Annotated in this window: 53 protein-coding genes (1 of these 53 running past the window's edge); 24 read left to right on the forward strand and 29 right to left on the reverse strand. The window is 60.7% G+C overall.

The genetic code is table 11. The features are described from left to right. The first annotated feature begins 327 nt into the window (after nt 1–327). Nucleotides 328–1,587, forward strand: a complete 1,260-nt coding sequence (locus AAEZ05_RS25410; RefSeq protein WP_045061036.1) for an OprD family porin — start codon at nt 328–330, stop codon at nt 1,585–1,587. A 133-nt stretch (nt 1,588–1,720) separates the two neighbouring features. Here AAEZ05_RS25410 and pcaC read toward each other — a convergent pair whose 3' ends face one another. The 11 genes from pcaC to pcaR form a co-directional block, all read right to left on the reverse strand. Further along, entirely contained in the window at nt 1,721–2,113 is a 393-nt protein-coding gene (gene pcaC / locus AAEZ05_RS25415; RefSeq protein WP_045061037.1) for a 4-carboxymuconolactone decarboxylase, read from the reverse strand. 11 nt (nt 2,114–2,124) lie between these two features. Next, entirely contained in the window at nt 2,125–2,916 is a 792-nt protein-coding gene (gene pcaD / locus AAEZ05_RS25420) for a 3-oxoadipate enol-lactonase (protein ID WP_045061038.1), read from the reverse strand. Nucleotides 2,917–2,927: 11 nt separating this feature from the next. After that, nucleotides 2,928–4,292, reverse strand: coding sequence for a 3-carboxy-cis,cis-muconate cycloisomerase (locus tag AAEZ05_RS25425; RefSeq protein ID WP_045061039.1), 1,365 nt, complete (start codon nt 4,290–4,292; stop codon nt 2,928–2,930). A 45-nt stretch (nt 4,293–4,337) separates the two neighbouring features. After that, entirely contained in the window at nt 4,338–5,642 is a 1,305-nt protein-coding gene (locus tag AAEZ05_RS25430) for an MFS family transporter (protein WP_045061040.1), read from the reverse strand. A 124-nt stretch (nt 5,643–5,766) separates the two neighbouring features. Then, nucleotides 5,767–6,333 (reverse strand): protocatechuate 3,4-dioxygenase subunit alpha, encoded by a 567-nt coding sequence (gene pcaG, locus AAEZ05_RS25435; protein ID WP_045061041.1) that lies wholly within the window; start codon nt 6,331–6,333, stop codon nt 5,767–5,769. A gap of 1 nt (nt 6,334) precedes the next feature. Next, a complete protein-coding gene (gene pcaH / locus AAEZ05_RS25440; RefSeq protein ID WP_045061042.1) occupies nt 6,335–7,039 on the reverse strand; it encodes a protocatechuate 3,4-dioxygenase subunit beta in 705 nt (234 codons plus the stop codon). Nucleotides 7,040–7,059: 20 nt separating this feature from the next. Further along, nucleotides 7,060–8,268 (reverse strand): 3-oxoadipyl-CoA thiolase, encoded by a 1,209-nt coding sequence (gene pcaF, locus AAEZ05_RS25445; RefSeq protein WP_177328580.1) that lies wholly within the window; start codon nt 8,266–8,268, stop codon nt 7,060–7,062. Next, nucleotides 8,265–9,044: a CoA-transferase subunit beta gene (locus tag AAEZ05_RS25450; RefSeq protein WP_350649407.1), complete on the reverse strand. Its 780-nt coding sequence runs from the start codon at nt 9,042–9,044 to the stop codon at nt 8,265–8,267. The genes pcaF and AAEZ05_RS25450 overlap by 4 nt, the downstream gene beginning before the upstream one ends. Beyond that, nucleotides 9,044–9,901 carry a CoA transferase subunit A gene (locus AAEZ05_RS25455; RefSeq protein WP_350598464.1) on the reverse strand — a complete coding sequence of 286 codons (858 nt, stop codon included), beginning with the start codon at nt 9,899–9,901 and terminating at the stop codon, nt 9,044–9,046. Before AAEZ05_RS25455 ends, AAEZ05_RS25450 begins: the two co-directional genes overlap by 1 nt. Nucleotides 9,902–10,162: 261 nt before the next feature. Next, nucleotides 10,163–11,509: a 4-hydroxybenzoate transporter PcaK gene (pcaK, locus tag AAEZ05_RS25460; RefSeq protein WP_045061046.1), complete on the reverse strand. Its 1,347-nt coding sequence runs from the start codon at nt 11,507–11,509 to the stop codon at nt 10,163–10,165. Nucleotides 11,510–11,650: 141 nt separating this feature from the next. Next, nucleotides 11,651–12,493 carry a pca regulon transcriptional regulator PcaR gene (gene pcaR, locus AAEZ05_RS25465; protein ID WP_045061047.1) on the reverse strand — a complete coding sequence of 281 codons (843 nt, stop codon included), beginning with the start codon at nt 12,491–12,493 and terminating at the stop codon, nt 11,651–11,653. Nucleotides 12,494–13,147: 654 nt separating this feature from the next. On the opposite strand from pcaR, the gene AAEZ05_RS25470 reads away from it, so the two are divergent. Both AAEZ05_RS25470 and AAEZ05_RS25475 read left to right on the forward strand, forming a co-directional pair. Continuing rightward, the gene (locus AAEZ05_RS25470) at nt 13,148–13,348 is read left to right on the forward strand and encodes a hypothetical protein (RefSeq protein WP_007903846.1); all 201 of its coding nucleotides are present in this window, start codon (nt 13,148–13,150) and stop codon (nt 13,346–13,348) included. Between the two features lie 365 nt (nt 13,349–13,713). Next, entirely contained in the window at nt 13,714–15,189 is a 1,476-nt protein-coding gene (locus tag AAEZ05_RS25475) for an inorganic phosphate transporter (RefSeq protein ID WP_045061048.1), read from the forward strand. Nucleotides 15,190–15,350: 161 nt separating this feature from the next. Here AAEZ05_RS25475 and ccoM read toward each other — a convergent pair whose 3' ends face one another. From ccoM to AAEZ05_RS25490, 3 genes are all read right to left on the reverse strand, one after another. Then, nucleotides 15,351–15,467, reverse strand: coding sequence for a cytochrome c oxidase subunit CcoM (gene ccoM / locus AAEZ05_RS25480; RefSeq protein ID WP_045061049.1), 117 nt, complete (start codon nt 15,465–15,467; stop codon nt 15,351–15,353). 145 nt (nt 15,468–15,612) lie between these two features. After that, nucleotides 15,613–15,870 (reverse strand): hypothetical protein, encoded by a 258-nt coding sequence (locus AAEZ05_RS25485; protein ID WP_045061050.1) that lies wholly within the window; start codon nt 15,868–15,870, stop codon nt 15,613–15,615. Next, entirely contained in the window at nt 15,870–16,211 is a 342-nt protein-coding gene (locus tag AAEZ05_RS25490; RefSeq protein WP_045061051.1) for a hypothetical protein, read from the reverse strand. Before AAEZ05_RS25490 ends, AAEZ05_RS25485 begins: the two co-directional genes overlap by 1 nt. Nucleotides 16,212–16,476: 265 nt before the next feature. Between AAEZ05_RS25490 and rapA the strand changes: the two genes are divergently transcribed. Then, complete coding sequence (rapA, locus tag AAEZ05_RS25495; RefSeq protein ID WP_045061052.1) at nt 16,477–19,323, forward strand: RNA polymerase-associated protein RapA; 2,847 nt, start codon at nt 16,477–16,479, stop codon at nt 19,321–19,323. Nucleotides 19,324–19,502: 179 nt separating this feature from the next. Here rapA and AAEZ05_RS25500 read toward each other — a convergent pair whose 3' ends face one another. Next, the gene (locus AAEZ05_RS25500; protein ID WP_045061053.1) at nt 19,503–20,852 is read right to left on the reverse strand and encodes a spinster family MFS transporter; all 1,350 of its coding nucleotides are present in this window, start codon (nt 20,850–20,852) and stop codon (nt 19,503–19,505) included. A gap of 281 nt (nt 20,853–21,133) precedes the next feature. On the opposite strand from AAEZ05_RS25500, the gene AAEZ05_RS25505 reads away from it, so the two are divergent. Next, nucleotides 21,134–23,416, forward strand: coding sequence for a putative bifunctional diguanylate cyclase/phosphodiesterase (locus tag AAEZ05_RS25505; protein ID WP_350649414.1), 2,283 nt, complete (start codon nt 21,134–21,136; stop codon nt 23,414–23,416). On the opposite strand, the gene AAEZ05_RS25510 is transcribed toward AAEZ05_RS25505, so the two are convergent. Then, a complete protein-coding gene (locus AAEZ05_RS25510; RefSeq protein WP_269082911.1) occupies nt 23,307–24,200 on the reverse strand; it encodes an NAD(P)-dependent oxidoreductase in 894 nt (297 codons plus the stop codon). The two genes, AAEZ05_RS25505 and AAEZ05_RS25510, sit on opposite strands and share 110 nt — an antisense overlap. Nucleotides 24,201–24,428: 228 nt before the next feature. Next, the gene (locus tag AAEZ05_RS25515; protein ID WP_045061057.1) at nt 24,429–24,734 is read right to left on the reverse strand and encodes a DUF2288 domain-containing protein; all 306 of its coding nucleotides are present in this window, start codon (nt 24,732–24,734) and stop codon (nt 24,429–24,431) included. 351 nt (nt 24,735–25,085) lie between these two features. Between AAEZ05_RS25515 and AAEZ05_RS25520 the strand changes: the two genes are divergently transcribed. From AAEZ05_RS25520 to AAEZ05_RS25540, 5 genes are all read left to right on the forward strand, one after another. Next, complete coding sequence (locus AAEZ05_RS25520; protein ID WP_045061058.1) at nt 25,086–26,213, forward strand: branched-chain amino acid ABC transporter substrate-binding protein; 1,128 nt, start codon at nt 25,086–25,088, stop codon at nt 26,211–26,213. Between the two features lie 231 nt (nt 26,214–26,444). After that, the gene (livH, locus tag AAEZ05_RS25525) at nt 26,445–27,368 is read left to right on the forward strand and encodes a high-affinity branched-chain amino acid ABC transporter permease LivH (protein ID WP_045061059.1); all 924 of its coding nucleotides are present in this window, start codon (nt 26,445–26,447) and stop codon (nt 27,366–27,368) included. Further along, complete coding sequence (locus tag AAEZ05_RS25530; RefSeq protein WP_045061060.1) at nt 27,365–28,621, forward strand: high-affinity branched-chain amino acid ABC transporter permease LivM; 1,257 nt, start codon at nt 27,365–27,367, stop codon at nt 28,619–28,621. The genes livH and AAEZ05_RS25530 overlap by 4 nt, the downstream gene beginning before the upstream one ends. Next, nucleotides 28,618–29,385 carry a high-affinity branched-chain amino acid ABC transporter ATP-binding protein LivG gene (gene livG / locus AAEZ05_RS25535; protein ID WP_045061061.1) on the forward strand — a complete coding sequence of 256 codons (768 nt, stop codon included), beginning with the start codon at nt 28,618–28,620 and terminating at the stop codon, nt 29,383–29,385. The genes AAEZ05_RS25530 and livG overlap by 4 nt, the downstream gene beginning before the upstream one ends. After that, nucleotides 29,385–30,086 (forward strand): ABC transporter ATP-binding protein, encoded by a 702-nt coding sequence (locus AAEZ05_RS25540; protein ID WP_045061062.1) that lies wholly within the window; start codon nt 29,385–29,387, stop codon nt 30,084–30,086. The genes livG and AAEZ05_RS25540 overlap by 1 nt, the downstream gene beginning before the upstream one ends. 58 nt (nt 30,087–30,144) lie before the next feature. Here the strand turns inward: AAEZ05_RS25540 and AAEZ05_RS25545 are convergent, their stop codons facing one another. Further along, complete coding sequence (locus AAEZ05_RS25545; protein ID WP_045061063.1) at nt 30,145–31,053, reverse strand: LysR family transcriptional regulator; 909 nt, start codon at nt 31,051–31,053, stop codon at nt 30,145–30,147. Between the two features lie 105 nt (nt 31,054–31,158). Here AAEZ05_RS25545 and AAEZ05_RS25550 point away from each other — a divergent pair, with 105 nt between their 5' ends. The 3 genes from AAEZ05_RS25550 to AAEZ05_RS25560 all read left to right on the forward strand — a co-directional run bounded on the left by AAEZ05_RS25550 (nt 31,159) and on the right by AAEZ05_RS25560 (nt 34,379). Next, nucleotides 31,159–31,758: a short chain dehydrogenase gene (locus tag AAEZ05_RS25550; RefSeq protein ID WP_045061064.1), complete on the forward strand. Its 600-nt coding sequence runs from the start codon at nt 31,159–31,161 to the stop codon at nt 31,756–31,758. A gap of 253 nt (nt 31,759–32,011) precedes the next feature. Beyond that, nucleotides 32,012–32,665 (forward strand): COG3650 family protein, encoded by a 654-nt coding sequence (locus AAEZ05_RS25555; RefSeq protein WP_045061065.1) that lies wholly within the window; start codon nt 32,012–32,014, stop codon nt 32,663–32,665. Between the two features lie 100 nt (nt 32,666–32,765). Further along, nucleotides 32,766–34,379, forward strand: coding sequence for an NAD(P)/FAD-dependent oxidoreductase (locus AAEZ05_RS25560; protein ID WP_045061066.1), 1,614 nt, complete (start codon nt 32,766–32,768; stop codon nt 34,377–34,379). 163 nt (nt 34,380–34,542) lie between these two features. Here the strand turns inward: AAEZ05_RS25560 and AAEZ05_RS25565 are convergent, their stop codons facing one another. Next, nucleotides 34,543–35,637 (reverse strand): PLP-dependent cysteine synthase family protein, encoded by a 1,095-nt coding sequence (locus AAEZ05_RS25565; RefSeq protein WP_045061067.1) that lies wholly within the window; start codon nt 35,635–35,637, stop codon nt 34,543–34,545. A gap of 249 nt (nt 35,638–35,886) precedes the next feature. On the opposite strand from AAEZ05_RS25565, the gene nhaA reads away from it, so the two are divergent. Beyond that, a complete protein-coding gene (gene nhaA, locus AAEZ05_RS25570) occupies nt 35,887–37,077 on the forward strand; it encodes a Na+/H+ antiporter NhaA (protein ID WP_045061068.1) in 1,191 nt (396 codons plus the stop codon). A 70-nt stretch (nt 37,078–37,147) separates the two neighbouring features. Here the strand turns inward: nhaA and AAEZ05_RS25575 are convergent, their stop codons facing one another. Further along, complete coding sequence (locus tag AAEZ05_RS25575) at nt 37,148–37,612, reverse strand: outer membrane lipoprotein (protein WP_020798113.1); 465 nt, start codon at nt 37,610–37,612, stop codon at nt 37,148–37,150. A gap of 167 nt (nt 37,613–37,779) precedes the next feature. Here AAEZ05_RS25575 and AAEZ05_RS25580 point away from each other — a divergent pair, with 167 nt between their 5' ends. Next, nucleotides 37,780–38,016, forward strand: a complete 237-nt coding sequence (locus AAEZ05_RS25580) for a hypothetical protein (RefSeq protein ID WP_045061069.1) — start codon at nt 37,780–37,782, stop codon at nt 38,014–38,016. 5 nt (nt 38,017–38,021) lie between these two features. Here the strand turns inward: AAEZ05_RS25580 and pdxH are convergent, their stop codons facing one another. The 5 genes from pdxH to dinG all read right to left on the reverse strand — a co-directional run bounded on the left by pdxH (nt 38,022) and on the right by dinG (nt 45,766). Further along, on the reverse strand, nt 38,022–38,669 hold the full coding sequence (gene pdxH, locus AAEZ05_RS25585; protein ID WP_350649417.1) for a pyridoxamine 5'-phosphate oxidase: 648 nt from the start codon (nt 38,667–38,669) through the stop codon (nt 38,022–38,024). 24 nt (nt 38,670–38,693) lie between these two features. Then, nucleotides 38,694–39,800, reverse strand: coding sequence for an OmpA family protein (locus tag AAEZ05_RS25590; RefSeq protein ID WP_350649419.1), 1,107 nt, complete (start codon nt 39,798–39,800; stop codon nt 38,694–38,696). A 112-nt stretch (nt 39,801–39,912) separates the two neighbouring features. Further along, the gene (locus AAEZ05_RS25595; RefSeq protein ID WP_350649421.1) at nt 39,913–41,058 is read right to left on the reverse strand and encodes a serine hydrolase domain-containing protein; all 1,146 of its coding nucleotides are present in this window, start codon (nt 41,056–41,058) and stop codon (nt 39,913–39,915) included. 89 nt (nt 41,059–41,147) lie between these two features. After that, entirely contained in the window at nt 41,148–43,526 is a 2,379-nt protein-coding gene (locus AAEZ05_RS25600) for a beta-agarase (RefSeq protein ID WP_350649423.1), read from the reverse strand. Between the two features lie 95 nt (nt 43,527–43,621). Beyond that, nucleotides 43,622–45,766, reverse strand: coding sequence for an ATP-dependent DNA helicase DinG (gene dinG / locus AAEZ05_RS25605; protein ID WP_045061074.1), 2,145 nt, complete (start codon nt 45,764–45,766; stop codon nt 43,622–43,624). A gap of 99 nt (nt 45,767–45,865) precedes the next feature. Between dinG and AAEZ05_RS25610 the strand changes: the two genes are divergently transcribed. Beyond that, nucleotides 45,866–46,330, forward strand: a complete 465-nt coding sequence (locus tag AAEZ05_RS25610; RefSeq protein WP_045061075.1) for a CopD family protein — start codon at nt 45,866–45,868, stop codon at nt 46,328–46,330. 107 nt (nt 46,331–46,437) lie between these two features. On the opposite strand, the gene AAEZ05_RS25615 is transcribed toward AAEZ05_RS25610, so the two are convergent. The 4 genes from AAEZ05_RS25615 to AAEZ05_RS25630 form a co-directional block, all read right to left on the reverse strand. Beyond that, complete coding sequence (locus AAEZ05_RS25615; RefSeq protein ID WP_045061076.1) at nt 46,438–47,196, reverse strand: collagen-like triple helix repeat-containing protein; 759 nt, start codon at nt 47,194–47,196, stop codon at nt 46,438–46,440. Continuing rightward, a complete protein-coding gene (locus AAEZ05_RS25620; protein ID WP_045061077.1) occupies nt 47,189–47,467 on the reverse strand; it encodes a DUF1145 domain-containing protein in 279 nt (92 codons plus the stop codon). The genes AAEZ05_RS25615 and AAEZ05_RS25620 overlap by 8 nt, the downstream gene beginning before the upstream one ends. Before the next feature lie 149 nt (nt 47,468–47,616). After that, nucleotides 47,617–48,342 carry a PA1041 family peptidoglycan-binding anchor lipoprotein gene (locus AAEZ05_RS25625; protein ID WP_045061078.1) on the reverse strand — a complete coding sequence of 242 codons (726 nt, stop codon included), beginning with the start codon at nt 48,340–48,342 and terminating at the stop codon, nt 47,617–47,619. A 91-nt stretch (nt 48,343–48,433) separates the two neighbouring features. Then, on the reverse strand, nt 48,434–49,129 hold the full coding sequence (locus AAEZ05_RS25630; RefSeq protein ID WP_045061079.1) for a PA1041 family peptidoglycan-binding anchor lipoprotein: 696 nt from the start codon (nt 49,127–49,129) through the stop codon (nt 48,434–48,436). A 191-nt stretch (nt 49,130–49,320) separates the two neighbouring features. Between AAEZ05_RS25630 and AAEZ05_RS25635 the strand changes: the two genes are divergently transcribed. The 8 genes from AAEZ05_RS25635 to AAEZ05_RS25670 form a co-directional block, all read left to right on the forward strand. Beyond that, nucleotides 49,321–49,818, forward strand: a complete 498-nt coding sequence (locus AAEZ05_RS25635) for a DUF6231 family protein (protein WP_045061080.1) — start codon at nt 49,321–49,323, stop codon at nt 49,816–49,818. Between the two features lie 4 nt (nt 49,819–49,822). Further along, on the forward strand, nt 49,823–50,299 hold the full coding sequence (locus tag AAEZ05_RS25640; RefSeq protein ID WP_045061081.1) for a YchJ family protein: 477 nt from the start codon (nt 49,823–49,825) through the stop codon (nt 50,297–50,299). Nucleotides 50,300–50,340: 41 nt separating this feature from the next. Next, complete coding sequence (locus AAEZ05_RS25645; RefSeq protein WP_045061082.1) at nt 50,341–50,826, forward strand: LEA/WHy family protein; 486 nt, start codon at nt 50,341–50,343, stop codon at nt 50,824–50,826. 5 nt (nt 50,827–50,831) lie between these two features. Next, complete coding sequence (locus AAEZ05_RS25650; RefSeq protein ID WP_045061083.1) at nt 50,832–51,047, forward strand: SEC-C metal-binding domain-containing protein; 216 nt, start codon at nt 50,832–50,834, stop codon at nt 51,045–51,047. 259 nt (nt 51,048–51,306) lie between these two features. Further along, the gene (locus tag AAEZ05_RS25655) at nt 51,307–53,757 is read left to right on the forward strand and encodes a penicillin acylase family protein (protein WP_350649426.1); all 2,451 of its coding nucleotides are present in this window, start codon (nt 51,307–51,309) and stop codon (nt 53,755–53,757) included. 136 nt (nt 53,758–53,893) lie between these two features. Further along, complete coding sequence (locus AAEZ05_RS25660) at nt 53,894–54,928, forward strand: ligase-associated DNA damage response exonuclease (protein WP_045061085.1); 1,035 nt, start codon at nt 53,894–53,896, stop codon at nt 54,926–54,928. Beyond that, nucleotides 54,925–56,613, forward strand: coding sequence for an ATP-dependent DNA ligase (locus AAEZ05_RS25665; RefSeq protein WP_350649428.1), 1,689 nt, complete (start codon nt 54,925–54,927; stop codon nt 56,611–56,613). The genes AAEZ05_RS25660 and AAEZ05_RS25665 overlap by 4 nt, the downstream gene beginning before the upstream one ends. A 197-nt stretch (nt 56,614–56,810) precedes the next feature. Then, nucleotides 56,811–57,011, forward strand: partial view of a transporter substrate-binding domain-containing protein gene (locus AAEZ05_RS25670; RefSeq protein WP_045061087.1) — the 5' end (the start) only. Its footprint extends 582 nt past the window's final position; the window shows 201 of its 783 coding nt (coding positions 1–201); its start codon is at nt 56,811–56,813; its stop codon lies beyond the right edge, outside the window.

A 57,011-nucleotide genomic window follows, 5' to 3' on the forward strand; every position in this document is an offset into this window, starting at 1 on the left:
CACATCTTTGTATGTCAGCACCAACGAGCTTAGACCTCTCTCGCTGGGTGCTGGGTCAACATACAAGGAGCTGCCGAAGGCTGCGATCTGTTGATCTTTTATAGTTCGATAATCGCCCAAAACCCTCAGCTACAGATTGAACTATCTAGTACATTCCGCGCACCATTCGCTCCACAAAACCAATAACCTCCAGGTTCGACCATGTCTCAGCGCCCTGCCCTGTCCGGCTGAATCCGTTTCTCTACTTCCACGATACGCATCTTCAACTGCAGCCTCAGGTTGCGGCATCACCCGTTGCATCCCCAATAAATAGAGAGACCCCTACCCATGACGCCTCCCACTGCGCACTACTTATATCCCAGCCTGATCGCCTTTGCCCTGGCCGCCGCAGCTGGCACCGCGGCCGCCGAGGAGTCGGGTTTCGTCGAGGGCGCCAAGGTCAATCTGAACCTGCGCAATTTCTACATCAACCGTAACTTTACCAACCCGACCAAGACCCAGGGCAAGGCTGAAGAGTGGACGCAGAGTTTTATCCTGGATGCGAAATCCGGGTTCACCCAAGGCACCGTCGGGCTAGGCATGGATGTGCTGGGGCTGTACTCGGTGAAGCTCGATGGCGGCAAGGGCACCGGCGGGACTCAGCTTTTACCTCTGGATCAGGACGGCCGTCCGGCCGATAACTTCGGTCGCACCAACGTGGCGTTCAAGGCGAAGCTGTCGCAAACCGAAGTCAAAGTCGGCGAATGGATGCCCGTGCTGCCGGTCCTGCGTTCGGACGACGGCCGATCCCTGCCGCAAACCTTCAGGGGCGGCCAGATCACTTCCAGGGAGTGGGCTGGGCTGACGCTGTACGGTGGGCAGTTCCGCGCCAATAGTCCGCGCGACGACAGCAGCATGAGCGACATGTCGATGACCGGGAAGCCGTCTTTCACCTCGGACAGATTCAACTTCCAGGGCGGCGAATATGTGTTCAACGATAAACGCACCCAGCTTGCGCTGTGGAACGCCGAGTTGAAGGACATCTACAGCCAGCAGTTCGTCAATGTGATCCACAGCCAGCCCCTGGGCGACTGGACACTGGGCGCCAACCTCGGCTTTTTCTACGGCAAGGACGACGGTAGCGCTCGCGCTGGCGAGCTGGACAACAAGACCTGGTCCGGTCTGTTCTCGGCGAAGTATGGCGGCCATACTTTCTACCTGGGCCTGCAGCAACTCACCGGCGATAGCGCGTGGATGCGGGTCAACGGTACCAGCGGCGGTACGCTGGCCAACGACAGTTACAACTCGAGCTACGACAATGCCCGGGAGAAATCCTGGCAACTGCGCCACGACTACAACTTCGTCGCCGTCGGTATGCCCGGGTTGACCTTGATGAACCGCTACATCAGCGGCAGCAACGTCCACACCGGCACGATCACTGATGGCAAGGAATGGGGTCGCGAAAGCGAACTGGGCTACACCGTACAGAGCGGTGCGCTGAAGGACTTGAACGTCAGATGGCGCAATTCGACCATGCGCCGGGACTACAGCAATAACGAGTTCGATGAGAACCGGCTGATCGTCAGCTACCCGATCAGCCTGTTGTAAGCCTCACCAGCGTCATCGCGGGCAAGCCCGCTCCCACAGGTTTATGTCTTGCGAATGTTTGGGGAATGACACAAAACCTTGTGGGAGCGGGCTTGCCCGCGATGGCGTCAGTTCAGGCAACAAAAATCATAAATCACTCCCGGGACTCAACGCCCAGTTCGTCCCACACTGACTCGGCCAGGTGGAAAGTCGCATTGGCAGCCGGGATGCCGCAGTAGATCGCGCTCTGCATGATCACTTCCTTGATCTCGCCACGGCTCACCCCGTTATTGGCGGCTGCGCGAAGGTGCAATTTGAGTTCTTCATTGCGATTCATGCCGATCAGCATCGCGATGGTGATCAGGCTGCGGGTATGACGTGGCAGGCCTGGGCGGGTCCAGATGTCGCCCCAGGCATGGCGTGTGATCATTTCCTGGAACTCCGAGTTGAACTCGGTCAGGGCGTTCAGGCTGCGATCGACATGGGCGTCGCCGAGAACCGCACGGCGAACTTTCAGCCCCTCATCGTAACGTTGTTGTTCGTCCACGAAACTCCCCCTTATCGAGCTGACAGGAACGCCACGACGCGCTCGCTGAATGCTGCGCCGGCCTGGACGTTGGACAGGTGGGCGGCATGGAACTCGGCGTATTCGGCGCCGGCCACGTGCTCCTGAATGAAGTGACTACCCGCTGGCGGCGTGACCGCATCTCCAGAGCCTGCAATGACCAGCAGCGGCACCTTGATCGAGCCCAGTTGATCACGGAAATCGGCATCGCGCACCGCAGCGCAATTGGCGGCATAACCTTCAGGCGAAGTGGCTGCGAGCATGTCGGTAATGCGGCTGGCGACAGCAGGATTGGCCGAGGCGAAGTCCGGGGTGAACCAGCGCGCAATCGACGCATCCCGCAGGGCGACCATGGCCGCTGCACCATCACGCAGGACGGTTTCAATGCGCGGGTTCCACACCGACGGATCACCGATTTTCGCTGCGGTGTTACACACCACCAGCTTGAGCAGGCGATCACCGGCATTGATCCCCAACCACTGGCCGATCAAACCGCCCATCGACAGGCCACAAAAATGCGCGCGCTCGATGTTCAGGGCATCGAGCAGCGCCAGGACGTCGTGCCCCAGTTGCTCAATGCTGTACGGGCCCGGCGTGACCAGGGATTTCCCGTGACCTCGAGTATCGAACCGCAGTACCCGGAAGTGCTCGGTGAACGCGGCCATCTGCGCGTCCCACATATGCAGGTCGGTGCCCAGCGAGTTGGAGAGCACCAGCACCGGCGCATCCTGCGGTCCGTCGATTTGGTAATGCAGTTCGCCCTCGGCGAGTTGTACAAAAGCCACAGCAATCTCCTTCAGGCAGTTAATCCAGAATGTTCAGCCACCGCTCGCTCGACCCAGGTTCGGGCCTGACCGAGGTAGTGGGCAGGGTTCAACAGATGATCCAGTTCAGCCCCAGACAGCTGGGCAGTGACTTGCGGCTCTTCGCCAAGGACTGCGCGCAGGTGCCGTTGCTGGGCGACAGCACGTTTGCAGCATTGCTCCAGCACATGGTGCGCGGTATCACGCCCCACCCGCTGGGCAAGGACAATGCTCACGGCTTCGGCGAGCACCAGCCCCTGGGTCAGGTCGAGGTTGCGGGTCATGCGTTCGGCGTCTACTTCCAGGCCGGCCGCCATCAGCAGCGCCTGCTTCAGGCTGCCGGACACCAGGCAACAAATCTCTGGCAGGGTTTCCCATTCGGCATGCCACAAGCCCAGGCTGCGCTCGTGCTCTTGCGGCATTGCACTGAACAGGGTCGAGATCAGGCCGGGCACCCGCGTGGCCGCACCGATGAGCACTGCGGCGCCCACCGGATTGCGCTTGTGCGGCATGGTCGAGGAGCCGCCTTTACCTGGTGCCGAGGGCTCGAAAACCTCCCCTGCTTCAGTCTGCATCAGCAGACTGACATCGCGCCCCAACTTGCCCAGGCTGCCGGCGATCAACCCCAGTACGGAACCGAACTCCACCAGGCGATCTCGCTGGGTGTGCCAGGGTTGATCCGGCAAGCCCAGTTGCAGTTCCTTGGCCAGCGCCTGGGCAATCGGCAGCGCTTGGTCGCCGAGAGCAGCCAGGGTTCCGGAGGCGCCACCAAATTGCAGCACCAGCAGGCGCGGCTTGAGTTCTTGCAGGCGTTGACGGCTGCGGGTCACCGCCCCCAGCCAACCGGAGATCTTCATGCCCAGAGTGACGGGCGTGGCGTGTTGCAGCCAGGTCCGGCCAGCCAACGGCGTGGCAGCATAGCGTTCGGCCTGAGTCGAGAGGATTGCACCCAGCTGTGCCAGGTCACTTTCGATCAGCTCCAGCGCCCGGCGCAGTTGCAGCACCAGGCCGGTGTCCATCACGTCCTGGCTGGTTGCGCCAAGATGCACATAACGTTCGGCGTCGGCATCGGTCGCCGCGATCTGTTTGCCCAGGGCTTTAACCAGCGGGATGGCCGAATTGCCCGCTGTGGCAATGGCCTCGCCGAGCGCTGCAAAGTCGTAGAGTCCGGCCCGGCAAGCCGCCTGGATCGGCGCCACAGCAGTCTGCGGGATCAGGCCGACTGTTGCCTCGGCCCGAGCCAGCGCCGACTCGAAGTCGAGCATCGCCTGGACGCGCCCCCGATCGCAGAACACTTCGCGCATGTCGCGGGCAGTGAAATAGGCATCGAACAACTGATTGCCCGGTCGCTCGTTCATAAACTATCCCTGCAAGCGTGGGCCGTTCAGGCCCACGGGTAAATATCAAAGGTCGTGGTGCAAGTATTTCGCCTGTTTCGGCAGGCGCAGGCTGAACAGGAACGCCACCGCCATCATCACCGTCACGTACCAGTAGAAAGAGTTTTCCATGCCCACGGCCTTGAGGCTCAGCGCCACATACTCGGCCGACCCGCCGAAAATTGCATTTGCCACCGCATACGCCAGGCCCACGCCCAATGCGCGTACTTCCGGCGGGAACATCTCGGCTTTAACCAAGCCACTGATGGAGGTGTAGAAACTCACAATCGCCAGTGCCACGGTAATCAGCACAAACGCCAGGAAAGGACTGCTGACACTTTTCAGGCTGAGCAGGATCGGCACGGTGCACAGGGTCCCGAGGGCGCCGAACCAGAGCATCGAGTTGCGCCGGCCGATCTTGTCCGCGAGCATGCCGAACAGCGGCTGCATGCACATGTACAGGAACAGCGCGCCGGTCATGATGTAGCTGGCCGTCTTGGCGTGCATGCCGGCGGTATTCACCAGGTATTTCTGCATGTACGTGGTAAACGTGTAGAAAATCAGCGAACCACCGGCGGTGTAGCCCAGCACGGTGATAAACGCAGCTTTATGATCACGGAACAGCGCACGGATACTGCCGGCGTCCTTGTTCTCGCGCATTTCCTTGCTGCTGGTTTCCTTCAACGAACGGCGCAGGAACAGCGAAATCAGCGCCGCCACCGCACCGACCACGAACGGGATCCGCCAGCCGTAGGCACGCAGGTCATCCTCGGTGAGAAATTGCTGCAGCACCACAACCAGGGACACCGCGAGCAACTGGCCGCCAATCAGCGTCACGTACTGGAACGAGGCGAAGAATCCGCGCTGGCCCTTGAGAGCGACTTCACTCATGTAGGTAGCGGTGGTGCCGTATTCGCCGCCAACCGACAGGCCCTGCAGCAAACGGGCGAATAGCAGCATGATCGGCGCCCAGACGCCAATGTCCTTGTAGGTCGGCAGGCAGGCAATGAGCAAGGAGCCGAAGCACATCATCAGAATCGATATCAGCATCGAATTCTTGCGCCCGTGCTTGTCCGCGACGCGACCGAAGATCCAGCCGCCGATGGGCCGCATCAGGAACCCGGCAGCGAACACGCCCGCCGTGTTGACCAGTTGCACGGTCGGGTTGTCGGACGGGAAAAACGCCGGGGCGAAGTAGATGGCGCAGAAGGCGTAAACGTAGAAGTCGAACCATTCAACGAGGTTGCCCGAGGAGGCGCCAACAATTGCGAAGATTCGTTTTTTACGCTCTTCGCCGGTGTAGTGCGCTGGAGTAGCGGTGGGGGTTGTCATTGTTTTTCACTCTTTGGGGACAGTGACAGTCTAGACATACTTTGCAACAGTCCCGTTCCGCAGATGCATCAGGCAAAGCAATCCCGTGTGGGGAACCCGCACGGGATTAACATTTGCGGGGTTCTCAATAATCGAAGAACACCGTCTCCGCCTCAGTGCCCTGCAAAATCACATTCCACTGGTACACGCCGGCCGCGTCCTGCTTCGCCAGCAAGGTGCTGCGGCGCTCCGCAGGTACGCACTCCAGCAGCGAATCATCGACGTTCGCCGGCTCGCCATCGAAGTAAATCCGTGTCAGCAGATGCTTCACCAGCCCGCGGGCGAACACCAGCACCACCAGATGCGGCGCCTGAGTCGTGCCTTTCAGGCCTTGCACGATACCTGGCTTGATCGTGGTAAAGCGGAAGCGCCCCTGCGCATCCACCGGTACCCGGCCAAACCCTTCGAAGTTCGGGTCCAGCGCCTTGGCCTGGTCATCTTCCGGGTGATCGTATTTGCCAGCGGCATTGGCCTGCCAGATTTCCAGCATGGCGTCGTTGACGAAGTCTCCGTTGCCGTCCACCACCTGCCCGCTGATGGCGACGCGCTGGCCCAGGGTCTGTTCGACGGTCAGGTCTTCGCGGTTCAGCCAGGTCAGGCCGATGTGGTAATAGGGTCCGACGGTGTGGGATGTGGTCGCGTTGAGCGTCATCTTATTTCTCCATCGGCGTGGCTTCGCGGCCGCGCAAAACGATGTCCCAGCGGTAACCGAGGGCATAGGAAGGGATGGTTTTCTCCAGATCGAAACTGGCGATCAAGCGCTCTTTGGCGCTGGTATCCGGTACGCAGTTGTAGATCGGGTCATACGCCAGCAGCGGGTCACCCGGGAAGTACATCTGGGTGACCAGACGCGTCAGGATGCTTGGCCCGAACAGCGAGAAATGGATATGCGCAGGGCGCCAGGCATTGTGGTGGTTGCCCCACGGATAAGCACCCGGCTTGATGGTCTGGAACTGGTACCAGCCTTCAGCATCGGTCACGGTGCGACCGGTGCCGGTGAAGTTCGGGTCCAGCGGCGCGTCGTGCAGGTCACGCGCATGGTTGTAGCGCCCGGCGGCGTTGGCCTGCCAGATTTCCACCAGGATACCCGGCACCGGCAGGCCGTCTTCGTCCAGCACGCGACCATGGACAATGATGCGCTCACCCTGGGGTTCGCCCGAATGTTGCGCGGTCAGGTCGTTGTCCTGGGCTTGGATACGCTCGGCACCGATGGTCGGGCCGGTGATCTCCGACAACGAGTGCGGCAAAAACACCAACGGCTGCGACGGCGCGCGCAGGTTGGTGGATTGATAGGCCGGGTGCAGGTAGGCCGGTTGAGTGCCCTCCTGCGGGCGGCGGTAACCAGGCTTGTCAGTCATTACGCTTTCCTCTGTTCTTGTTAGCTGACGCGTTCAATCGCCAGGGCCAGGCCTTGGCCGACGCCGACACACATGGTCGCCAGGCCCTTGCTGCCGCCGGTTTTTTCCAGTTGATGCAAGGCCGTGAGTACCAGGCGCGCACCGCTCATGCCTAACGGATGGCCCAGGGCAATGGCGCCGCCGTTCGGGTTGACCTGAGGTGCGTCGTCCGCCAACCCCAGCTCGCGCAGGACGGCGAGGCCCTGGCTGGCAAATGCTTCGTTGAGTTCGATCACGTCGAAGTCGCTGACGGCCAGCCCCAGGCGTTCGGTCAACTTGCGCACCGCCGGCACCGGGCCGATGCCCATGACCCGAGGTGCAACACCGGCACTCGACATCCCCAGCACTTTCGCACGAGCCGTCAGGCCGTGTTTCCTTACAGCGTCGGCCGATGCCAGGATCAATGCCGCTGCGCCGTCGTTTACGCCTGAAGCGTTGCCGGCAGTAACCGTTTTGTCCGCACCGTTAACCGGTTTGAGCCTGGCCAGGGTTTCCAGGGTAGTGTCGCCGCGAGGATGCTCGTCCTGGCTGACCACTGTTTCACCCTTTTTGTGGGCAATGCGCACTTCGATGATTTCTTCTGCGAAATAGCCGGCTGCCTGGGCAGCGGCGGTCCGTTGCTGGCTGCGCAGTGCGAACGCGTCCTGATCTTCGCGCGAGACTTCATAATCGTCGGCGACGTTGTCAGCAGTCTGCGGCATTGCATCCACACCGTACTGGGCTTTCATCAACGGGTTGATGAAACGCCAGCCGATAGTGGTGTCTTCCAGCTTCATGCTGCGAGAAAACGCGGCATCGGCCTTGCCCATGACGAACGGTGCCCGGGACATCGACTCCACCCCGCCGGCGATGGCCAGTTCCATTTCACCACTGGCAATCGCCCGAAACGCGGTGCCGATGGCGTCCATGCCCGAAGCGCAGAGGCGGTTGAGCGTAACGCCCGGAATGGACTCCGGCAGCCCGGCCAACAGCAAGGCCATGCGTGCGACGTTACGGTTGTCTTCGCCGGCCTGGTTGGCACAGCCGAGGAATACCTCGTCCACTGCGTTCCAGTCGACTGATGGATTGCGCTCCATCAAAGCCTTGATCGGCACGGCGGCCAAATCATCGGCGCGGACCGCCGACAGTCCGCCACCGAAGCGGCCGATAGGGGTGCGAATCGCGTCGCAGATAAAAACGTCACGCATCAGGCTTCTCCGGGGGCTTGGCCATGGGCGGCTGCGGTGCGGGCTTCCAGATCCCTGAGCGCCTTGAGTTCGACTTCAGTAGGCTCGGCGGTGTGCTCGACGGTTTCGGCGAAGCGAATGGCCCAGCCGGTGGCCGCCACCACATGCTCGCGGGTCACGCCTGGGTGCAGTGCGGTCACCACGAATTCGTGAGTGCCCTCTTCAGGTTCCATGATGCACAGGTCGGTAATGATGCCTACAGGACCGGCACCCGGCAGGCCCAGGCGTTTACGCGAATCGCCGCCCTCGCCATGACCCACCGAGGTGATGAAGTCCAGCTTGTCGACGAACGAGCGTGACGACTGTTTGAGGATAATCAATACGCTCTTGGCCGAGCCGGCAATTTCCGGAGCACCGCCGGCACCCGGCAGACGGACCTTGGGTGAATGGTAGTCGCCGACCACGGTGGTATTGATGTTGCCGAAGCGATCGACCTGCGCGGCGCCGAGGAAGCCGACGTCGATGCGCCCGCCCTGCAGCCAGTAGCGAAAGATCTCACCGGTGGGGACGACAGTGTCAGCAGTTTCCGCCAGCTCACCGTCACCAATCGACAGCGGCAGCACACTAGGCTTGGCACCGATCGGGCCGGATTCGTAGATCAGCACGACATCAGGCGACGATGTCAGGCGTGCCAGGTTGGCGGCTTTGGAAGGCAGGCCGATGCCGACGAAACACACCGAACCGTTCTTCAGGCGGCGGGCGGCAGCGACGGTCATCATTTCATTGGTGGTGTAAGTCATTACTTGGCCTCCGAAGCAGCGGCCAGCTTGGCCTGGAACTCGCTGAAGTCAGCGCTACCGTGGATGTATTCGTTGATCCATGCGGTGAAAGTCTCACGGTCACGGGCGATCGGATCCCAGGCCTGGTAAAAGCGGTTGTCCCGCTCGTTGTACCCATGGGCGTAGGACGGATGCGCACCGCCCGGTACGTGGCAGACCGCGCTGAGCGCCCAGGTGGGCAGCACGCAGGAGTTCATCGGCGCGTTCAGGTCGTCGACGATTTCTTCAACGGTGACGATGCAACGCTTGGCTGCGAGCGCCGCTTCTTTCTGCACCCCAAGAATACCCCAGAGCAATACGTTGCCCTTGCGATCGGCTTTCTGTGCATGGATCACGGTGATGTCCGGGCGTACCGAAGGCACCGCGGCCAATACTTCGCCAGTGAAGGGGCAAGTGACCGTTTTGATCAGCGGATTGACCTTGGGCAAGTCGGAGCCGGCGTAGGCGCGCAGTACTGCGAAAGGCAGCCCGGAGGCGCCGGCAACGTAGGCGTTGGCCAGGTCGGCATGGCTGTGTTCTTCGATTTCCAGCGGGTGTGGCCAGTGCTTCTCGACCGCGTCACGCAAACGGTGCAGCGAGCCAACACCAGGGTTGCCGCCCCAGGAGAAAATCAGCTTGCGCGCGCATCCGGCTCCGATCAACTGGTCGTAGATCAGGTCAGGTGTCATCCGTACCAGCGTCAGGTCTTTCTTGCCCTGGCGAATGATTTCGTGACCCGCCGCCGTAGGGATCAGGTGAGTGAAGCCTTCGAGCGCGACGGTATCGCCGTCGTTTACGAATTGCTTCACTGCTTCGTGCAGCGAAAGGATTTCAGCCATGGGGCAGGCTCCCGTTTTGTAATGAACCGACAGTGGATGAAAAGGGCGCGATGCGCAGCGCCGGAGTAACTGAAGAGTAAGCCTGCGCAATGGGCCAAACAATCCGATAATCGACTGAGTGTTCGTTTATCGAACAGATTGTTGTTGGGCTATCGTTCTGCGTGACCCGCGAAAAATCGCAGCCTTCAGCACCTCCCACCGGACTTCGCGCACACGTAGGAGCTGCCGCAGGCTGCAATCTTTAGCGGGCCGCAACCGGGCTCAGGTCGCATCCGCATGACTGACCATGCCCTTGATCACCACCGCCGCCGTCGCCAGTGCCGCCGGTATCACCAGCGCCGTCAGCACCTGCTCGAAGTTCCAGCCCAGGCCCAGCAACGTCGCACCCATCCATGCGCCGAGAATCGCACCGAAGCGGCCAATACCCAGCATCCACGAGACGCCGGTCGCCCGCCCCTGTGTCGGATAAAACCGCGCCGCCAGCGACGGCATGGCCGACTGCGCACCGTTAACACACATCCCGGCCACCAGCACCAACGTCGCCAACAGAGTGATGTTGCCCAGGCTCTGTCCCACCGCGTAGGCAAACACCCCCGCCAGCAGGTAGAAAGTGCCAATGACCTTGTGCGGATTGAAGCGATCCATCGCCCAGCCCACTCCTACGGCGCTCAATACCCCGCCGAACTGAAACAACGCGCCGATGAAGGCCGCTTGTTCCATGCTGGCGCCGCTATCGCGCATCAAGGTCGGTAACCAGCTGGTCAGCAGGTAGACAATCACCAGCCCCATGAAATAGGTGAGCCACAACAGCAACGTGCCAGTGCTGTAGGTGCCGTTGAAGATCACCGCAAACACGTTGCGGGCTTTGACGGTTTTCTGTTCCGGCACACTGAAGCTTGCAGCCTGGGCGACAACGACCGGGTCGATGGGCGCGAGGGTCTTGCGCACTTTATCGGTGCCGCGATTGCGTACCACCAGATAACGCGCCGATTCCGGTAACCAGAACAACAGGACAACGGCGAGGATCAGCGGAAGGACCCCGCCAATAAACAACAGGCTGTGCCAGCCGAACATGGGGATCAGCTTGGCCGAGATGAACCCGCCGCCCGCCATGCCCAGGTTAAAACCGCAGAACATGCTGGTCACCAGCAAAGATTTTTTGCGCTCCGGGGTGTATTCCGACAGCAGTGTGGTCGCGTTCGGCATCCCGGCCCCCAGGCCCAGGCCCGTGAGAAACCGCAATACCAGCAGTTGGTCGACGTTGGTGCTGTAGGCCGACGCGAGGCTGAATGCGCCGAACAGCACCACCGCACCGACCAGCACCACTTTGCGTCCGAAGCGGTCAGCCAGCGGGCCGGAGCCCAATGCGCCAAACACCATGCCGATCAGGGCAGCACTCATTACCGGGCCGAGGCTGGCCCGATCGATCCCCCAGTCCTGGGACAGGGCCGGCGCGATGAAACCCATGGCCGCCGTGTCAAGGCCATCGAGAAAGACAATCAGGAAACACAGGATCACCACTCGCCACTGGTAGCGCGAAATGGGTTGGGCATTGATGAAGGACTGCACGTCGAGGCAGTTACCTACAACAGACTGGGGCTGGTTCATTATTTTTATTCCACGCAAGAACGCAGTCGAACAGGTGCCAGCCTGGTGCTGGCGCTGCGGCGACATTAATGATCCTGGGGAAACAGCGTCAATTCGATAAACGCGAGTCTGTGCGTTTATCGAACACTTCGCAGCTGTGCGCTAGGCAAAGAGCTGACTGCTGAGGTCGCGGCTGGCACTGAGCAGCCCAGGCAGGAATCGCTGTTCGAGTTCGTTGCGACTGACCCGGCCAGCGTGGGTGCTGACGTTTAATGCCGCCACCACCTGCCCGGAGGCGTCATACACGGGAACGGCGATCGAGCGCAGGCCTTGTTCGAGTTCCTGGTCGACGATGCACCAGCCCTGTTGCCGTACCTCTTGCAAACATTCGAGCAAGGCTTCGGGGGTGTGCAGGGTACGGCTGGTCTTGGCCTGTAACTCGGCGTGATCGAGGTACTCGCGCAGCGAAGTGTCGTCCAGCGCGGCCAACAGGATTCTGCCCATAGAGGTGCAATAGGCGGGAAGCCGCCCGCCCACCGAGAGGTCGACCGAGATCAGCCGTTGGGTGGTCGCCGAGCGCGCGATGTACAAAATGTCATCGCCCTCCAGCGTGGCCATGTTGCAGGCCTCGTGCAGTTGTTCGCTCATGCGGTCCAGGTACGGCTGGGCGGAGACCGCCAGCGGCGTCGATGACAGGTAGGCATGGCCGAGCGTCAGGACTTTGGGCAGCAGTGAATAGGTGCGCCCGTCCGTGGTGGCGTAGCCGAGCTTGATCAGCGTGTGCAGGCAACGTCGCACTGCAGCGCGAGGTATTTCCGTGCGGTGGCTGATTTGGGCAATGGTCAGGTGGCGCTTGCGCTCCTGGAAGGCCTGCACCACCGCCAGGCCGCGGGCCAGCGACGTCATGAAATCCGGGTCGCCGGTCAGCGCCTGGATCCGTTTGGCGGGAGACGCGACTATCGGCGGCGCCACTGAAGCGAAGGAGTTGCGCAGTTGGTCGTTCATATCAGGTCCTTTTCCCACACGATTCGGGAGCCATTACAAGCGGCTCCGGTACGGTGCACAAGAGACACCGGTCAACATCGGGCGATTATCGAACCATCAACCGATTATCGCAAACCCACTGTCGGCCACACAGCTGACGAGCGCCGGAAGTTTTCCTGGAACGGAACTCTCGTACAACTAAGGGTGGGCAATTGGCTGCGAACTTGCCGGCCACAATGGCGTCAGAAAGACAGCGTCACAAAATACATACGCTGAACGGCCTAGTTCAGGGTAAAACTTATGTCGCATTAAACAAACTTCGCGCAATATCTTGTTTTAACGGTTTAGAGATAGTGTTCTACGAAACGGCCGCTATAATACAATTCAATGGCGACTCGGCTACTCACCTGCCGAGTCCACCATTGGGTGGCGCAATGTTCCATTGTCGCCCCCAGCAGCAAGCGCCTGCCGCTGATCACTGGATTCAACGCCAACGCGCTCGCTGAAACTGGAGACTGATGCTACGTCAGCTGTTTATCTCTGGTGCCGTGGCCGCCTGTAACCTGTATTGAATGCTCTCGCCAACGAAAACCTCCCGGGTTGACGCCGACTGCACTCGATACCGCTGTGCAGTGCGTTTCACCAGAATCAATCTCAACTCATACAGGTAGCACTGTGACGAAAGACGAACTGCGCGCGGAACTTGAGCGCCAGGAACAACGTTACAAGGAAGTTTACGGCGGGGAAGTCACCACCTACGCCGCACAGCCCGAACCGGAACGTAAACCCTGGCGTAAACGCGCCACCGTTCAGGATCAGGCGTTCAGCCAGGAACTGCAAAAGATGGAAAAGGAACTCAAAGCCGAAGAGCCATGAATCGCTAGGCTTTGATCTTTCCAGGGGTCTGGATGCGGGCCTGCTAAAAGCGGCTTGAGTCGATGATGCCTTCGCGCCCGCTACGAGCGGGCAGCGGCTACCTTGTCCACCGGATGAGGTGACAGGTTCATTTCTGACCCTTATTTCAGAAATTTCCTACGGGTGTTCATATTTTTCCAGCTGCTCGGAGAAACCCCTGTGTGTGCAGCCTTTACCTTAAGATTCAAAGACCTGCAAAACCCGCCGAGGCACCGCCAAGCGCAAACTAAATCGTTGAAGAATGTTACCGATGAGCAGCTAGTGCATCGATTTCCATCCTTTTCTGGCATAATCGCGCCCCCTTACGACCGGGTCAGAAAACCTTCATGATCGATTTATTCAGCGGACTGGATGCTTGGGTGCTCGTGAGCCTCTTGCTCGCCCTGGCCTTTGTCCTCGCCTTCGAGTTCATCAACGGCTTTCATGACACCGCTAACGCGGTGGCCACCGTTATTTACACCAAAGCCATGCCGCCCCATCTGGCGGTGTTCTTTTCCGGTGTGTTCAACTTTCTCGGCGTGCTGCTGGGCGGTGTCGGCGTGGCGTATGCCATCGTCCACCTGCTGCCGGTAGAACTGCTGATCAATGTGAACACCGGTCACGGGCTGGCCATGGTGTTCTCGCTGCTTGCCGCGGCCATCACCTGGAACCTGGGCACCTGGTACTTCGGTATCCCGGCCTCCAGCTCCCACACGCTGATCGGTTCGATTCTCGGTGTCGGCCTGGCCAACGCCCTGATCAACGACATTCCGCTGGCAGACGGTGTGAACTGGCAGAAAGCGATCGATATCGCCGCCTCCCTCGTCTTTTCGCCAATGGCTGGTTTCCTGATCGCCGCGCTGATCCTGATCGGCCTGAAATGGTGGCGCCCGCTGTCGAAGATGCACAAGACGCCGGAACAGCGCCGCAAGGTCGACGACAAGAAACACCCGCCTTTCTGGAACCGCCTGGTCCTGGTTATTTCGGCCATGGCCGTGAGTTTCGTGCACGGTTCCAACGACGGCCAGAAAGGTATCGGCCTGATCATGCTGGTGCTGATCGGTATCGTCCCGGCGCAGTTCGTACTTGACCTGGGCAGCACTACATACCAGATCGAACGGACTCGCGACGCGACCCTGCACTTGAGCCAGTTCTACAAGCGCAATGCCGATACCCTGGGCGAGTTCCTGGCCCTGGGCAAGAGCGTGGAAGGCGATCTGCCGGAGAAATTCCGGTGCAACCCGCAACAGACCGAACCGACCATCACCGCCCTGCTCGGCACTTTGAAAGGTGTTTCCGACTACCACTCGCTGCCGTCGGACAGTCGCATCGAAGTGCGTCGCTACCTGCTCTGCCTGGATGACACGGCGAAGAAAGTCAGCAAATTGCCTGGCTTGGCCGCACGTGAAAAGGCCGACCTGGACAAGCTGCGCAAGGACTTGACCACCACCACCGAATACGCCCCGTTCTGGGTCATCCTGGCGGTCGCCCTGGCGCTGGGCCTGGGCACCATGGTTGGCTGGAAGCGCGTGGTACTGACCATCGGCGAGAAAATCGGCAAGCAGGGCATGACCTATTCCCAGGGCATGTCGGCGCAGATCACCACCGCGAGCCTGATCGGCATGGCAAACATCTTTAGCCTGCCGGTTTCCACCACTCACGTACTGTCCTCGGGCGTGGCCGGTACCATGGTCGCGAACAAAAGTGGCCTGCAAGGCGGCACCGTGAAAACCATCCTGCTGGCCTGGGTGTTGACCCTGCCGGCAACGGTAGGCTTGTCGGCCGGCCTGTTCTGGCTGGCGTCGAAGGCGCTGGGTAGCTGATAGTCAGCGGCACAAAAAAGGCGCGTCCCGTGAGGTTCGCGCCTTTTTTATGCCTGCAAACAACCGCCAATCTTGGGAAGCCCCGGCCTTTTCGCGGGCAAAAAAAAAGGGCAACCGAAGTTGCCCAAAATGCCTTGCGTGCTCATTGTTTCCAGAAAGACCTACGGTTTTTTCCGTTTGTGCGAGTCTTGCCAGATGAAAAATCCAAACCCTGCAAAAAACAGAACCATGAGGCCGACTGTCAGCACTCCGGCGATCACCACGTTGTCGAAAAACATGACTGGCCTCCAGCACTTGCCCTGTTGCGATAGGGCTAAGTTAACCAATCGGGCAGGAGAGAAAATTGACCGGGATCAATGTCGCCCGAGACTGGGCGTAAAGGAGAGGCAAAACTGACCTGCATCAAACAATGCAGGGGGGGGCTTAACGCTTTTTCGGCTTGTTCTTCGGCTTCTTCTTGGGTTTTCCCAAAGGCATGGCCTGCTCGAATGCCTGGCGCACTTCATTGAGGCGCTTCTCGTTGAGGTCATGAACCCGCTTGGCGCGTTCAGTGTTGAGATCGATCAGTTTGTCGTCCTGGCTCATGTTTTTTAATACATCGCATCGTTTAAAGGTGCTGCGCTTGCACGCATGTTCCCGCCAATAATGGAGCCTGACGACGGCGCTGACCAGTGCTGGCATCAGATCTCGATATCGACCCACAAACCCTGCCTCGGCTCGTCTTCGATCAACGGCGCCACTGGCACCGTGTTGTCCGCGTTCAACTCATAGCCGGGAATCGGCAAATGCTGATCAGATTGGCCATCGGCTTCTCGCCGACGCTTTTCTCGCTGCTGCTGACGGCGCTGTTCTTCGCGCAGCTGAAATGCTGCTTCCTCGGGGTCGCGCTGCTGCAGGTCGATCGTGCTGTCGCTGGAGGTCTGCTGTACCGGGGTCACGGGCGCGATGTCCGGGCGCTGGCGAACCGGGTCCTGCTGTGAAGTGATCGGCACGGCACTCAATGGGAGCATCGGTGGCAGCATGATTTTTGTTCTCCTGTCAGCAGGCTGTCGGCTGCGGGGACCGCGACTTGAGCCAGCTCACGCAAACTGTGACCCGGTTGGCACTTGCGCGGTGGCGGCGGGCTTGGGGGATTGGACTGTCATTTATCGGACAACGTCTGACCCAGACGTTCCACCAGGATCAAAAAGATCGCCGCTTGCGGCAGCGCCTGCGCGCGTTATCCTTTGGCCTGGAGCCCTCATTCCGTTAAGATAGCCCGCTTTTTCAAGGTGGGAGTCAGGCAGCATGGCGCAGCAGTATCAACCGGGGCAACGCTGGATTAGTGACAGCGAAGCCGAGCTGGGTTTGGGCACCGTTCTGGCACAGGACGGCCGCTTGTTGACCGTGCTCTATCCGGCCACTGGCGATACCCGCCAGTACGCGCTACGGAATGCGCCCCTCACCCGCGTGAGGTTTTCTCCGGGTGACTCGATCACTCACTTCGAAGGCTGGAAACTGACCGTACAGGAAGTCGACGATGTCGACGGCCTGCTGGTCTACCACGGCCTCAACGCGCAGAACGAAACCGTCACCCTGCCGGAAACCCAGCTGTCGAACTTCATTCAGTTCCGCCTGGCCAGCGACCGTCTGTTCGCCGGCCAGATCGACCCGCTGGCCTGGTTCTCCCTGCGCTACCACACGCTGGAACACACCAGCCGCCAGCTGCAGTCCTCTTTGTGGGGCCTGGGCGGCGTTCGGGCGCAACCGATCGCCCACCAGCTGCACATTGCCCGCGAAGTCGCTGACCGCATCGCCCCTCGGGTTCTGCTGGCGGACGAAGTAGGCCTGGGTAAAACCATCGAAGCCGGCCTGGTGATCCATCGCCAATTGCTCTCGGGCCGCGCCAGCCGTGTGCTGATCCTGGTTCCGGAAAACCTGCAGCACCAGTGGCTGGTAGAGATGCGCCGCCGTTTCAACCTGCAGGTCGCGCTGTTCGACGAAGAACGCTTTATCGAAAGCGATGCGACCAACCCGTTCGAAGACACCCAGCTGGCATTGGTTGCGCTTGAGTGGCTGGTGGACGACGAAAAAGCCCAGGACGCGCTGTTTGCTGCCGGCTGGGACCTGCTGGTGGTCGATGAAGCACACCATCTGGTCTGGCACGAAGAAAAGGCCAGCCCTGAGTATTCCCTGGTCGAGCAACTGGCCGAAGTCATTCCCGGCGTCCTGTTGCTGACCGCCACCCCGGAACAACTCGGCCAGGACAGCCACTTCGCACGCCTGCGCCTGCTCGATCCGAACCGTTTCCATGACCTGCACGCCTTCCGCGCCGAGAGCGAAAACTACCGCCCGGTGGCCGAAGCCGTTCAGGAGCTGCTGGACCAGGGGCGTCTGTCGCCTGAAGCGCACAAGACCATCCACGGTTTCCTCGGTAATGAAGGCGAAGCGCTGCTGGCTGCGGTCAACGATGGCGACACCGAAGCCAGTGCGCGCCTGGTTCGCGAACTGCTGGATCGCCATGGCACCGGACGCGTGCTGTTCCGTAACACCCGCGCCGCCGTGCAGGGGTTCCCGGAACGCAAACTGCACCCGTATCCGCTACCGTGCCCGGACGAATACCTCGAGCTGCCCCTGGGCGATCACGCCGAGCTGTATCCGGAAGTGAGCTTCCAGGCCCAGCCGGATGCCAATGAAGAAGAGCGCTGGTGGAAGTTCGACCCACGTGTCGAGTGGCTGATCGATCAACTGAAGATGCTCAAGCGCACCAAGGTTCTGGTGATTTGCGCCCATGCCGAAACCGCGATGGACCTGGAAGACGCCCTGCGCGTGCGTTCCGGCATCCCGGCGACGGTGTTCCACGAAGGCATGAACATCCTTGAGCGTGACCGCGCCGCCGCCTATTTCGCCGACGAGGAATTTGGTGCCCAAGTCCTGATCTGCTCGGAAATCGGCAGTGAAGGTCGCAACTTCCAGTTCTCGCATCACCTGGTGCTGTTCGACCTGCCTGCGCACCCGGACCTGCTGGAGCAACGCATCGGTCGTCTCGACCGGATCGGCCAGAAGCACATTATCGAGCTGCACGTGCCCTACCTGGAAACCAGTCCGCAGGAGCGTCTGTTCCAGTGGTACCACGAGGCCCTGAACGCGTTCCTCAACACCTGCCCGACCGGCAACGCGCTGCAGCATCAGTTCGGCTCGCGCCTGCTGCCGTTGCTGGAAAATGCCGACGACGGCGAGTGGCAAGCGTTGATCGACGAAGCCCGCGCCGAGCGCGAGCGCCTGGAAGCCGAGCTGCACACCGGCCGCGACCGCTTGCTGGAGCTCAACTCCGGCGGTGCCGGCGAAGGTGATGCACTGGTCGAGGACATTCTTGAGCAAGACGATCAGTTCGCCCTGCCCATCTACATGGAAACCCTGTTCGACGCCTTCGGCATCGACAGCGAAGACCACTCGGAAAACGCGCTGATCCTCAAGCCGAGTGAAAAAATGCTCGACGCCAGCTTCCCGCTGGGCGACGACGAAGGCGTTACCATCACCTACGACCGCAACCAGGCGCTGTCTCGCGAAGACATGCAATTCATCACCTGGGAACACCCGATGGTCCAGGGTGGCATGGATCTGGTGCTGTCCGGCTCGATGGGCAATACCGCCGTGGCGCTGATCAAGAACAAGGCGCTCAAACCTGGCACCGTGTTGCTGGAACTGCTCTACGTCAGCGAAGTGGTGGCGCCGCGCTCACTGCAGCTGGGGCGCTATCTGCCGCCAGCAGCCCTGCGCTGCCTGCTCGATGCCAACGGCAACGACTTGTCGGCTCGCGTAGCGTTCGAAACCCTCAACGACCAGCTCGAAAGCGTTCCTCGGGCCAGCGCCAACAAGTTCATCCAGGCCCAGCGTGACCAGCTGACGCCACGGATCAACGCCGGTGAAGAAAAGATCTTCCCGCGCCATGCCGAGCGCGTCGCCGAAGCCCAGCGCCGCCTGGCCGCCGACACGGACGAAGAACTGGCACGCCTGACCGCCCTGCAAGCGGTCAACCCGACGGTACGCGACAGCGAACTGGTAGCACTGCGCAAACAACGCGAGCAAGGCCTGGCCATGCTCGACAAGGCTGCGTTGCGACTGGAAGCGATTCGGGTGCTGGTGGCGGGGTAAGTCCCCTGCCCCATCGGCAAACGGAAAAGGCCCGCAGCGATGCGGGCCTTTTTTATTCCTGTTTGTTGTGGTGTTGCTGATGGCCTCTTCGCGGGCAAGCCCGCGCCCACAGTGGATTTTTGAACGCCACAGATCCGCTGTGGGAGGGCTTGGTCGGGGCGGCGTTCCGACGCAGGCGATTACGCAGTCGCCGTACAACCCCCTGGCTCAACCACAGCCACCAGCCCATCCTTCATCCGCTTCGCATCCCGCACAAAACACCGCGAAGCCATGAACAGAAACACCATGGTGAAGAACAGTGCCACCGGTATCAGGTACATCGCATCGTGCAGGCCTACCGCCTTGAACGCTTCGGTCATCTGCCCGGCGCCAGCCGCCAGCATCGCCGTGTGGGCGAAGTGATCGGACAGCCCACCTACCACCACCGGCCCCATTCCGCCGCCCAGCAGGTACAAGCCGGCAAAAAACAGCGCCATCGCCGTTGCTCGCAAGCGCGGCTCGACCACGTCCTGGATCGCGGTGTAGACGCAGGTGTAGAAGTTGTAGGCAAACAGCCAGCCCAGGCTGAATACCCCGACAAAGAGTCCGATCTCGATTCGCCCGGCGTGCAGGGCCCAGGCAGTGCATACGGTCGAGACAATCAGGCTGAAGGCTGCAAACAGCAGCCGCCCATTGGCGACCCGCTGGTGGATCTTGTCAGCGACCAACCCGCCCAGGGTCAGGCCGAACAACCCGGTGACACCGACAATCACCCCGGTCGCCACCGCAGCGTCATGCAGTGGCATCAGGAAGTAGCGTTGCAGCATCGGCACCAGGAATGAGTTACAGGCATAAGTCGCGAAGTTGAAGCACAACCCCGCCATCACCAGCCACAGGAAGGTCGGCACGGCCAATACCCGACGGATTGGCCGCTCGACGCGCTCCTGGGACACCTGCACACTTTCCGCGGCACCACGCTTGGGTTCCTTGATGAAAAACATGAACACCGCCAGAAGCAGGCCCGGCACTGCGGCAATGAAAAACGGCGCACGCCAGCTGTCGAATGTCTTGACCATCCAGCCGATGGTGAAGAAAGCCAGCAACAGACCCAGTGGCAGGCCCAGCATGAAGATACCCATGGCCCGGGCACGCCGGTGCGCCGGGAACAGGTCGCCGATCAACGAATTGGCTGCCGGTGCATAACTGGCTTCGCCAATACCAACACCCATGCGCACGAGCAAAAACGTCCAGAAACTGCCGACCAGGCCATTGACCGCTGTCAGCCCGCTCCAGGCCGCCAGCCCCCACCCCATCAACTTGGCCCGTGAACCGGTATCGGCCATTCGCCCAAGGGGCAGGCCGGCGATTGCATAGACGATGGTAAATGCCGTACCGATGATCCCCAGCTGAAAATCACTCAAGTGCCATTCCATGCGGATGGGCTCGATGATGATGGCCGGGATGGTGCGGTCGAAAAAGTTGAACAGGTTGGCCAGGAACAACAGGAACAGAATGCGCCACGCATTCGCCGCTTGGGTCGAGTTCTGCATGCTTCCGTCTCTTTTATTGTTATGGGGCTTAACTGCCCCCGGAACATGCAATCTAGTCACGCCCGCACAAGCTGTCTGTAATTATTCGTTAAGCTGATAGGCGGCCATGAAGAGCCAACTGCCGGCGCGATTTGGTTATTGCCAAACGCTCTAATACTCATTCCAAATCGATTGACGCCAAACTGCCACCACGGCTTGCGCTTCCGCCGTGCGCTCTATACTCCAAGGCAACCCGCCTGCAGCAGTGGCGGCAGCCAGGATGACGACAAACGGGAAATGCTATGGAATGGCTTGGTTTGCCTTTCATTACCGGCCTACCAGACAGTGGACAGGTAATCCTGGCTTGCACCCACAATCCTTTTCTGGTGCTGCTGGCATACGTGGTTGCGTGCGTTGGCAGCTTTGCCATGCTGGACATGGCCGAACGGGTGGATCATGCACAGAAGGCGCAATCCCAGCGCCTGTGGCGCCTGACAGGAACCGCCTGCCTGGCAGGTGGAATCTGGGCCATGCACTTCATTGGCATGCTAGCGTTTCAAGCGCCTGTCGAAGTCCATTACGCCCTGCCCATCACCCTCGCCTCCCTGATGATTGCCCTGCTCGCCTCATGGCTGGTGATGCTCACCCTCAGCCAGGCGCAACAAACCCTGTGGTGTTACGTAAAAGCCTCGGTGTGCATTGGCCTGGGTATCGCCGCCATGCATTACGTCGGCATGGGTGCCATGCGCTCCGAAGCCGCCGCTTACTTCGAGCCGACGTTGTTCACACTGTCTGTGCTAATCGCCATGCTGGCCGGCCTTGCCGCCCTGCTGATCGCCCGGCAGTTGCGCGGCGGCATGGGCCTGCCCCATCAACTGAAGAAATACACCGCCAGCCTGGTGCTTGGCGCCGGTCTCTTCAGCATGCACTTCACGGGCATGGCCGCGTTCAATCTGGTGCTGCCTGCAGGCAGTGTCCTGACGCCGCCTGGCGAAAACGATCACCTGCAACTGGGACTCACCCTGGCCGTCATTACGCTGCTGATCATCGGCAGCAGTATCAGCGCGGCCTTGGCCGACAAAAAGCTGCAACACAAGGAGCACGACCTGCAACGGGTCAATGCCTTGCTCAGCCAACTCGACCAGGCACGGATGTCGTTGCAGCAGGTAGCGCATTACGACGCCCTGACCAGCCTGGTCAACCGCCGCGGGTTCAACCAACTGTTCGCCGAGAAGCTCAGCGAAAAGACCAAGGAAGGCGGCATGCTCGCGGTAGTGTTCCTGGACATCGACCACTTCAAGCGTATCAACGACAGCCTCGGCCATGACGCCGGCGACGAATTGCTCAAGGTCCTGGCCAGTCACATCAAGAGTTCGGTACGCAGCCATGAAGATGTGGTGGCACGCTTCGGCGGTGATGAGTTCTGCATTCTCATTGGGTTGCAGGACCGTGAAGAAGCCCGGCAAATGGCCCAGCGCATCATGATGAAAATGAAGGAACCCATCGAGCTGGCGGGACGGCGCATGGTGATGACCACCAGCATTGGCATCAGCCTGTTTCCCGAAGATGGCAGCACCTGCGAAGAACTGTTGAAAAACGCCGACCTGGCGCTCTACCAGTCCAAGGGCAATGGCCGCAACGGCCTGAATTTTTTCAGCGCGAACCTGAAGACCCGTGCAACGCTGGAATTGCAACTGGAAGAAGAATTGCGTCATGCCCTGCGCGAGAACATCGGACTGATGCTGTATTACCAACCGATCTTCGACCTCAAGACCGGGCTGGTGAGCAAGCTCGAAGCCCTGGTGCGCTGGCAGCATCCGGTGCATGGCCTGCTCTCGCCAGAGCGGTTTATCGCCATCGCCGAAGCCAACGGCCTGATTGCGGAACTGGACAACTGGGTGCTTCGCAAAGCCTGCGAAGACTTGAGTGAATTGTCCCGCCAGGGCTGCGAAGCACTCAGGATTGCGGTGAACTGTTCACCCCTGAACCTGGCGCGCGAGGAACTCGCCGATGAAATCGAACAGGCGTTGCGGGTCGCCGGCGTAGCCCCGCAACGGCTGGAATTGGAAGTCACGGAAAATGCGCTGATGGGCAACATCGCCAACACGCTGGTGTTGCTGCGCCAGATTCGTGCGCTGGGGGTATCCCTGTCGATCGACGACTTCGGCACCGGGTATTCCTCCCTTGCCTATCTCAAACGCCTGCCGCTCAACACCTTGAAGATCGATCGGTCATTTATCCAGGAGATTCCCGAGTCGACCCAGGACATGGAAATCGTCCAGGCGATCATTATCATGGCCCATACCCTGCACTTGCAGGTTGTCACCGAGGGCGTCGAAACGCTGGAGCAATACGAATTCCTGGAGCGCTACGGCTGTGATTTCGTCCAGGGCTACTTGCTCAGTCGCCCGGTTCCGCTGGCCGAACTGCGCCCCGTCCTTAACGAAATCAACCAGCGCCAGTATTCGAGCCCGGTCATTCCCTCGGGCCAGGCTCGCGGTACATCTGCACTAACGTCGACGGATCCTTTTCCAGGAAGCCCTTACTCCCGTGCAACCGCATCAATTGCGCGGCCAGTGCGCTGAGGGGTGTCGCTGCCCCCTGCTCGCGGGATAATTTCACTGCCGTGTCGAGATCCTTGAGCAGTGTGCGAACGTGCCATTTCACCGGTTCGAAACGGTTGTCGGCCATTTGCGGCGCAAGTATCTGCAACGGCTTCGAATCGGCGAACCCCCCTGCCAGCGCTTCGGCAATCAGGCTGGCGTTAACGCCGGACCGCTCGGCCAAGGCCACCACCTCGGCAATGACCAATGCATTGCAGGCAACGATCATCTGGTTGCAGGCCTTGGTCACCTGCCCCGCACCGACGCCCCCCATGTGGGTCACCCGCTGACCGACGCTCAGCAATGCAGTCCTGACCCGTTCGAGGTCTGATGCCGCGCCGCCGACCATGATCGCCAGCGACCCCGCTTCGGCGCCCACCACGCCACCAGACACTGGCGCGTCCAGCCATTGCATGCCGCTTGATGCGTTCAACGCAGCGGCCATTTCCCTGGTGGCCGCAGGCTCCAGGCTGGAAAAGTCCACCAGCAACTGGCCGTTTCTCGCACCCTCGGCAATGCCTGCCGCGCCAAACACCACTTCGCGCACCACTGCAGTATCCGCCAGGCAAAGCATGACCACGTCCGCGTGCGCACACAGCTCGGCCGGCGTCGAAACCTGTCGCGCCCCGGCCTCGACCAGCGGCAAGCACTTGTCCGGATTGCGATTCCACACAGTCAACGCAAAGCCCGCCGCCATCAATCGTTGGCACATCGGCAAGCCCATCAGGCCGATACCGGCAAATCCCAGGGAAGGTAAAGTTGCCACGGGTGGTTCCTCCATTTGAATAGCGGTAAAAAGCCTGGTGCGCTCGAACTGGGCCAACATCTGGAAACAATTAAATAGACCAATGGCGGGTCAGCCAACTGTTCCCGTTACGTGCACGTCACCCTCGCCAGGCATTCGATGTGGCCTTTCTCCACGGCAACATGCCATCACGCTACGGGCCTACACACTTTCCAGCAAGCAGCTCATGCACCAAAAAAGCGCAGAGGATTATTCGCCCGCCCTTTCCTGGATCAGAATCCACGGCGAAACCACCACGGCCCACAGCTCTGGATCTCGCTCGAAAAGATCCAGCGCCCGCGATTCAGAGACCTTGGCGAGTTTGTCGTCGGCCAGCCAGGCAGCCACTTTCTCACCTTCGTCAACCGCCACCGCCTCGGCCGCGGCGATCAAATCCAGAGCCGGGTCGACCCATAACAGGGCACCCTTGGCAAAGAAGGGTTCAAGCTCTTTCCAGGTAATAGATGCGGTCTCACCAAGCAGCTTGGCATAGAGGGTGCTAGGTTCTTGATTCATGGGTTCTGTCCGGAAAAGAAATCGACGCGAATGATAAACGTCGATGGTCTGGCAGCAAAACCCGGATGCAATTTGCTTCACCGATTGAAAACCGCAGGAAAGCCAAGGAATGCAGGTGAATCAAGCTATTAGCCAGCTAACATCCCGCCGCGATTCTGTATTTTTCTTTCAATTAAGCGACACCCTCTGGTTTTGCCCCCCGGCGCTGCCTTCCCAGGCTGACAATCGGCGCTCTACACTGTACCGGTACAGTTGTCGGGGGCATTTCCGGAGGGTATCGACGATATCTGACCCGGTTCTGCTGCTACGGCGCCAGGACTATAAAAACTACAACAGTAAGAGTGGAGCACTATGACTAAGGCTACTAAGCAGATTTCCAAACTGTTTGCCGCTATGGTTCTGGCCGGGGTTGCCAGCCATTCGTTCGCAGCTGACACCATCAAGATCGGCATCGCCGGCCCTAAGACCGGTCCTGTAGCCCAGTACGGCGACATGCAGTTCAGTGGCGCCAAAATGGCCATCGAGCAGATCAACGCCAAAGGCGGCGTAGACGGCAAGAAACTCGAAGCCGTTGAATACGATGACGCCTGTGATCCAAAACAAGCGGTAGCGGTTGCGAACAAAGTCGTCAACGACGGCGTCAAGTTCGTGGTCGGCCACCTGTGCTCCAGCTCCACTCAACCGGCTTCGGACATCTACGAAGACGAAGGCGTGATCATGATCACTCCGGCCGCCACCAGCCCGGACATCACCTCCCGTGGTTACAAGATGGTGTTCCGCACCATCGGTCTCGACAGCGCCCAGGGCCCTGCAGCCGGTAACTACATTGCCGATCACGTTAAGCCGAAAATCGTTGCCGTCCTGCACGACAAACAGCAATACGGTGAAGGCATCGCTACCGCCGTGAAACAAACACTCGAGAAGAAAGGCACCAAGGTTGCCGTGTTCGAAGGCATCAATGCCGGCGACAAGGATTTCTCCTCGATGATCGCCAAGCTCAAGCAAGCCAACGTCGACTTCGTTTACTACGGCGGCTACCACCCGGAGCTGGGCCTGATCCTGCGTCAAGCCTCGGAAAAAGGCCTGAAAGCCAAGTTCATGGGTCCGGAAGGCGTGGGTAACGACTCCATTTCGCAGATCGCCAAGGACGCCTCCGAAGGCCTGCTGGTAACCCTGCCGAAATCCTTCGACCAGGACCCTGCCAACATTGCCCTGGCTGACGCATTCAAAGCCAAGAAAGAAGATCCGAGCGGTCCGTTCGTGTTCCCTTCCTACTCGGCTGTTGAAGTCATTGTTGGTGGCATCACTGCCGCCAAGAGCGAAGACCCGGCAAAAGTGGCTGAAGCCATTCACGCTGGCACTTTCAAAACCCCGACTGGCGACCTGAGCTTCGACGCCAAGGGCGACCTGAAAGACTTCAAATTTGTGGTTTACGAGTGGCACTTCGGCAAACCTAAAACTGAAGCTTCGCCTCAGTAAGGCCTTGCCTGACTGACTGCCCACAAAGCCCACGGCGTGCCGTGGGCTTTGTTTTACAAATGTACTGGGCCGCGCTTGCGTGATCCGCAAGTCTCCCCACCTGAAAATCTCAAAACCGTCATCAGCGGTTCGCTGGCAAACCCCGAATTCGAAGTGGATGCAGATCCGCGGGATCGGGCGGGAAAATGACTCCACCAGTGAAATGCGTATCAGGTTTTTAGGAGCGCTGTAATGCCTGACATCTATCACTTTTTCCAACAGCTGGTTAACGGCCTGACCGTTGGCAGCACGTATGCCCTGATCGCCATCGGCTATACGATGGTTTACGGCATCATTGGAATGATCAACTTCGCCCACGGCGAGGTGTACATGATTGGCTCCTACGTGGCGTTCATCGCCATCGCAGGCCTGGCCATGATGGGACTCGACAGCGTCCCGCTGCTGATGACTGCCGGTTTCATCGCGAGCATCGTCGTCTGCAGTGCCTACGGTTACAGCATCGAACGGATTGCCTATCGCCCCTTGCGTGGCAGCAACCGTCTGATTCCGCTGATCTCGGCCATCGGCATGTCGATCTTCCTGCAGAACACCGTTCTGCTGTCGCAAGACTCCAAGGACAAATCCATCCCCAACCTGATCCCCGGGAATCTCTCATTCGGGCCAGGTGGTGCACATGAAGTGCTGATTTCGTACATGCAGATCGTCGTGTTCGTGGTGACCCTGGTCGCCATGCTCGGCCTGACGATGTTCATCTCCCGTTCCCGACTGGGTCGCGCCTGCCGCGCCTGCGCCGAAGACATCAAGATGGCCAACCTGCTGGGTATCAACACCAACAACATCATTGCCCTGACCTTCGTCATCGGTGCGGCGCTGGCAGCCATTGCAGCCGTGTTGTTGAGCATGCAATACGGCGTGATCAACCCGAACGCCGGCTTCCTCGTTGGCCTCAAGGCCTTTACCGCTGCGGTACTTGGCGGCATCGGCAGCATTCCCGGCGCCATGCTCGGCGGACTGGTGCTTGGGGTGGCGGAAGCCTTTGGTGCCGATATCTTCGGCGACCAGTACAAGGACGTCGTGGCTTTCGGCTTGTTGGTTCTGGTTCTGTTGTTCCGGCCGACCGGCATCCTGGGCCGTCCGGAGGTTGAAAAGGTATGACTAAGAATCTTAAGCAAGCGCTCTTCAGCGCGCTCCTGGTCTGGGCAGTTGCCTATCCGGTGCTCGGCCTCAAACTGACCATCGTTGGCATCAACCTGGAAGTCCACGGCACCAGCAACATGACCCTTGCAATCATCGCGATCTGCTCGGCACTCATGTTCTTGCGGGTACTGTTCGACGACCCTATCAGCAAGGCCTGGAAATCCTCGCCGTCCATGCCGTTGATTCCGGCCAAGGCCAGCAACTTCCTGACCCTGCCGACCACTCAGCGCTGGATCATCATCGCGTTGATCATCGGTGCCCTGGTCTGGCCGTTCTTCGGCTCCCGTGGCGCGGTGGACATTGCGACCCTGATCCTGATCTACGTGATGCTGGGCCTGGGCCTGAACATCGTGGTCGGTCTCGCAGGCCTGCTCGACCTGGGTTACGTCGGTTTCTACGCCGTCGGTGCCTATAGCTATGCGCTGTTGTCGCACTACCTGGGCTGGAGCTTCTGGGTCTGCCTGCCGGTCGCCGGCCTGATGGCAGCCACCTTTGGCTTCCTGCTCGGCTTCCCGGTTCTGCGCTTGCGGGGTGACTACCTGGCGATCGTGACCCTGGGTTTCGGTGAGATCATCCGTCTGTTCCTGCGTAACCTCACGGACATCACTGGCGGCCCGAACGGCATCAGCAACATCGAGAAGCCCACGTTCTTCGGCCTGACCTTCGAACGCAAAGCGGCCGAAGGCATGCAGACGTTCCATGAGTACTTCGGGCTGCAATACAACTCGATCAACAAGGTGATTTTCCTCTACCTGGTTGCGCTGTTGCTGGCCCTGGCGGCCCTGTTCGTCATCAATCGCCTGTTGCGCATGCCAATCGGCCGTGCGTGGGAAGCGTTGCGTGAAGACGAGATCGCTTGCCGTGCACTCGGTCTCAACCCGACCGTCATCAAGCTGTCGGCCTTCACCCTGGGCGCCAGCTTCGCCGGTTTTGCAGGCAGTTTCTTTGCTGCCCGCCAGGGCCTGGTCACGCCCGAGTCATTCACCTTCATCGAGTCGGCGATCATCCTCGCCATCGTCGTTCTGGGTGGCATGGGCTCGCAGCTGGGGGTGATCCTGGCTGCCGTGGTGATGATCCTGCTGCCGGAAATGATGCGTGAATTCAGTGAATACCGCATGTTGATGTTCGGTGCCTTGATGGTGCTGATGATGATCTGGCGTCCTCAGGGACTGCTGCCCATGCAACGTCCTCACATGGAGCTGCGCAAATGAGCCGCGAGATCCTGAAAGTCGAAAATCTGAGCATGCGCTTCGGCGGCTTGCTGGCGGTCAACGGCGTGGCCCTGACCGTCAAGGAAAAACAGGTCGTCGCCTTGATCGGCCCTAACGGCGCTGGCAAGACCACGGTGTTCAACTGCCTGACCGGCTTCTACAAGCCGAGCGGTGGCAGCATCCTGCTCGACGGCCAGGCGATCGAAGGCCTGGCCGGGCATGAGATCGCCCGTAAAGGCGTGGTGCGAACCTTCCAGAACGTGCGGTTGTTCAAGGACATGACGGCGGTCGAGAACCTCCTGATCGCCCAGCATCGTCACCTGAACACCAACTTCCTGGCGGGTCTGTTCAAGACCCCGGCGTTCCGCAAAAGCGAGCGCGAGGCGATGGAATTTGCCGAGTACTGGCTGGACAAGGTCAACCTCAGGGAATTCGCCAACCGAACGGCTGGCACGCTGGCCTACGGTCAGCAACGTCGCCTGGAAATCGCCCGCTGCATGATGACCCGCCCGCGGATCCTCATGCTCGACGAACCGGCTGCTGGCCTGAACCCCAAGGAAACCGAAGACCTCAAGGCGCTGATCGGCGTGTTGCGTGAAGAGCACAACGTCACCGTGCTGTTGATCGAACACGACATGAAGCTGGTGATGAGTATTTCCGACCACATTGTCGTCATCAACCAGGGCACTCCCCTGGCCGACGGCACGCCGGAACAGATCCGCGATAATCCTGAAGTGATCAAAGCCTACCTGGGGGAAGCGTAATGCTGCAGTTCGAAAACGTTTCCACCTTCTACGGCAAAATCCAGGCCTTGCACGGCGTCAATGTGGAAATCCGCCAGGGTGAAATCGTCACCCTGATTGGTGCCAACGGTGCCGGCAAGTCCACCTTGCTCATGACGTTGTGCGGTTCACCTCAAGCTCACAGCGGCAGTATTCGCTACATGGGCGAGGAACTGGTCGGGCAGACTTCGGCGCAGATCATGCGCAAGAGCATTGCCGTGGTGCCGGAAGGCCGTCGAGTGTTTGCTCGCCTGACCGTGGAAGAAAACCTCGCCATGGGCGGATTCTTCACCGACAAGGGCGATTTCCAGGAACAGATGGACAAGGTCCTCGGACTTTTCCCACGCCTGAAGGAGCGCTTCAGTCAACGCGGCGGCACCATGTCCGGCGGTGAACAGCAGATGCTCGCCATCGGCCGCGCGCTGATGAGCAAGCCCAAGCTGCTGCTGCTGGACGAGCCGTCACTGGGTTTGGCGCCGATCATCATCCAGCAGATCTTCGACATCATCGAACAGCTGCGCAAGGATGGCGTCACGGTCTTCCTGGTGGAGCAGAACGCCAACCAGGCGCTGAAAATCGCTGACCGAGCGTACGTTCTGGAGAACGGTCGGGTGGTGATGCAAGGCACTGGTGAAGCGCTGCTGACCGATCCGAAAGTGCGCGAGGCTTATCTGGGCGGCTAAGCACAATACCCTGTAGGAGCTGCCGGAGGCAGCTCCTACAGTGGTCATGTGTCGTGCCTCAAAGCTTGTCCAAGGCCTCACCACTGCGCTTGAACCACCCCATCAGATAGTCCGCCAGCACCTGCGTGCGTTTCGGCAAACCGCCCTGATACGGATGCACCAGATACATTGGCATCCTGCGGGTCTGATAATCACGCAACAACCAGCGCAAGCGCCCGTCGGCCAACTCCGTTTGCAATAAATACGACGGCAACCGCGCAATCCCCGCCCCCGCCAGCGCCGCTTTCTTCAGCAGACTGTAATGATTGCTGGCGAACGGTCCCATCACTCGCACCCGCAGCAACTCGTGCTGCTGGTGATAGAGCCATTCTTCGCGACCGCTGTAATGGCTGTTGAGCAGGCAGCGGTGCTCTGCCAGTGCCTGCGGTGTTGTGGGCTCACCATAGTGTTCAAGGTACACCGGGCTGGCGCAGGTCATCTCATGCCAGGCCAACAGCGGTCGGGCCACCAGCCGCTCGTCGTTACCAACCTCGGAGCGCACTGCAAGATCAAAACCCTCTCGGGATAAATCGCGGAATTCGTTACTCAGGTCCAGCTCGATTTGCACCTCTGGGTACTGTTGGGAGAATTCCAGCAACACCCCATCGAAGAAAGTTTCGCCCAGCGACACCGGCACAGTCATGCGCACTGGCCCGGCCATATCGTCCTTCAATCGCGCCAATGCCTGCCGCGCCCTCTCCACTTGCACCACCAGTGCCTGGGCCTGGGGCAATAGCGCAGCGCCGGCCGCCGTCAAACTCAGGCGGCGGGTGGTGCGCTGCAGCAGGACTACGGAAAATCGGCTTTCCAGCAGGCTGATGCGCTTGGACAATTGCCCCTTGCTGCAACCCAGTTGCTGCGCAGCCAGGGTAAAACTCCCCGCCTCGATCAATACCGCGAACGCCGCAAGGTCATCCATTTCGCTCATTGATTGTTTCCGTTTAAAAACCAAAGGTTGCCTATTAGCACGCTTATCAGCGAAAAAAACCACCCCTAGACTGGAGCCTCGTTTAAACCACCCGGGGATCAGGGCATGAAAATTCTGTTGATAGGCGCAGGCGGCACCATCGGTTCAGCGATCGACAAGGAGTTGTCGCAACGTCACGAAGTCATTCGCATCGGTCGTAACAGTGGCGATCTGCAGGTGGATATCAGCGACAGCGCCTCGATTCGCAAACTGTTCGAGCAGACCGGAAAATTTGACGCCCTGGTCTGTGCCGCTGGCAACGTGACATTCGCGCCGCTGGATGAGATGTCCGAGGAGAGTTTTGCACTGGGGCTGAAGGACAAACTGATGGGGCAGGTCAACCTGCTGTTGATCGGCCGCGAGTTCGCCAATGATGGCGCCTCGTTCACCTTCACCACTGGCGTCCTGAGCCATGACCCGATCCGCAGCGGCGCTTCGGCGGCCCTGGTCAACGGTGCGCTGGACAGCTTCGTGCGCGCGGCGGCTATCGAATTGCCTCGCGGGTTACGCGTGAACTCCATCAGCCCGACCGTGCTGCTGGAGGCGATGGGCAGTTATGCGCCGTACTTCCGCGGGTACAAACCGGTTCCTGCGGCCGATGTGGCTTTGGCTTACGCCAAAAGCGTAGAAGGCTTGCAGACGGGTCAGACTTTTCACGTGGGCTGAGCCTGAAATAATTTGCGGGAAGCTCGCCAGTGACCTGTGGGGCCTTGCCAGTGAATCTGTGGGAGCAAGGCTCGCCCGCGATGGCGCCCTTGAGATCGCTATCGCGAGCAAGCTTTGCTCCCACAGTTGATCCAGGTTGATCCAGTTTGATCCGGTTTCAGGCAGTGGGAGCCAGGGGGGCCCACTGCATCGCCGGGGTTGTGATGAGCGGTCAGGCTGCGTAACGTGGCGGCACTTGTCTGGAGAACCAAAGATGCGTGTTGCCCGTTCCCTTGTCCTTGTTGCCTTGCTGCCATTGTTTGCCGCGTGCCAGTTGTTCGATGGTCCGCGGCAAAGCGCCTCCCACGTGGGCCAGACCCGCATGCAGGGCCAGTTGACGGCGGCGGATGGCAAGCTGGTGTTCCAGCCGTGCAATCAATCGAGCAGTTTTGTGGTCAACGACACCGGTGGCACCAGCGTGCTGCAGGAGGCTGCGACCCTGGCAGACAATCAGGGCAAGTTGTTTGCCGACGTGCGCGGGCGCATCGACGGCAACCGCCTCGACCTGCAGCAGTTGTACCGCGTCGAACGCTCGGGCACGGCCTGTGATGATCCCAACTTCAAATTGCTGATCCTGCGCGCCGCCGGCCAGACGCCGCCGTGGAGCGTCAAGGTCAGCGGCAAGGGCATGGTCATTGACCGCGCCGGCCAGCCACCCCTGGCCCTGCCCTATGTCGAGGAACAGCTGGGTGACGGCCGCTTCAATCTCAGCACTGAAGCCAATGACCAACGCATAGAGCTGTGGGTCGCGCCGCAACGGTGCGTAGATGCCACCACGGGCGCGGTCCAGCACATGAGCGCCGAACTGCGTATCAACGGCCAGGTCCAGCGTGGTTGCGGGTATTTCGGCGGCGCGCGTGACGACTGATCGTTTTAGCCTCACTGATTCGGGTCTTTGGGGCTTATAATCACCGGTTTGTGCTATTCCGCCCTGGCGCAGTCAAGCGCCCCGCGAACCGGATCCTGTCATGTTACGAATCACCGAACTCAAGCTGCCGATCGACCATCCCGAAGAAGACCTGCGCCCTGCCATCGTGCAGCGCCTGGGCATTGCCAGCGATGACCTGCTCGATTTCACCTTGTTCAAACGCAGCTACGATGCGCGTAAAAAGTCTTCCGAACTGTGCTTCATCTACACCGTCGACCTCAACGTGCGCGATGAAGCGATGGTGCTGAACAGGTTCGTCGATGACCGTAACGTCAATGTGGCGCCGGATGTCAGCTACAAGGTCGTCGGCCAGGCGCCGGCGGATCTCGAACAGCGCCCGGTGGTCGTGGGTTTTGGTCCGTGCGGGATTTTCGCCGGTCTGCTGCTCGCGCAGATGGGTTTCAAGCCGATCATTCTCGAGCGCGGCACCGAAGTTCGTCAGCGCACCAAGGACACCTGGGGCCTGTGGCGCAAAAACGTGCTCAATCCAGAGTCCAACGTACAGTTCGGTGAAGGCGGCGCCGGGACGTTCTCCGACGGCAAGCTCTACAGCCAGATCAAGGATCCAAAATTCATCGGGCGCAAGGTCCTGCACGAGTTCGTCAAGGCCGGCGCGCCGGATGAAATCCTGTACGTCAGCAAACCGCACATCGGCACCTTCCGGTTGACCGGGGTCGTGGAGAATATGCGTGAGCAGATTCGTGCCCTGGGAGGCGAAGTGCGCTTCCAGCAGCGCGTCACTGACGTGCTGATCGAAGACGGACAGCTGACCGGCGTCGAGCTCGATGGCGGCGAACAGATACATTCCAGGCACGTGATCCTGGCCCTCGGCCACAGCGCCCGTGACACCTTCCGCATGTTGCACGGCCGTGGTGTGTTTATGGAAGCCAAGCCGTTCTCGGTGGGTTTCCGCATCGAACACCCGCAATCGCTGATCGACCGCGCGCGCCTGGGCAAGTACGCCGGCCACCCGAAACTCGGCGCCGCCGACTATAAACTGGTGCACCACGCCAAGAATGGCCGCTCGGTCTACAGCTTCTGCATGTGCCCTGGCGGCACCGTCGTAGCCGCGACGTCCGAGCCGAACCGGGTGGTGACCAACGGCATGAGCCAGTATTCGCGTAACGAACGCAACGCCAACTCGGGCATCGTCGTGGGCATTACCCCGGAAGTCGATTACCCGGGCGGCCCGCTGGCAGGGATCGAGCTGCAGGAACGCCTGGAGTCCCACGCTTTCGTGCTGGGGGGCAGCAACTACGAAGCCCCGGCGCAACTGGTCGGGGACTTCATTGCCGGCAAGCCGTCCACCGCACTGGGGAGTGTCGAGCCGTCCTATAAACCCGGAGTCGCCTTGGGGGACCTGGCGCTGGCGCTGCCAGCGTTTGCCATCGAAGCGATTCGTGAAGCACTGCCTGCCTTCGAAAAACAGATTCGCGGCTACTCGCTGCACGACGCGGTGCTGACCGGAATCGAAACCCGCACGTCCTCGCCACTGCGCATTACCCGCGACGAGTCGATGCAGAGCCTCAACGTCAAGGGTCTGTTCCCAGCGGGTGAAGGCGCCGGTTATGCGGGCGGGATTCTCTCGGCAGGTGTGGACGGGATCCGGATCGCCGAAGCAGTGGCTCGCGACATCCTCGGCCTCGAGGCCTGATGCTCTAAGCCACTACAAAAGCTTGTGGAAAAACCTGTGGGAGCGAGCCTGCTCGCGATTGCATACGATCAGCCAGCATATCGGGTGAATGTTAATCCGCAATCGCGAGCAGGCTCGCTCCCACAGGGGACTACCACATAGGTTCTTCAGTGCCGCAGCGCCTTCAGATATTGGCGCGCAGCACGCTCGCCGGCAACGGTTCCCCACGCTCGGCACTCGCCGCGACCGCATCGATCAGGCCACTCAACTCATACCCCTGCGCCTTGAGCCAGGACTGATCGTAGTAGGTGTCGGCATAGCGTTCGCCACCATCACATAAAATCGCCACGATCGACCCCGACTCCCCCGCCGCCGCCATCTGTTGGGCTGCCATCAAAGCGCCAATCAGGTTAGTCCCGCTCGATCCGCCGACATGCCTTCCCAAGCGTCCGGCAAGGTAATGCATGGCCGCCAGAGACAGCGCGTCCGGCACCTTGACCATCGCATCAATAACCTTCGGCAGGAACGACGCTTCTACCCGGGGCCGACCAATACCTTCGATGCGCGAACCGTGGTCCAGGCGCAGGCTCGCGTCGCCAGTCTGGTAGAAATCGAAGAACACGGAACGCTCGGCATCGGCGCACAGTACGCGCGTGCAGTGCTGACGATAACGCACATAACGCCCCAGGGTCGCCGTGGTACCGCCCGTGCCGGGGCTGGAAATCAGCCAGCTCGGTTCCGGGTGCTTTTCGAAGCGCAGCTGGTGGAAGATTGATTCGGCGATGTTGTTGTTGGCGCGCCAGTCGGTCGCGCGCTCGGCATAGGTGAACTGATCGATGAAGTGGCCATCGTGCTCGCGCGCCAGGCGCTCGGACTCGGCGTAGATCTGCGTCGGATCATCCACCAGGTGACTCTTGCCACCGTAGAAGGCGATCTGCGCGATCTTCTCCCTGGACGTAGTCGCCGGCATCACCGCAATGAACGGCAGGCCCAGCATCCGTGCGAAATAAGCCTCGGAAATCGCCGTCGAACCGCTGGACGCCTCGATCACCGGCGCCCCCGGCTTGAGCCAGCCATTGCACAATGCATACAGGAACAAAGAGCGGGCCAGTCGATGCTTGAGGCTCCCCGTGGGGTGGCTCGACTCATCCTTGAAATACAGTTCGATGCCGGTAAACCCGGGCAACGGCAAAGGGATCAGGTGAGTGTCGGCACTGCGCTGGAAGTCCGCCTCAATGATCCGAATGGCTTCTCGGGCCCACTGTCGGTTGTCGCTCATGGTGGTTTTCTCGTCGGATCGGGTTTTGGCAGACCTTTTTTGAGGCCCAACATGCAAGCTTAGGAAAAAACCTACATCACGCACAGGTACAGCTGAGGTTCAATAAGTTTGGCAACTGCTAGGCTCAGCCTCGGGTCCAGCACCCATAGCTGTAACGCTATATAACAAAATAGAATATAACTTTTGTTTTAACAACTAACGGCACGGGTTAGGGTGTGCCACCTTCGAACCTATCAATGGAGAGTGACCTTGCCACTGCGTAGCACTTTCACGCGTTTCTTTCAGCTGGAAGCGGCCAGCGGTCTATTACTGATCGCCGCCGCAGTCCTGGCCCTGATCATCAATAACTCCCCGCTGTCGTGGCTGTACACCAGCTTTCTCGACACTCCGGTGGTGGCGCAGATCGGTGCGCTGCAAATCGCCAAGCCGGCGCTGCTCTGGATCAACGACGGCCTGATGGCGTTGTTCTTCCTGCTGATCGGCCTGGAAGTGAAGCGCGAAGTCCTCGACGGCCAGCTGTCAAAACCTTCCCAGGTCGTCCTGCCCGGTGCCGCGGCGATTGGTGGCATGGTCATTCCCGCGCTGGTCTACTGGTTCTTCAACCGGGATAACGGCGCAGCCCTTGATGGCTGGGCCATCCCGATGGCCACCGACATCGCTTTCGCCCTGGGCGTGCTTGCCCTGCTGGGCAAACGCGTACCGGTGTCGCTCAAACTGTTCCTGATGACCCTGGCGATCATCGATGACCTGGGTGCAATCATCGTCATCGCGATCTTTTACTCAGGCACCTTGTCGACCCTGTCCCTGGCTCTGGCAGGGGCCTGTATAGCGGCACTCATCGCGATGAACCGGCTGGGTGTGGTCAAGCTTGGGCCGTACATGATCATCGGTCTGATCCTCTGGGTTTGCGTGCTGAAAAGTGGCGTCCACGCCACGCTCGCCGGCGTGACCCTGGCCTTCTGCATCCCGCTGCGCACGAAAAATGCCGAGACTTCGCCGCTGCTGACCCTGGAACATGCCCTGCATCCCTGGGTAGCCTATGGCATCCTGCCGCTGTTCGCCTTCGCCAACGCCGGCTTGTCGCTGAGCGGCGTGACCGTCGAAAGCTTTACTCATCACGTACCGATGGGCATCGCCATCGGCCTGTTGCTGGGCAAGACTGTCGGGGTGTTCGGCCTCACCTGGCTGGCGGTTAGAACCGGCATCGCAGCCCTGCCCCAAGGTGCCAACTGGGGCCAGGTGCTAGGCGTGGCGATCCTCTGCGGCATCGGCTTCACCATGAGCCTGTTCGTTGGCTCACTGGCGTTTGAACCGGGCGTCAGCGAATTCGCTGGCATGGACCGCATGGGTATTTTGACCGGGTCGATCCTGGCGGCGCTGATTGGTTATGCCGTGACAGCAGCGGCAAGTCGCAAGAATGCTGCGCTGGCCCACGCCTGACACAGGTTTGCAGCAAAATAAAAAACCCCGACCAGTCTCCTGGTCGGGGTTTTCTTTTGAGCGGTTACGCTTAGTGCGAAACGCGGCTCGTACCATCCACGGTGGCGATCCGCACTCGCTCGCCGACACGGAACACTTCGTTTTCCTGAACCTGCTGCACGTAGGCGCGCATGCTGCCGTCGTCTTCGCGCACGGTGATTTCCACGCCCTGGGTACGGGTCAGGCCCTCTTCGGTGGCAGACCCCAGCAAGCCGCCGGCAACTGCGCCGATCACGGCTGCAACGATGCTGCCGCGACCGCCACCAATGGCGCTACCGCCGACGCCACCGACGACCGCACCGGCGGCACCGCCGATCGGGGTCTTGGTGCCTTCAATTTTTACCGGGCGCAGTGCTTCGATGGTGCCCATGCGAATCGTCTGCACGCGACGCGCTTCGTCACGGGAATAGGAGTCACCGGTCAGGCTCGATTGGCAGCCAGTGAGCAACATCGCCATCGTCGAAAAGGAAGCAACCAACAAAACAGACTTACGCATAGCATCAACTCCAAAGGACAGGTATTCATTAAACTCCGCAGCATGACGCCTGTCACGGCATCGCCCGGATAAAAGTGGTTTGATTCAGGGCATGTACAGGCGCCCCTCGAATTCACCACACAGTAGCGTCAAATTACGAGATCTGCGTCACCGACCCAAGGATTTTCATGGATTACTTCATCATTGTCGTCACCACTGTCGCCGGTTTGTACTTCCACTGGTGGCTGTACGTACGGATCAAACGCTGGATGGACCGTGACCTGGCGTTAGCCCTGGCCGAAGGCGACGAAGGCAAGAAAGTCTTCATGCTCCAGCAACTGGCGAACGCTCAAGCGCAGGGGATCAAGCGTCGGGAATTGCCACAGTGGCTCAAGGCCGCTGCGGCGAGCTATCCCGCTCGGTAGACTGCTCAGGGTGCCAGACGTTCAAGAATCCAGTCGGCGCCCTGCACGCGGTAGTTGAGGCGATCGTGCAGACGGCTCGGACGGCCCTGCCAGAATTCGACGCGCTCAGGCAACAGGCGATAACCCCCCCAGTGCTCGGGACAATGCGGCTGCGTATCGCTGAAACGTTGCTCGGTGTTCTTGAGCAGCGCTTCCAGCTCGCCACGGTCGGCGATCACCCGGCTTTGCGGCGAAGCCCAGGCGCCCAGACGGCTGCCCAACGGCCGAACCTGATAGTAGGCATCGGACTCCTCGGGAGAAACCTTGACCACCCGCCCCTCGATACGCACCTGACGCTCCAGGGCCGGCCAGAAGAAGGTCATGGCAGCGAACGGATTCGCCGCCAGATGCTGACCCTTGGCACTTTCGTAGTTGGTGAAAAACGTGAAGCCTTGCTCGTCCAGCCCCTTGAGCAGCAGGATCCGGCAATGCGGGCGCCCGTCCGGATCGACGGTGGCCAGGGTCATGGCATTGGCCTCCACCGGCGCCTGTTCGGTTTTCACCGCCTCGGCGAACCATTGATGGAACAACCCGAACGGTTCTGCCGGAGCTTGCGCCTCGGTCAGGCCGTCCCGGGTGTAGTCGCGACGCATATCAGCCAGGCCCTGGGTCATGGCGCATTCCTTTTGGTTAACGAATCACTTTTTTGCAGTGTCAGCAGCCGCGACTTTCTTGTCAGTGGCTGTCGCCTTGGCTTTGGCCGGCGCAGTCTTCTTGGCCGGCGTAGCGGTTTTTGCCGGGGCCTTCTTCGCGGGCGCCTTGGCGGCAGCTTTCTTGGCCGGGGCCTTCTTCGCGGCCGGGACATCGGCTTTCTTCGCCGCAGGGACCGGAGCGACCGGCGCCACCGCTGGTTTGACGTCCTGGGCCGCGACCATGCGCACGGGTGCCGGAGCCGGCATGTTGTACTTGCTCAATAAGGCAACCATGGTGTTCTGCGGAGTCACCAGCAGTTCCACGCGACGGTTCAAGGCGCGCCCTTCGACGCTATCGTTGGCTGCCCGTGGCGCTTCACTGCCCATGCCGCGCAGCATCAGGCGATCACGTTGCAGGCCGCTGAGACGGAAGATCGCTGCAACAGCCTGGGCCCGTTCCTGGCTCAACTTGACGTTGGCCGGATTGGCGCCGGAGGTATCACTGTGGCCGAGCACCAGGACCGCAGTCTTGGGATCGACTTCGAGAATCTTAGCGACGCGGGTGAACGGGCCCAGGGTGACTGGTAGCAGCATGGCCGGGCGATCCGGGTTGAACGAACCTTCGACAGGCGCGGTGACTACCAGCACGTTTTCACGACGCTCAAGTTGCAGGTTGCTGTCCTTGATAGCAGTGCGCAGGCGCGGTTCGTAGTCATCGAGCCAGGCTTGGGTGACTTTCGGATCAGGCATCGGTACGGCCTTGGCGACAGGCTGATCCTTGCCGCCAAACGGCCACCACCACTTGCCACCTGCTTCGGCTTGGGCCTTGGCCACTTCGACCGGCTTGGCTTGAGCTTTCACGTCGGGGTTCTTATCCAGAACTTCTTCCGAACCGAACGGCCAGTACCAGGGATTGGAGCTTTCGGCCTTGGCGACCGGTGCAGTCGCTGCTGGTTTGAGCGGGGCAGGCGCCGGGGTTGGCTCTTTTGCGGCAACTTTATCGGAGGAGCCAAATGGCCACCAGCTACCGCCATCTGCGTCATTTTGTGGGGTCTGTGCGCAACCGGTGATGGCGAAGCACAGGGCCAGGGCGAAAGTTTTATTGGACGACATTGGATATCCACAAAATGAATTAACAAAAATCAGACCAGAATGGCCTGCATAAAGACACGCTTTGAAACCAGAAACGCTGTCAGGTTCCGCCCTGGAAGCCTGACGACCGGGTTTACAGACAAGTGGCCAGTACTCGCGCAAGGTTTTGCGCGCGGGGATCCATCAAGACGTACGGCCCCAGTGTATTTGTCACAAATCCGAAAGCAACATCATGTTCCGGGTCAGCAAAACCGATGGAACCGCCGGCACCCGGATGCCCGAACGCGCGCGGGCCGAGGCCATAGGTGGCATTGGGAACGTCCGGTTGATCGAGCATGCAGCCCAGCCCGAAACGGGTCCGGGTCAATAAAGTCTTGTCGTCGCCGACGCTGTGTTCGCGAGTCAGCTCGTCGAGCATTTCGCTTTCGAGCAGGCTGCCATCCAGCAGGCCGGCGTAGAACCCGGCCAGGCTGCGCGCATTGCCATGCCCATTGGCGGCCGGCTGCTGCATCCGGCGCCACTCCGGTTTATTGGTGCTGGTCAGGACCGACGGCGGATTGGTGAACGCGCGAGTGGTCATCGCCGTGGGTTCGCGCATCGTCACTTGCAGCAGGCGCTGGGCCGCGGCATCGCCGACATTGCCCTTGCCGCGGGCGATATGCGCCACCCGATGGAATTCTTCGTCGGCCAGGCCGACATGAAAATCCAGCCCCAACGGCTTGGCCACTCGCGCCACAATCGACTCTCCGGGGCCACGACCGTCGGCCCGCCGCAGCAATTCACCGACCAGCCAGCCATAGGTGATCGCGGCATAGCCGTGGCCAGTGCCCGGGGTCCACCAAGGTGCTTCGGCGGCCAGGGCGTCGACCATGGCTTGCCAGTCGTAGAGGGCCTGCGGGGCCAGCACCTCGCGCAAGGCTGGCAAGCCTGCCTGATGGCACAGCAGTTGGCGCAGGGTTATCGATTCCTTGCCCGCCGCAGCGAATTCCGGCCAATAGCGAGCCACCGGTGCATCCAGTTGCAGCTTGCCTTCGGCAACCAGTTGCAGGGCAGTGACTGCGGTGAAGGTCTTGGTGCAGGAAAACAGGTTGGCAATTGTATCGCTATGCCAAGCCTCGCTGCCGTCCTTGTCGGCGCTGCCGGCCCAAAGATCGACCACCGTTTCCCCGCCAACCTGGATACACAAGGCTGCGCCACGTTCCTGGGGATCGTCGAACAATGCCGCGAATGCCTCGCGCACGGCTTCGAACCGGAGTTCGTAATGACCCTGAATCTGCACCCGCAACTCCCCTGACTCATGTTCTAAAAAGTGGCCGCATTGTTCCAGCCATTGACGGTTTTGGGAACAGGTGCGGGCCGGGCGGTCGATTACTTGGCCGCCTTGCCGGCCTCGCCTTTACGCCCGCCTTCGGCATCATGGCCGGCCTTCTGCGCCGCGCCCCGGGCCTTTTCAGCTTCTTTGGCCAGTTGATCGACAGTCGCCAGGTTACTCTTGCGCACGCTGTCGACAAATCCCTGGAACGGTAGATCGGTGATGCCCACCAACCCGAAGTGGCCATTCTCACCGTCCAGCAAGCGCCCGGTAACGGGTTGATCCAGGTACTGGAACCAATGCACCCCGACAATTGAGGGTTCCTTCAGCGCCTGCTTGAGGAAGTTCGCATAAGCCGGCCCGCGGTCCTCTTCTCTCGCCAGCTGTGTCACGCCTCCCCAGAACGGCCCGCGATCAGCCGAACCGAAGTTGAACTCGGTAATCAGCACGGGCTTGTCCAGGCTGCGCAGTTTCTCGAAGTCATAACCATCCTGCGCCTGCAGCGTGTACATGTTGAAGCTCAACACATCGCAATACTGGGCGCAGGATTCGACCGCTTCTGGCGTGCTGACGGCAAATCGGCCGCCCAGCAACAGCTGGTTGGGGGCGTGCCACTTCAGCGAGTCGGAGATGGTCTTGAAATAGGTGTCGGCGAAAACTTTCTGGAAGTATTTGAAGTCCGCCTCAATCTCGGGGTACTCCGCGCTCGGTTGCGGCGGTACGAACCCCGGGTCCTCCATCAGTTCCCAGGCCGGCAGGTCGATCCCCCAGGCTTTGGACAGGCCTGCCTGGTTGCGATACTTGTCACGCAGCTGCTTGAGGAACGCACGTTTGGCCGGGACATCGGTGGTCATTTTCAGGGTGCCGTATGCCAGCGCATAGCGGGCTTTCGGGTCATCGCCGGGGCCGGCCCAGGCCAGCTCGTTATCGGCGAAATAGCCAATCAGCCATGGATCATCACGGTGATCGCGCGCAGCGATGGCCACGGCGCGTTCGGTGGCCATGGCAAACCGCGGGTCAAACGGATCGGGCATGCCTCCCCACCAGTCAGTGCCCGTACTGATGCTCGCGTAATCGCCGACGATCGATAAGGGCACGGTGTAGGGCACTCGTTCGGCATCACCCAGCATCGGCGCACTCCAGTTGCCCACGGTATTGAAACCCCAGGCTTGCAGGCGATCGAGGGTGTGGGCCGTCCAGCGTTTGTCGTCGAAGACTTGCGGCGCGCAAGGGGCGGCGGCAGGTTTCTCGGCCGCTTCGGCGTCGGCCTTGGCGGCATCGGCAACCCCGGCCTTGGTTTCGCTCGTCACAACGCACGGCTGGCCATACAGACGCTGCAGGTTGGCACCGTAAAAATCGTACCAGCGTCCGGCGTTGTTACCACGCCCCTGGTCGGCGCCATTGCCCCCGCGGTTGTCGCCTTCGCCATAATGGCTGGCCAGCGGCTCATCGGGCTTGGGCAGGGACTCGAACATCCACTCGCGACCGGCAATGTAAGTCTGATTGACCTCCGGGGTCACAGTGTTCACGCCCAGGGAGTAGAACGGGTGGCCTTCAGGAGTGACCAGGTACCAACGCCCCTCTTGCTTCTCGCTGCGGAAAAATCCGCTGGCCTTGAATTGCGGGCCCTTGGTCCAGCCTCCGAACTTGTCCAGGGAAGATTTCTCGCGCTCTGCCAACCAGGTTTTCAGCAGTTGCTGTTCCTTGGCAGCGGCGCTTTTCAACTGCTCATCGCCAGTGACTTTTTCCGGCCATTTGGCACGAGTTGACTGACCGTAGGCATCCACCAGACCGCCATACGCCGCCTGTACCACGCCCTCGCCGTCCTGAACGCCAAAGCGTTCCAGCAGAATGCTCTGGGCAACTTTCGGTTGATCCATCGACAAGGTCACCGACACCACCTGGCTGCGATCCAGCTCTCCGGCGCTACTGGCCAGCAGTACTCGCTGACCATCGACGGTGATCGGCATCGGTGGCCCGGCTTTCATGCCCAGGCTCAGCGGCGAGCTCGGTTGCAGCGGCACCATCAAGGTCTGCGCAGGGCCAGCCGGCAGGTCGACCCGGCTGACCAGGGTCTTTCCATCATTGCTCTGGATTTTCACGTAGAGGGTCAGTGCCCAGCTCATTGCACTTTGGACGCGCAAGCTCATGACGCCCGACTGCGACCAATCCCATGCACCGCTTTGCGGGGTCAGGCGCAGCGTCGGTTGTGCCACCGGATTGAATGTCACCCTGCGCAGTACTTCACCTTCGGCCGTCTGCTCCGCGTTGGACTGCGGCAAGCTGGCGTCCTGGGTCGCTACCTGAACAACGTCAGCGGGGCGCACAAAGTTGAACAGCGTCTGTTGACCGGCAGGGGCTGCCAGCAAAGGGGCTGTGAACATCAGGGCAAAAACCCCAGCAGGTAACGAATGGCGCAGCGAACGGCGAATCATGGGAACGAAGTTCTCCCTAACGACCAAAATGGGCCAGTGGAATATCGGTGGCAGAGAGATAGACAACGCGGCGGGCGAAATTGCCCACCGGTGCCTCAGGAAATTTCACGACGGAATGGCGGCAACGCATTGAGAATGGCCTTGCCGTAACGCTGGGTAACCAGACGTCGATCGAGCAAGGTGATGGTGCCGCGATCCTCTTCGGTTCGCAGCAATCGCCCGCAGGCCTGGACCAGTTTGAGCGAGGCGTCCGGCACCGAGATTTCCATGAACGGATTACCGCCACGGGCCTCGATCCATTCCGCCAGGGCCGCTTCAACCGGGTCGTCGGGCACCGAGAATGGAATCTTCGCGATCACCACGTGTTCGCAGTAGGCTCCGGGCAAGTCCACGCCTTCGGCAAAACTTGCGAGACCGAACAGCACGCTCGAATCCCCGCCATCAACCCGCGCCTTGTGCTTGTTCAGGGTTTCCTGCTTGGAAAGGTTGCCCTGGATAAACACCTGCTTGCGCCAGTCGCGATCAAGCCCGTCGAACACGTCCTGCATTTGCTTGCGCGAAGAAAACAGGACGAGGGTGCCGCGCGAACCTTCCACCAACTGCGGCAGGTCGCGAATGATCGCCGCAGTATGCGCTGGCGCGTCCCGTGGATCGGCTTTCAGGTCGGGAACCCGCAGCACGCCGGCGTTGGCATGATGGAACGGGCTGGGGACCACCGCCGTCACGGCTTTTTTCGGCAGCCCGGCACGCATGCGAAAACGGTCGAAGGTGCCCAGGGCGGTCAGTGTCGCCGAGGTCACCAGGGCACCGTAAGCCACATTCCAGAGGTTGCGTCGGAGCATTTCCGCCGCCAGGATCGGGCTGGCGTTGACCTCGATGTCGAACAGCGAGCCGCTTTCGGCCAGGGTCAGCCACCGCGCCATCGGCGGGTTGTCTTCAGGGTCCTCGACGGTGAACGCGGTCCACAGTTCCCAGTTGCCCGTACAGCGGGACAGGAGGCTACCGAACAGCGGGTACCACTCTTCGGCCTGGTTGCTGGCGATGCCGATGTTGACTTCGCCGTCCATGCCTTCCTTCAACAATTCGGTGAGACGGGTGAACACGTCATTCAGGCGGGCGAAGCCCTTCTTCAGCTCGATGCCCATTTCCCGCATGTGCTCGGGAATCACTCCGCCGACAAAGCGATGCCGTGGCCGCTCACGACCTTCGACGTCTTCGCCTGGTTTGAAATCGGCCACCTGCTCACAGGCGGTAAACATGAACTGCTGCTGGGTCTTGATTTCCCGCGCGAGTTCCGGCACCTGCTCGATCAGCTTGCCGAGGTCGCCTGGCAGCGGGTGCTGGGCGAGTAATTTGGTGAGGTTCTTGGCGGTAGTCTCCAGCCAGTCGGCCGTGGAGCGCAGACGCGTGTAATGGGCGAAGTGACCAATCGCCTTGTCTGGCAGGTGGTGACCTTCGTCGAAGACGTAGATGGTATCGCGAGGGTCCGGCAGGACGGCACCGCCCCCCAGTGCCAGATCGGCCAGCACCATGTCGTGGTTGGTGACGATCACGTCGACCTTACCCATGCCTTCGCGGGCCTTGTAGAAGGCGCACTGGCCGAAGTTGGGGCAATGGCGGTTGGTGCACTGGCTGTGATCGGTCGTGAGGCGGGCCCAGTCGGCGTCTTCCAGGGCGGTGGACCAGCTGTCGCGATCGCCATCCCACTTATTGCCGGCAAGCTTCTCGATCATGCTGGTGAACAGCTTCTGGCTGGCTTCGTCGACCTCGATGCGAAAGCCTTCCTCTTCGAACAATTGCGCCGTAGCCGTTTGCGCGTGGCCTTCCTGCAACAGCATGTCGAGCTTGGACAGGCACATATAGCGCCCCCGGCCCTTGGCCAGGGCGAAGCTGAAATTCAGCCCGCTATTGCGCATCAGGTCGGGCAGGTCCTTGTAGACGATCTGCTCTTGCAGCGCCACGGTCGCCGTGGCGATCACCAGGCGCTTGCCGGCGGCCTTGGCCGTCGGTATCGCCGCCAGGCTGTAGGCCACGGTTTTACCGGTACCGGTGCCGGCTTCCACTGCGACAATCGCAGGGTCGCCACTGCGCCGGCCCTCGTCGTCGGTGTCGATATCCCCGAGGACTTTGGCAATTTCGGCGATCATCAGGCGTTGGCCGTAGCGCGGCTTGAGGCTCTTGGCCTCGAGAAAACGCGAGTAGGCGCCCTGGATCGTGGTTTTGAGTTCGGTGCTGATCATGGATAGTCGGGCGCAAAAAACGCTGGATAAATTTTCAGTGGTTCGGTTCGGCCGCTATCATACCCCGCTAATTAATCCCGCGCAGAACGGAGTACCCAAATGACACTTTTTGCCATCGTTTACAGCCTTCATGTCCTGTCGGCCCTGGTATGGGTCGGCGGCATGTTTTTCGCCTGGATGGTCTTGCGCCCGGCGGCCATGAAGGCGCTGGAGGGCCCTGCCCGGCTGAAACTGTGGGTCGAGGTGTTCAGCGGTTTTTTCCGCTGGGTCTGGGTCGCGGTAGTGGTGTTGCCGATCAGCGGCGTGGGCATGATTCACCTGCAATATGCCGGTTTTGAAAGCGCGCCGCGTTATGTGCAGGTGATGATGGGGTTGTATGTGGTGATGACGGCGCTGTTTATTCGCATCCAGGCGCTGATGTTGCCCGAGCTGCGCACGGCCGTGGCGGCGCAGGACTGGCCGGCTGGCGCCGGGATTTTGGGAAGGATTCGCCGACTGGTGGGGATCAATCTGCTGGTCGGGTTGCTGCTGGTTGCAATTGCGGCGGCTCGACCGATGTTCTGAGTCAGCAGGGCGGACGCCATCGCGGGCAAGCCTTGCTTCCACGGGTTTTCATCAACCCTGTGGGAGCAAAGCGTGCTCGCGATGACCATCACAGGATCACAACAATCCTACAACCGCTGCACAGTCACCGAACCCGCGGCCCCTGCAGGCCCAGGTTGACCATCGACACCCGGACGACCGGCCTTGCCGCCATCGGCGCGATAAACAATGCAGCCTTTGGATTTGCCGCCCGCACCTGGCTTGCCACCGGGGCCCGCGAGACCACCCGCACCGCCGGCCACCTCGACCTTGATCTGCTCGACCGGATAATCGCGCGGCACTTCCAGCCTGACCAGCGCACCGGGCGCACCAGCCTGACCGTCGCTGCCATTACTGCCGTCCGCCCCGCGACCAGCCTGGCCCCAGGTGCACCCCGGTGCCTGGCCGTTGGCGCCATCAAGCCCGACGAACCCTGGCGCCCCCGCCCCACCACGGGCGTCCACCGCCAACTGCGGGGCATTCAACGCCTTGATCTGCAAGTTGAGGTTGCGCCCCGACCGGGCTGCCTTGAGGTAGGTACCCGGCGCACCGCGGGCCGTGATCTGGCTGCCCTCGGACAACTCGGCACGACTGACCTTCAGGTCGAGCGCCTGCTCGCTGGGCACAATGGCGATCCGCGCTTCGCGCCCCAAATGCAGTTCGCCCACCGTGACTTCGGTAACGTTCGAGGGAATCAGCAAGGTGCCGTAGTCGGCTACTTCCAGTCGTTCCAGGGACAACGTGCTCGCGGTGTTGGGCAAGCGCATCAGCGAGTTGGTTTCGACGCTCACTACCTGGGCGCAAGCCAGTGGACTGATAAATGCGGCGAGCAGACAGAGATTACGCATGGGAAGCCTTCGATACGGTCGGAGCCGGAATGGTTTGCAGGTGGTATACGCCGAAAAACACAATCTTCAGGCGATCACGCCACGGATGGGCGCGACCTTTGAGGCTGCGATTGCACAGCAGCACCTCCAGAAGATGCAGAACGGCCAGCAGGCCGCCGGTCGCGGGGACCAGCAAATTCAGCGGGAAGACGAACGGCATTAGCCAGTTGACTGCCACTACCGCCCAGAACAACAGGGTCAGCAGCTTCCATAGCCCCCAGAACACCTTCATACGCTCTCCCGATGAGAATTATTCTTTGCGCGCACAGTAACGGCTTCCGCGCGGGATAAGCCATAGGGCAATCGAATTTTCTTCATGATGGGCGCCGAAAGGGCCGCCCGGACGCTGGTTGGCATCGGCGGACGGCTCTGTTTCGGGCATTAGCGGTTTATGTGCAGTTCCACGCGGCGGTTTTTCGCCCGCCCGTCGTCTGTATCGTTATCGGCGACAGGCTCACGCTCACCTCGCCCTTCACTGGTGAGTTTGTTCGGCGCCAGGCCCTGGCTCAGGAGATAATCGGCGACGCTGCTGGCGCGACGTTCCGAGAGCCCCTGGTTGTAGGCATCAGACCCTACGCTGTCGGTATGGCCGATGACCTTGATGCTGACCACGTCGGCGTTCTGCAGTTTACTCATCAGTGAATCCAGTTCGCTGCGGGCCGCTGGCGTCAGGTCGGACTTGTTGAAAGCGAACAGAACGTCATTGGCATCGCTCAGCGTCACCACTTCAGTCGAGGTCGGAGCAGGTTCGGCTGGTTTCACGCTGGCCGGGTACTGCGGCAGCGGGCAACCATGGTGTTCGACAGGGGTATTGGCAGGCGTATCCGGGCAACGATCACGGCGGTCGAATACACCGTCGTCATCTTCATCGCCATCCTGGGAGTAGCAGATCAGGCCACCGGTCAGGATGCCAAGCGCTGCGCCACCTCCCGCCCAGCCGGCACTTTCAATGGCGCCCAGGCCTCCGCCGACCAGGCCGCCGATAAGGCTGCAGATTGGCCAGGTACGTTGATTCAAGGGGGCAGTGCCATCGCTGTGGGTCGCGCAACCGGTCAGCAGGCTGCCAAGCAGCAGAACCGGTAGGACGGTCCTTGTGAGAACACTCATGTTGAAAGCTCCTGTGTTACCGGCCCATACCGGTTACACAGGAGTAAAGACCGGCATCCGCGACTGCACAAGCCGCGGAGTGCGAGGGGCATCAACGATTGATTTTGATTTCCGTGCGACGGTTCATCGCGCGGCCGTCTGCCGTTTTGTTATCGGCCACTGGCTGGCTCTCGCCTGCACCGGTCACAGACACGAAGCTGCTACGCGGTACGCCACTGGAAATCAGGTACTCAACCACCGAATGTGCGCGTTTATCCGACAGTTTCTGATTGTAGGCATCGCTGCCCACACTGTCGGTGTGACCGGTCACAGTCAGTTGTGCGCTGGAGGATTCCTGTTTCAGGCGAGTAGCAATCTTGTCGAGCACTTGTTTGTCGGAAGGAGTGAGCGTCGCCTTGTCGAACTGGAAGTGCACATCACGCACGACGATGACTTCTTCCTTGACGACTACCACCTCTTCGACCACGGGTGCTGGCACCGGTGGCGGGCAACCGTCAGCATCGACCTGCACGCCTCTAGGCGTACCCGGGCACTTGTCGCGACTGTCCGGCACGCCATCACCGTCTTCGTCGCCATCACCGTGAACCCAGCAATAGGCCGCTGCCGTACCACCGATCAACAGCGCGCCATAGCCTGCCCACGCCGAGCTCTCGGTTGCACCAAGACCCGCACCGACGACACCACCGACCGCCGCACAGGTCGGCCAGTCGGTTTTCTGCAAACCTGCGCAACCAGTCAACACACTGGTTAGCAGAACCAAGGGTAATGCTGTCCGAACTATGCTCATCTAGTTTTCTCCTGAAGGATCGGCTTAGAACCGATTCAGGGAGTAAAGACCGGAGTTTTAATCTCCGCCAGCAATAGGCCAACGCTGATTTGCCTCGCGTTCTCCGTGGATCGATGCATTTGCCTCAATAGAGCGCTAGGCCCGGACCTTTGGGCAGGCTAGTCTTGGCGGACGCTGATTGAGGATCCTTGATGATTGCCGGTATTTCTTCGCGCACGCCGCAACAGGCGCTGGCCGCCTTGCTTGATCGATACGCCCCCGCACGCCTGCTATTGATAGGTGCCAGTGAGTTTCCCGCGCTCGAGGCCTTCAAGCTCGCGCACCCCGACAGTTGTGTGGCCCACGCCGCACCGGGTCTGTTGCCTGCGGAACTGGCGGCACGCCGGTTCGACCTGGCGCTGGTGGTCGATTGCCTGGAACACCTGCCCAAACGCGACGGTCTGAATTTGCTTGGAGGCATCCGCAATCTCAACGCCAGTCGTATCGCGGTGCTGGCTGACCTGCACGCCAGCGGCTGGCAGGAGACGGACTTTTTCTCCCTGGCCCTGCAAGCCAGCGAGCGGTTCCAGCGCGACGATCAGGTGGTGACGTTGTTCACCTATGATCTGCTTGACTACAAACAGGTACCCGACTGGCTCAACTCGAGGTTCTGGGCCAATCCGGAGAACTTCGGGAAATATTGGTGGTAACGCAATGAGTACATCGATTTGCCCTTGCGGCAGCGGCACCCTGCTGGATGCTTGCTGCGGTCATTATCACGCAGGCCACCTGGCCCCTTGCGCCGCGGCCTTGATGCGTTCGCGCTACAGCGCCTATGTGTTGGGCCTGATCGACTATCTGGTGGCCACCACCCTGCCCGCACAACGGGCTGGCCTGGATCGCCAGTCCATCAGCGACTGGAGCGCCAACAGCACCTGGCTGGGTCTTGAGGTTGAGAGCTCGGAAGTCTTTGGCGGGCAACCGGAACATGCTTTCGTGACCTTTACCGCGCGCTGGCATGACAGCACCGGGGAGCACAGCCATCGCGAGCGCTCCTCATTTGTGCAGAACGCCGGGCACTGGTATTTCATCGATCCGACCGTGCAACTCAAGGCCGGCCGCAACGATGCCTGCCCCTGTGCCAGCGGCCAGAAATTCAAGAAGTGCTGTGCGGGCTATTTCGGCAGCTGAGGCATGACCTGCATCACCTGCAGGCCCAAGGGAAAACCATCATGATCACCCGGCGCATCGTCCTCCACCTGCTGACCTTGAGCCTCGTTCTCGGGCTGGGCGGCTGTGCGTCCTGGTTCAGCAGCGACGAGCCGGAACCGCAACTGCATCTGGTGAAGGTGGAAGTGATCCGCGCCAAATTGCTGGAGCAGAAATTCCTCCTGCACTTTCGAGTGGACAACCCAAACGACAGCGACCTGACGGTACGCGGCCTCGAGTACCGTATTCATCTGGGTGACATGCTGCTGACCGAGGGTGAACACGAACACTGGTTTACCGTGGGGCCCAAGCGCAGCGCGTATTTCAAGGTGCCGATCCGCACGAATCTGTGGCCAAAAATCCGCGGCCTGGTGAAATTGCTGAAAAAACCCGGTCAGCCCATCCCTTACCGTCTGGAAGGAGAGATGGAAACGGGTTTATTCATCGCTCACTACGTGCACATAGCGCGCAATGGCGTGATAATCCCCGCCGATTTAATTCCGGAGTAAACCTGATGACCCAGCAACCCCATGTTCATGGCCCCGACTGCAATCACGATCATGATCATGATCAACACGATCACCATGATCACGACCATGGCCATGTCCACGGCCCGAATTGCGGCCACGCCCACCAGGAGCCGGTGCGCAACGCCTTGAAGGACGTCGGTCGTAACGACCCTTGCCCATGCGGCAATGGCAAAAAATTCAAGAAGTGCCACGGCGCCTGATCGGGTCGTTCACCGCTACCCTGTGGGGGCGAGCCTGCGCGCGACAGCGTCGAACCCGACGCACCGCGTCGCGGCGATCGCCAGCAAGCCGTCCCCTGCAGAATTTGCGCTGTCGCCACCTCCATGGTGGATTCGCCGCGCCCCGTGAACGTCCTTAATCAGACAAATCCAGAAATAACCTGACACCCCGCTTGCGCGCCCCTCTCCTGCTCACTAACGTAGCGGCTTTATTGCGTTAATACCCCGCAGGAGCTTTGCCATGGCCTCGCCAGCCCTTACTCATTTTCTTCCCCGGTTCGGCGTTGCCGCAGCAGTGGCCGGTGTTCTGGGCCTGACCGGTTGTCAGACCCTGAACACTCAGGACACCCTCCCGCCCACCACCGGCGTGCAGCCGCTTAAAGGCCTGGCGCAGAACGTCTCGGTGCGGCGCAACGCCATGGGCATGCCGCTGATCGAAAGCAACAGCTTCCACGACGCGCTGTTCGCCCTCGGCTACGTGCATGCCAGCGATCGCATCACGCAAATGGTCACCCTGCGCCTGCTGGCTCAAGGCCGCCTGGCAGAAATGTCCGGCGCCGACTTGCTGGACGCCGACCGCTACATGCGCGCGGTCAACCTGAAGAAAAGTGCTGGTGAGCTGTACAAGGCGTCCTCCCCGCGGCTCAAGCGTTTTTTTGAAGTCTATGCCCGGGGCGTCAACGCCTACCTGTTCCGCTACCGCGACAAGTTGCCGGCAGACCTGATGGCAACCGGCTACAAGCCCGAATACTGGCAACCGGAAGATTCGGCGCTGATTTTCTGCCTGCTGAACTTCAGTCAGTCAGCCAACCTGCCGGAAGAAATTTCCTCGCTGATGCTGGCGCAGACCGTCAGCACCGACAAACTCCCCTGGCTGACGCCTTCAGCCCCCGACGAAAAACTGCCAGTGGCCGAGGCCGAGAAACTCCAGGGCATCAAGCTCAACGGGCAGATTCCGGGGCTGGTTGACATCAGCAAAGCCGCCAGTCAATTGTCCGACCTGAATTTGCTCGGCGCCACGTCCTCCAATAACTGGGCGATCGCACCGCAGCGCAGCCGCACCGGTAAAAGCCTGCTGGCCAGCGACAGCCACGGCCCGCTCGGCGTGCCATCGCTGTTCAGCTATGTGCAGATTCGCGCGCCGAAATACCAGGCTTCTGGCGTGACCATCGCCGGCCTGCCGCTGGTGCTGGGTGGCTTCAACGGCAAAGTGGCGTGGAGCATGACCACGGTCATGGGCGACAACCAGGACCTGTTCCTGGAAAAAATCAAGCGCCAGGGTAACGGCCTGACTTACGAGGCGGGCGGCAAATGGCAGCCGGTCATGGTTCGTAACGAGACCTACTTCGTCAAAGGCCAGCGGCCGACTCGCGAGGCGGTGTATGAAACCCGCCATGGCCCCCTGCTCAACAGTGCCAAGGGAACCGCCCTGGCCAACGGTTTTGGCCTGGCACTGCAGGCGCCGAGCTTCACCGACGACAAGACCCTGGACGCGTTTTTTGACTTGTCCCGGGCGCAGAATGTCGAGAAGGCCTCAGATGCCAGTCGTGAAATCCGCGCGATTGCGCTGAATCTGGTGTTCGCCGATGCGAGCAACATCGGCTGGCAGGTCACCGGGCGTTATCCGAACCGGCGCGAAGGCGAAGGCCTGTTGCCCTCGCCGGGCTGGGAAGGTCGCTACGACTGGGACGGTTACGCCGACCCGATGCTGCACCCATACGATCAAGACCCCGCCCAGGGCTGGCTCGGCACCGCCAACCAGCGGGTCATCCCCCATGGTTATGGCATGCAGCTGTCCAACTCCTGGTCCGCACCGGAGCGCGGCGAACGCATGGCTGAACTCGCCGGCACCGGCAAGCACGACACGCGCAGCGTGATCGCCATGCAATACGACCAGACCACCACCTTCGCCCCCAAGCTGAAGAAAATGTTCACGGCGCCGGGAATGGCCCAGCCGCTCAAGCAAGCCATCGAAGCGTTGCCGACGGCCGACGCGGTCAAGGCTCGCGAGGCCTATGCCCGCCTGATGGCGTTCGACGGCAAGCTCAGCCCGACTTCCGCCGATGCAGCCATCTACCAGCTGTTCCTGCAAGAAAGCACGCGGCAGATCTTCCTCGATGAGTTGGGGCCGCAAGACAGTGCTGCGTGGAAAACCTTCATCGCCAACGGCAAGCTTTCCTACGCCGCCCAGGCCGATCACCTGCTGGGACGCGAGGACAGCCCATTCTGGGATGACACGCGCACGCCGCAAAAAGAGGACAAGGCAGTGATCCTGGCCCGCAGCCTGGCAGCTGCAATCACCGCGGGCGACAGCTTGTTGGGCGCCGATCACAAGGCCTGGCAATGGGGCAAGCTGCACCGCTACGAATGGAAGAACGCCAGCGGCCAGACCGTCCGCGGTCCGCTTGCAGCCGGTGGTGATCACACCACGTTGAATACCGCCGCGTTTGCCTGGGGCGAAGATTTCAACACTACCCTGGCACCGTCCATGCGTCTCATCGTCGACTTCGGCCAAGCCGAGCCGTTGATGGGCCAGAACGCCACCGGACAATCAGGCAACCCGGCCAGCCCTAATTACCTCAACAGCATCGATCCGTGGCTGAAGGGGCAATACATGAGCCTGCCGATGCAGCCGCAAAACTTCGACAAGGTGTATGGCAAAGCCCGACTGACACTGACTCCCGGGAAATAGTCTTCCCCAGTTGATCATGCCCTGTGGGAGTAAGCTTTGCTCCCACAGGGCATGATGTGTCACCGACACAAATCGATAGAACTTCTGACCTCACGCCGTCCTCATAGCTAACAAGTCCCCCTGCCTGGTCATCCACATGGACCTTGTTATCGCTCGCCCCGAGGGCCTGTACTGCCCCGCCGGGGATTTCTATATAGACCCCTGGCGTCCAGTCGAGCGCTCGGTCATTACCCATGCCCATGGCGACCACGCTCGCACCGGCAATCAACATTACCTGGCTGCGGCCCCTGGCGAAGGGATCCTGCGATCACGCCTGGGCCAGGACATCAACCTGCAAACCCTGGCGTATGGCGAACGGCTGCTGCACCACGGCGTAACCTTGAGCTTTCACCCGGCCGGGCATGTGCTCGGCTCGGCCCAGGTGCGCCTGGAATACGGTGGCGAAGTCTGGGTGGCCTCAGGGGATTACAAGATCGAACCCGATGGCACCTGCGCGCCTTTTGAACCAGTGCGCTGCCATACCTTCATCACCGAATCGACGTTCGGCCTGCCGATCTATCGCTGGCAACCCCAGGCCGAGATATTCGCCGAAATCAATCAGTGGTGGCAGGCCAACGCTGCCGTGGATAAAACCAGCGTGCTGTTCTGCTATTCCTTCGGCAAGGCCCAGCGCATTCTGCATGGCATCGACGCGAGCCTCGGTCCGATCCTGACCCACGGCGCGGTGGAGCCGCTGAATCGGGTCTACCGCGAAAGCGGCGTGTACATCCCGCCGACGATTTACGCCGGCGATGTAAAAAAAAGCGATCCGGTCATGCGCAAGGCCCTGGTGATCGCCCCGCCTTCAGCCGGTGGCAGCACCTGGATGCGTCGATTCGGTGACTACAGCGACGGCTTCGCCAGCGGATGGATGCGCCTGCGCGGGACCCGGCGCCGGCGCGGCGTCGATCGCGGTTTTATCCTGTCCGACCACGCTGACTGGCCGGGCCTGCTTTGGGCCATTGGGCAGACCGGTGCCGAACGGGTCATGGTGACTCACGGCTCGGTCGCCGTCCTCGTCCGCCATTTGCGCGAGCAAGGCCTTGATGCCCAGGGCTTCAGCACTGAATACGGTGACGACGAAGAGGAAGCGACGAGCGCCGAGGCGCAAAGCCCAGAGGTCCCCGCATGAAAGCCTTCGCCGAACTCTATGCCGAACTCGATGCAACGACCTCCAGCAACGCCAAGCTGGCGGCCATGCAAAACTACTTCGCCCAGGCAGCGCCGCAGGATGCGGCGTGGGCGGTGTATTTCCTGTCTGGCGGGCGACCCCGGCAACTGGTCCCGGTTCGCGTCCTGCGCGAGTTGGCAGTTGCATACTCCGGTCTGTCGCCCTGGCTGTTCGAGGAGAGTTACCAGGCGGTGGGTGACCTGGCGGAAACCATTTCGCTGGTACTGCCCGAATCCAGCCACAGCTCCGATGCTGGCCTTGCGGTCTGGATCGAGGAAAAGCTGCTACCTCTGCGCGGGGACCCCCCCGAAGCGCTTGCCCTGGCCCTGCCTGCCCTCTGGTCGCAACTTGACCGCTCCAGCCTGATGTTATGCATCAAGCTGATTACCGGCAGTTTTCGCGTAGGCGTTTCCAAACTGCTGGTGACACGCGCCCTGGCATCCATGGCGGGGCTGGACAGCAAGCGGGTGGCCCAGCGCCTGGTGGGATACACCGACCTGTCCAACCGCCCGAGCGCCGCCAGTTACCTGAAGCTGATCGCGCCGGAATCAACCGACGAACATGCGCAGCGCGGCGGGCAGCCCTATCCGTTTTTCCTGGCCCATGCGCTGTCGCAACCGGTGGACCATTTTGAAGCCCTGCTTGGCCCTGCCAGCCAGTGGCAAATCGAATGGAAGTGGGATGGTATTCGTGCACAGGTGGTGAAACGCGAGGGCCGGCTGTGGATCTGGTCTCGCGGCGAAGAGCTGGTGACCGAGCGTTTTCCGGAACTGGAGAGCCTGGTGCACGGCCTGCCCGACGGCACGGTGATCGACGGTGAAATCGTTGCCTGGAAAGCCGCGCCAGCCGGGACCGAGGATGCCTTCGACCCGCAAGCGCCCTCGGCACCCTCGGTCCAGCCTTTCGCTTTGCTGCAACAGCGCATCGGCCGCAAGACCCTCGGCAAGAAAATCCTCGACGAAGTTCCGGTGGTGGTACTTGCCTACGACTTGCTGGAATGGAATGGCGAAGATTGGCGCAACCAGCCTCAGGCCCGGCGGCGGACCCAGCTGGAGCAGGTTCTCGCCGACTGCAACAACCCGGTTTTGCTGGAATCGCCGGTACTCACCGGCGAAGACTGGCTGGACCTCGCACGCCAGCGCGAAGCTTCGCGCAGCCTCGGCGTCGAGGGCATGATGCTCAAGGCGCGGGACTCGCTGTATGGCGTCGGCCGGACCAAGGACATGGGCGTGTGGTGGAAGTGGAAAGTTGACCCTTACAGCGTCGATGCAGTGCTCATCTACGCCCAGCGCGGCCACGGTCGGCGCGCCAGCCTTTACAGCGATTACACCTTCGCGGTGTGGGACGGCCCGGCGAATTCAACCGAACGCACGCTGGTGCCTTTCGCCAAGGCGTACTCCGGCTTGACCGACGAAGAAATGCGCCAGGTCGACAGCATCGTACGCAAGACCACAGTGGAGAAATTCGGCCCGGTCAGCAGCGTGAAACCGAGCCTGGTGTTCGAACTGGGCTTTGAGGGCATCGCCCTGTCCAAGCGCCACAAGAGCGGGATCGCGGTGCGGTTTCCTCGGATGCTGCGCTGGCGTCGGGACAAGTCAGTGGATGAGGCGGACAACCTGGCCACGCTGCAGGACCTGCTGGGCTGAGATGAACCAATCTGGTGCGCGCACACGGTGATGCCCGCTTGCGTGCACAAACGCCTGCGCACCGTTCCTCACGGCACCTTTTAAAACGCTTGTTCGGGACTATGGTTCAGAAATTGCTACCTTATTCAGGTCTTACGCTTTCCAGTAACAAATTTTACGCGCCACAAGCGCTCAAATTGGTTTTTAGGGATTGAATAATGAAAAAAGCATTGCTGACCCTTTCTGCACTGGCGTTGTGCATGGCTGCCGGCTCCGCGGTGGCAAAGGAATACAAGGAATTGCGTTTTGGCGTTGACCCTTCCTACGCACCGTTCGAGTCGAAAGCGGCTGACGGCAACCTCGTGGGCTTCGACATCGATCTGGGTAACGCGATTTGCGCCGAGTTGAAGGTCAAGTGC

Source organism: Pseudomonas sp. HY13-MNA-CIBAN-0226, assembly GCF_040310305.1.
Lineage (GTDB): Bacteria > Pseudomonadota > Gammaproteobacteria > Pseudomonadales > Pseudomonadaceae > Aquipseudomonas > Aquipseudomonas gregormendelii.

Coding starts and splice junctions, on each gene's coding strand:
- AAEZ05_RS25410 (WP_045061036.1), top strand. CDS start 328: ATGACGCCTCCCACTGCGCACTACTTATATCCCAGCCTGATCGCCTTT.
- AAEZ05_RS25425 (WP_045061039.1), bottom strand. CDS start 4,292: ATGAACGAGCGACCGGGCAATCAGTTGTTCGATGCCTATTTCACTGCC.
- AAEZ05_RS25430 (WP_045061040.1), bottom strand. CDS start 5,642: ATGACAACCCCCACCGCTACTCCAGCGCACTACACCGGCGAAGAGCGT.
- pcaG (WP_045061041.1), bottom strand. CDS start 6,333: ATGACGCTCAACGCGACCACATCCCACACCGTCGGACCCTATTACCAC.
- pcaH (WP_045061042.1), bottom strand. CDS start 7,039: ATGACTGACAAGCCTGGTTACCGCCGCCCGCAGGAGGGCACTCAACCG.
- AAEZ05_RS25450 (WP_350649407.1), bottom strand. CDS start 9,044: ATGACTTACACCACCAATGAAATGATGACCGTCGCTGCCGCCCGCCGC.
- AAEZ05_RS25455 (WP_350598464.1), bottom strand. CDS start 9,901: ATGGCTGAAATCCTTTCGCTGCACGAAGCAGTGAAGCAATTCGTAAAC.
- pcaK (WP_045061046.1), bottom strand. CDS start 11,509: ATGAACCAGCCCCAGTCTGTTGTAGGTAACTGCCTCGACGTGCAGTCC.
- pcaR (WP_045061047.1), bottom strand. CDS start 12,493: ATGAACGACCAACTGCGCAACTCCTTCGCTTCAGTGGCGCCGCCGATA.
- AAEZ05_RS25475 (WP_045061048.1), top strand. CDS start 13,714: ATGATCGATTTATTCAGCGGACTGGATGCTTGGGTGCTCGTGAGCCTC.
- ccoM (WP_045061049.1), bottom strand. CDS start 15,467: ATGTTTTTCGACAACGTGGTGATCGCCGGAGTGCTGACAGTCGGCCTC.
- AAEZ05_RS25485 (WP_045061050.1), bottom strand. CDS start 15,870: ATGCCAGCACTGGTCAGCGCCGTCGTCAGGCTCCATTATTGGCGGGAA.
- AAEZ05_RS25490 (WP_045061051.1), bottom strand. CDS start 16,211: ATGCTGCCACCGATGCTCCCATTGAGTGCCGTGCCGATCACTTCACAG.
- rapA (WP_045061052.1), top strand. CDS start 16,477: ATGGCGCAGCAGTATCAACCGGGGCAACGCTGGATTAGTGACAGCGAA.
- AAEZ05_RS25500 (WP_045061053.1), bottom strand. CDS start 20,852: ATGCAGAACTCGACCCAAGCGGCGAATGCGTGGCGCATTCTGTTCCTG.
- AAEZ05_RS25505 (WP_350649414.1), top strand. CDS start 21,134: ATGGAATGGCTTGGTTTGCCTTTCATTACCGGCCTACCAGACAGTGGA.
- AAEZ05_RS25515 (WP_045061057.1), bottom strand. CDS start 24,734: ATGAATCAAGAACCTAGCACCCTCTATGCCAAGCTGCTTGGTGAGACC.
- AAEZ05_RS25520 (WP_045061058.1), top strand. CDS start 25,086: ATGACTAAGGCTACTAAGCAGATTTCCAAACTGTTTGCCGCTATGGTT.
- livH (WP_045061059.1), top strand. CDS start 26,445: ATGCCTGACATCTATCACTTTTTCCAACAGCTGGTTAACGGCCTGACC.
- AAEZ05_RS25530 (WP_045061060.1), top strand. CDS start 27,365: ATGACTAAGAATCTTAAGCAAGCGCTCTTCAGCGCGCTCCTGGTCTGG.
- livG (WP_045061061.1), top strand. CDS start 28,618: ATGAGCCGCGAGATCCTGAAAGTCGAAAATCTGAGCATGCGCTTCGGC.
- AAEZ05_RS25540 (WP_045061062.1), top strand. CDS start 29,385: ATGCTGCAGTTCGAAAACGTTTCCACCTTCTACGGCAAAATCCAGGCC.
- AAEZ05_RS25545 (WP_045061063.1), bottom strand. CDS start 31,053: ATGAGCGAAATGGATGACCTTGCGGCGTTCGCGGTATTGATCGAGGCG.
- AAEZ05_RS25550 (WP_045061064.1), top strand. CDS start 31,159: ATGAAAATTCTGTTGATAGGCGCAGGCGGCACCATCGGTTCAGCGATC.
- AAEZ05_RS25555 (WP_045061065.1), top strand. CDS start 32,012: ATGCGTGTTGCCCGTTCCCTTGTCCTTGTTGCCTTGCTGCCATTGTTT.
- AAEZ05_RS25560 (WP_045061066.1), top strand. CDS start 32,766: ATGTTACGAATCACCGAACTCAAGCTGCCGATCGACCATCCCGAAGAA.
- AAEZ05_RS25565 (WP_045061067.1), bottom strand. CDS start 35,637: ATGAGCGACAACCGACAGTGGGCCCGAGAAGCCATTCGGATCATTGAG.
- AAEZ05_RS25575 (WP_020798113.1), bottom strand. CDS start 37,612: ATGCGTAAGTCTGTTTTGTTGGTTGCTTCCTTTTCGACGATGGCGATG.
- AAEZ05_RS25580 (WP_045061069.1), top strand. CDS start 37,780: ATGGATTACTTCATCATTGTCGTCACCACTGTCGCCGGTTTGTACTTC.
- pdxH (WP_350649417.1), bottom strand. CDS start 38,669: ATGACCCAGGGCCTGGCTGATATGCGTCGCGACTACACCCGGGACGGC.
- AAEZ05_RS25590 (WP_350649419.1), bottom strand. CDS start 39,800: ATGTCGTCCAATAAAACTTTCGCCCTGGCCCTGTGCTTCGCCATCACC.
- AAEZ05_RS25600 (WP_350649423.1), bottom strand. CDS start 43,526: ATGATTCGCCGTTCGCTGCGCCATTCGTTACCTGCTGGGGTTTTTGCC.
- dinG (WP_045061074.1), bottom strand. CDS start 45,766: ATGATCAGCACCGAACTCAAAACCACGATCCAGGGCGCCTACTCGCGT.
- AAEZ05_RS25610 (WP_045061075.1), top strand. CDS start 45,866: ATGACACTTTTTGCCATCGTTTACAGCCTTCATGTCCTGTCGGCCCTG.
- AAEZ05_RS25615 (WP_045061076.1), bottom strand. CDS start 47,196: ATGCGTAATCTCTGTCTGCTCGCCGCATTTATCAGTCCACTGGCTTGC.
- AAEZ05_RS25620 (WP_045061077.1), bottom strand. CDS start 47,467: ATGAAGGTGTTCTGGGGGCTATGGAAGCTGCTGACCCTGTTGTTCTGG.
- AAEZ05_RS25625 (WP_045061078.1), bottom strand. CDS start 48,342: ATGAGTGTTCTCACAAGGACCGTCCTACCGGTTCTGCTGCTTGGCAGC.
- AAEZ05_RS25630 (WP_045061079.1), bottom strand. CDS start 49,129: ATGAGCATAGTTCGGACAGCATTACCCTTGGTTCTGCTAACCAGTGTG.
- AAEZ05_RS25635 (WP_045061080.1), top strand. CDS start 49,321: ATGATTGCCGGTATTTCTTCGCGCACGCCGCAACAGGCGCTGGCCGCC.
- AAEZ05_RS25640 (WP_045061081.1), top strand. CDS start 49,823: ATGAGTACATCGATTTGCCCTTGCGGCAGCGGCACCCTGCTGGATGCT.
- AAEZ05_RS25645 (WP_045061082.1), top strand. CDS start 50,341: ATGATCACCCGGCGCATCGTCCTCCACCTGCTGACCTTGAGCCTCGTT.
- AAEZ05_RS25650 (WP_045061083.1), top strand. CDS start 50,832: ATGACCCAGCAACCCCATGTTCATGGCCCCGACTGCAATCACGATCAT.
- AAEZ05_RS25655 (WP_350649426.1), top strand. CDS start 51,307: ATGGCCTCGCCAGCCCTTACTCATTTTCTTCCCCGGTTCGGCGTTGCC.
- AAEZ05_RS25660 (WP_045061085.1), top strand. CDS start 53,894: ATGGACCTTGTTATCGCTCGCCCCGAGGGCCTGTACTGCCCCGCCGGG.
- AAEZ05_RS25665 (WP_350649428.1), top strand. CDS start 54,925: ATGAAAGCCTTCGCCGAACTCTATGCCGAACTCGATGCAACGACCTCC.